The organism is Neobacillus drentensis, assembly GCF_036966985.1.
GTDB classification, from domain to species: domain Bacteria; phylum Bacillota; class Bacilli; order Bacillales; family Cytobacillaceae; genus Neobacillus; species Neobacillus drentensis_E.
In genome coordinates this window covers 9,322-51,269 of sequence record NZ_JBALSN010000060.1, presented here as the reverse complement: position 1 = coordinate 51,269, position 41,948 = coordinate 9,322, and the positions used below count along the sequence as shown (strand labels likewise).

General features: G+C 39.7%; 39 protein-coding genes, 4 tRNA genes, 1 pseudogene and 1 riboswitch. Of the genes and pseudogenes, 4 read left to right on the top strand and 40 right to left on the bottom strand.

The features are described from left to right. Together V7659_RS04330 and V7659_RS04325 are read right to left on the bottom strand one after the other, a co-directional pair. Window positions 1-430: pseudogene (locus tag V7659_RS04330) on the bottom strand (PTS sugar transporter subunit IIC); the annotation flags it as partial. 15 nt (window positions 431-445) lie between these two features. After that, on the bottom strand, window positions 446-763 hold the full coding sequence (locus V7659_RS04325; protein ID WP_335538337.1) for a PTS sugar transporter subunit IIB: 318 nt from the start codon (window positions 761-763) through the stop codon (window positions 446-448). A 191-nt stretch (window positions 764-954) separates the two neighbouring features. On the opposite strand from V7659_RS04325, the gene V7659_RS04320 reads away from it, so the two are divergent. Then, window positions 955-2,079 carry a BglG family transcription antiterminator gene (locus V7659_RS04320; protein WP_335538335.1) on the top strand — a complete coding sequence of 375 codons (1,125 nt, stop codon included), beginning with the start codon at window positions 955-957 and terminating at the stop codon, window positions 2,077-2,079. Between the two features lie 213 nt (window positions 2,080-2,292). Beyond that, the gene (locus V7659_RS04315; RefSeq protein ID WP_335538333.1) at window positions 2,293-2,880 is read left to right on the top strand and encodes a PTS sugar transporter subunit IIA; all 588 of its coding nucleotides are present in this window, start codon (window positions 2,293-2,295) and stop codon (window positions 2,878-2,880) included. Window positions 2,881-3,205: 325 nt separating this feature from the next. On the opposite strand, the gene mmuM is transcribed toward V7659_RS04315, so the two are convergent. From mmuM to V7659_RS04235, 16 genes are all read right to left on the bottom strand, one after another. After that, a complete protein-coding gene (mmuM, locus tag V7659_RS04310; RefSeq protein ID WP_335538330.1) occupies window positions 3,206-4,153 on the bottom strand; it encodes a homocysteine S-methyltransferase in 948 nt (315 codons plus the stop codon). After that, complete coding sequence (gene mmuP / locus V7659_RS04305; protein WP_335538328.1) at window positions 4,128-5,537, bottom strand: S-methylmethionine permease; 1,410 nt, start codon at window positions 5,535-5,537, stop codon at window positions 4,128-4,130. The genes mmuM and mmuP overlap by 26 nt, the downstream gene beginning before the upstream one ends. Before the next feature lie 83 nt (window positions 5,538-5,620). Then, a riboswitch (SAM riboswitch) is annotated at window positions 5,621-5,725 on the bottom strand. A gap of 135 nt (window positions 5,726-5,860) precedes the next feature. Beyond that, window positions 5,861-6,340: a 23S rRNA (pseudouridine(1915)-N(3))-methyltransferase RlmH gene (gene rlmH, locus V7659_RS04300; RefSeq protein ID WP_144552028.1), complete on the bottom strand. Its 480-nt coding sequence runs from the start codon at window positions 6,338-6,340 to the stop codon at window positions 5,861-5,863. A gap of 101 nt (window positions 6,341-6,441) precedes the next feature. After that, entirely contained in the window at window positions 6,442-6,606 is a 165-nt protein-coding gene (locus V7659_RS04295) for a CxxH/CxxC protein (RefSeq protein ID WP_395947779.1), read from the bottom strand. A 145-nt stretch (window positions 6,607-6,751) separates the two neighbouring features. Continuing rightward, window positions 6,752-8,002, bottom strand: a complete 1,251-nt coding sequence (locus tag V7659_RS04290) for a S1C family serine protease (protein WP_335538326.1) — start codon at window positions 8,000-8,002, stop codon at window positions 6,752-6,754. A gap of 349 nt (window positions 8,003-8,351) precedes the next feature. Continuing rightward, the gene (locus tag V7659_RS04285) at window positions 8,352-9,146 is read right to left on the bottom strand and encodes an MBL fold metallo-hydrolase (protein ID WP_144552034.1); all 795 of its coding nucleotides are present in this window, start codon (window positions 9,144-9,146) and stop codon (window positions 8,352-8,354) included. Between the two features lie 6 nt (window positions 9,147-9,152). Then, on the bottom strand, window positions 9,153-9,953 hold the full coding sequence (locus V7659_RS04280) for a two-component system regulatory protein YycI (RefSeq protein ID WP_335538322.1): 801 nt from the start codon (window positions 9,951-9,953) through the stop codon (window positions 9,153-9,155). Further along, window positions 9,940-11,262 carry a YycH family regulatory protein gene (locus V7659_RS04275; RefSeq protein WP_335538321.1) on the bottom strand — a complete coding sequence of 441 codons (1,323 nt, stop codon included), beginning with the start codon at window positions 11,260-11,262 and terminating at the stop codon, window positions 9,940-9,942. The genes V7659_RS04280 and V7659_RS04275 overlap by 14 nt, the downstream gene beginning before the upstream one ends. Beyond that, window positions 11,259-13,085, bottom strand: a complete 1,827-nt coding sequence (gene walK / locus V7659_RS04270) for a cell wall metabolism sensor histidine kinase WalK (protein WP_335538319.1) — start codon at window positions 13,083-13,085, stop codon at window positions 11,259-11,261. Before walK ends, V7659_RS04275 begins: the two co-directional genes overlap by 4 nt. A gap of 5 nt (window positions 13,086-13,090) precedes the next feature. Further along, window positions 13,091-13,801 carry a response regulator YycF gene (yycF, locus tag V7659_RS04265; RefSeq protein ID WP_335538318.1) on the bottom strand — a complete coding sequence of 237 codons (711 nt, stop codon included), beginning with the start codon at window positions 13,799-13,801 and terminating at the stop codon, window positions 13,091-13,093. 363 nt (window positions 13,802-14,164) lie between these two features. Continuing rightward, window positions 14,165-15,583: a M23 family metallopeptidase gene (locus tag V7659_RS04260; RefSeq protein ID WP_335538317.1), complete on the bottom strand. Its 1,419-nt coding sequence runs from the start codon at window positions 15,581-15,583 to the stop codon at window positions 14,165-14,167. A 241-nt stretch (window positions 15,584-15,824) separates the two neighbouring features. Then, a tRNA-Phe gene (locus V7659_RS04255) sits at window positions 15,825-15,897 on the bottom strand. A 7-nt stretch (window positions 15,898-15,904) separates the two neighbouring features. Further along, a tRNA-Asp gene (locus V7659_RS04250) sits at window positions 15,905-15,981 on the bottom strand. A gap of 65 nt (window positions 15,982-16,046) precedes the next feature. Further along, window positions 16,047-16,118 (bottom strand) — tRNA-Glu (locus V7659_RS04245). Window positions 16,119-16,130: 12 nt separating this feature from the next. Continuing rightward, window positions 16,131-16,206, bottom strand: a tRNA-Lys gene (locus V7659_RS04240). 143 nt (window positions 16,207-16,349) lie between these two features. Then, entirely contained in the window at window positions 16,350-17,642 is a 1,293-nt protein-coding gene (locus V7659_RS04235) for an adenylosuccinate synthase (protein WP_144552052.1), read from the bottom strand. A gap of 212 nt (window positions 17,643-17,854) precedes the next feature. Here V7659_RS04235 and V7659_RS04230 point away from each other — a divergent pair, with 212 nt between their 5' ends. After that, entirely contained in the window at window positions 17,855-18,772 is a 918-nt protein-coding gene (locus V7659_RS04230) for a nuclease-related domain-containing protein (protein WP_335538316.1), read from the top strand. Between the two features lie 329 nt (window positions 18,773-19,101). Here the strand turns inward: V7659_RS04230 and dnaB are convergent, their stop codons facing one another. The 11 genes from dnaB to V7659_RS04175 form a co-directional block, all read right to left on the bottom strand. Beyond that, window positions 19,102-20,457, bottom strand: a complete 1,356-nt coding sequence (gene dnaB / locus V7659_RS04225) for a replicative DNA helicase (protein WP_144552059.1) — start codon at window positions 20,455-20,457, stop codon at window positions 19,102-19,104. 159 nt (window positions 20,458-20,616) lie between these two features. Beyond that, complete coding sequence (rplI, locus tag V7659_RS04220) at window positions 20,617-21,066, bottom strand: 50S ribosomal protein L9 (RefSeq protein ID WP_144552062.1); 450 nt, start codon at window positions 21,064-21,066, stop codon at window positions 20,617-20,619. Next, window positions 21,063-23,036, bottom strand: coding sequence for a DHH family phosphoesterase (locus V7659_RS04215; protein ID WP_335538315.1), 1,974 nt, complete (start codon window positions 23,034-23,036; stop codon window positions 21,063-21,065). The genes rplI and V7659_RS04215 overlap by 4 nt, the downstream gene beginning before the upstream one ends. 25 nt (window positions 23,037-23,061) lie before the next feature. Beyond that, window positions 23,062-24,006 (bottom strand): YybS family protein, encoded by a 945-nt coding sequence (locus tag V7659_RS04210; RefSeq protein WP_335538314.1) that lies wholly within the window; start codon window positions 24,004-24,006, stop codon window positions 23,062-23,064. A 125-nt stretch (window positions 24,007-24,131) separates the two neighbouring features. Continuing rightward, window positions 24,132-24,371, bottom strand: coding sequence for a 30S ribosomal protein S18 (rpsR, locus tag V7659_RS04205; RefSeq protein ID WP_098577061.1), 240 nt, complete (start codon window positions 24,369-24,371; stop codon window positions 24,132-24,134). A 50-nt stretch (window positions 24,372-24,421) separates the two neighbouring features. After that, a complete protein-coding gene (gene ssb / locus V7659_RS04200; RefSeq protein WP_335538313.1) occupies window positions 24,422-24,943 on the bottom strand; it encodes a single-stranded DNA-binding protein in 522 nt (173 codons plus the stop codon). A gap of 63 nt (window positions 24,944-25,006) precedes the next feature. Then, entirely contained in the window at window positions 25,007-25,294 is a 288-nt protein-coding gene (gene rpsF / locus V7659_RS04195) for a 30S ribosomal protein S6 (RefSeq protein WP_026568065.1), read from the bottom strand. A 251-nt stretch (window positions 25,295-25,545) separates the two neighbouring features. Then, window positions 25,546-26,646 (bottom strand): redox-regulated ATPase YchF, encoded by a 1,101-nt coding sequence (gene ychF / locus V7659_RS04190; RefSeq protein WP_098577055.1) that lies wholly within the window; start codon window positions 26,644-26,646, stop codon window positions 25,546-25,548. 204 nt (window positions 26,647-26,850) lie between these two features. Next, window positions 26,851-28,848 (bottom strand): molybdopterin-dependent oxidoreductase, encoded by a 1,998-nt coding sequence (locus V7659_RS04185; protein WP_335538310.1) that lies wholly within the window; start codon window positions 28,846-28,848, stop codon window positions 26,851-26,853. A gap of 174 nt (window positions 28,849-29,022) precedes the next feature. Further along, window positions 29,023-29,220, bottom strand: coding sequence for a DUF951 domain-containing protein (locus tag V7659_RS04180; RefSeq protein ID WP_026568062.1), 198 nt, complete (start codon window positions 29,218-29,220; stop codon window positions 29,023-29,025). Window positions 29,221-29,234: 14 nt separating this feature from the next. Beyond that, on the bottom strand, window positions 29,235-30,101 hold the full coding sequence (locus V7659_RS04175) for a mechanosensitive ion channel family protein (protein ID WP_335538309.1): 867 nt from the start codon (window positions 30,099-30,101) through the stop codon (window positions 29,235-29,237). Window positions 30,102-30,385: 284 nt separating this feature from the next. On the opposite strand from V7659_RS04175, the gene yyaC reads away from it, so the two are divergent. Then, a complete protein-coding gene (gene yyaC / locus V7659_RS04170) occupies window positions 30,386-31,006 on the top strand; it encodes a spore protease YyaC (RefSeq protein ID WP_335538308.1) in 621 nt (206 codons plus the stop codon). Window positions 31,007-31,047: 41 nt separating this feature from the next. Here yyaC and V7659_RS04165 read toward each other — a convergent pair whose 3' ends face one another. From V7659_RS04165 to rpmH, 11 genes are all read right to left on the bottom strand, one after another. Then, window positions 31,048-31,755 carry a DUF554 domain-containing protein gene (locus V7659_RS04165; RefSeq protein ID WP_335538307.1) on the bottom strand — a complete coding sequence of 236 codons (708 nt, stop codon included), beginning with the start codon at window positions 31,753-31,755 and terminating at the stop codon, window positions 31,048-31,050. A gap of 87 nt (window positions 31,756-31,842) precedes the next feature. After that, window positions 31,843-32,694 (bottom strand): ParB/RepB/Spo0J family partition protein, encoded by an 852-nt coding sequence (locus V7659_RS04160; RefSeq protein WP_335538306.1) that lies wholly within the window; start codon window positions 32,692-32,694, stop codon window positions 31,843-31,845. Then, the gene (locus V7659_RS04155) at window positions 32,687-33,448 is read right to left on the bottom strand and encodes a ParA family protein (RefSeq protein ID WP_335538305.1); all 762 of its coding nucleotides are present in this window, start codon (window positions 33,446-33,448) and stop codon (window positions 32,687-32,689) included. Before V7659_RS04155 ends, V7659_RS04160 begins: the two co-directional genes overlap by 8 nt. A gap of 314 nt (window positions 33,449-33,762) precedes the next feature. Continuing rightward, on the bottom strand, window positions 33,763-34,626 hold the full coding sequence (noc, locus tag V7659_RS04150; protein WP_144552089.1) for a nucleoid occlusion protein: 864 nt from the start codon (window positions 34,624-34,626) through the stop codon (window positions 33,763-33,765). 205 nt (window positions 34,627-34,831) lie between these two features. Further along, entirely contained in the window at window positions 34,832-35,548 is a 717-nt protein-coding gene (rsmG, locus tag V7659_RS04145) for a 16S rRNA (guanine(527)-N(7))-methyltransferase RsmG (RefSeq protein WP_335538301.1), read from the bottom strand. Window positions 35,549-35,569: 21 nt separating this feature from the next. Continuing rightward, a complete protein-coding gene (gene mnmG, locus V7659_RS04140; protein ID WP_335538299.1) occupies window positions 35,570-37,459 on the bottom strand; it encodes a tRNA uridine-5-carboxymethylaminomethyl(34) synthesis enzyme MnmG in 1,890 nt (629 codons plus the stop codon). Between the two features lie 16 nt (window positions 37,460-37,475). Beyond that, the gene (gene mnmE, locus V7659_RS04135) at window positions 37,476-38,861 is read right to left on the bottom strand and encodes a tRNA uridine-5-carboxymethylaminomethyl(34) synthesis GTPase MnmE (protein WP_335538297.1); all 1,386 of its coding nucleotides are present in this window, start codon (window positions 38,859-38,861) and stop codon (window positions 37,476-37,478) included. Between the two features lie 287 nt (window positions 38,862-39,148). Further along, window positions 39,149-39,772, bottom strand: a complete 624-nt coding sequence (gene jag / locus V7659_RS04130) for an RNA-binding cell elongation regulator Jag/EloR (protein ID WP_335538295.1) — start codon at window positions 39,770-39,772, stop codon at window positions 39,149-39,151. Beyond that, entirely contained in the window at window positions 39,769-40,545 is a 777-nt protein-coding gene (gene spoIIIJ / locus V7659_RS04125; RefSeq protein ID WP_335538294.1) for a YidC family membrane integrase SpoIIIJ, read from the bottom strand. The genes jag and spoIIIJ overlap by 4 nt, the downstream gene beginning before the upstream one ends. A gap of 152 nt (window positions 40,546-40,697) precedes the next feature. Beyond that, window positions 40,698-41,039: a ribonuclease P protein component gene (gene rnpA, locus V7659_RS04120; protein ID WP_335538293.1), complete on the bottom strand. Its 342-nt coding sequence runs from the start codon at window positions 41,037-41,039 to the stop codon at window positions 40,698-40,700. A gap of 50 nt (window positions 41,040-41,089) precedes the next feature. Beyond that, the gene (rpmH, locus tag V7659_RS04115; RefSeq protein ID WP_035446353.1) at window positions 41,090-41,224 is read right to left on the bottom strand and encodes a 50S ribosomal protein L34; all 135 of its coding nucleotides are present in this window, start codon (window positions 41,222-41,224) and stop codon (window positions 41,090-41,092) included. Window positions 41,225-41,948 lie beyond the last annotated feature (724 nt).

Genomic DNA, 41,948 nt, shown 5'->3' with positions numbered 1-41,948 from the left:
ATGCTCCAACCAAAAGGCCAACAATTAAAGCAACAAACATGCCGTTGCCGCCGAAACGTTCTAACGTGAAGGTGATGCCGCCGTCGTCTGTGAGCTTTGGGACAAGTAGCATTAGAAATAAGGAAACACCTGTTAATCCTGAGATTATTTTTCTATCATTCTTTTTCTTTTTTTCCATTATGAAATAAGGAACTAATAGTGCAATATATATACTAATAAGGCCAAATGAAAAGGTAGTAATGGGTGAAAAATTAGGCATATTTGAAAAATAATTATTCAAAATTGAAATCAATGTAATCAGCGATCCTACAAGAATTAGCGGCAAAGTTGCCATAATGGCTTCCTGAATCGATGAAACCCATACATTTCTCGTTATTTTATTCATTTTTGGCGTAAAGTTTTGGTTCATCCAATTAATAAACGTGTTCATTTAATAACCTCCGTTCTATTTTTCGCCAAGAAGTTCCAAAATAAGGTCCAGGCCTTTGTTTCCATCCAGAAGACCATAAATTGTTTGCGGGATCACCGCACCCGGAATGTTATAAGGTTTAATCTTCGCTTGTAAATCCTCTTCCATATATTTTAAGTGCGGACCAATGAGCAAAACATGCATTTCATTCAGAAAATCTTCTACCTCGGACTCACTTCTGGCGATTACATTTAGTTCGATATTTCTTTTTTTAGCGGCCTTACGAATGTTTTGGGCCATGAATCCGCTGGAAGCACCGCCGCCGCAAACTAAAAGAATAGTCTTTTCTGTCATAATAATTTCCTCCCATTAAGTAAATTTGAATAATACTTTCTGAGCCTATTGTCTATTTTTTATTGATCCCGCTCAAGTTGAAAAAGTTCCGGGGGGTAGGAACTTTTTTAACCTTTCACTTTATTATGTGTTTTTTTACAATATATAAGTGGAAAACTAATGATAAATAGACCTTTGGGTGTTTTTATAGTATGAAAAAGGAGCGAGAGAGAGAGATTATACAATTCTTATTAAATAAAAATGATTGGGTAAAAGCTGATATTTTTGCTAAACAATTCTCTGTATCCACCAGGAGCATCCGAAAATATGTTAATGAAATAAATGAAACCACCTCTCCAGCCGTATTGATTATGTCCTCTAACCATGGTTATAAAATAAATGAAAACGTTTACCGGGGGATTCTGCGTAAAGAACCTAAAGAAACACCAGTAGGACTGACGCCACTTGAGCGGCTCTATTATCTATTAAAGCAATCAATTGTCCATTCTGAAGGTATGGATATATTTGACCTAAGTGAGGAAATTTATGTAAGCACATCGACGATCGAAGGCGATTTAAAAAAAGCCAAAAGCCTATTGGAAAAATTTAATTTATCATTCAGACGAGATGGCGACTTATTTATTTTAAATGGACTGGAACGAGATAAAAGAAAGTTGATGAGCCATATTTTTTACGAAGAAACGAAGGATCAATTTTTGCATTTAGAAAGTATCCAATCCGCTTTTGGTTATGATTTAAAAGATTTCAAGGAAGAGCTGATAAAAGTGTTGGCATCCTATAATCTTTATGTAAATGAGTACACAATCGGGAACATCCTGCTCCATATCGTGATCGCAACAGAACGGGTTAGCCGGCATCGAACCATTTCGGAAGAAAACATAGGGGCATTGTCCAAAACAAAAGAGTATAGGGCGGCTTTGGATATCGCCCAGTTAATAAAATCTGAATTTGGGACAACGTTTGAAGGAGCAGAGCTTTATTACTTAACGATTCTTTTAATTAGTAAGGCAACGATATTGAGTTATGACAACCTAAACAATGAAAATCTTGGGGAATATATTGAGCAGCATTATATTAATTTAGTAAATGAAATTATTCAAAAAGTGAAAGATTATTACCTAGTGGATATTTACGGTGATGAATTTCTAATAAAATTTACCCTGCATATACGTAATTTAATTAACCGAGCAAAGCATAATTATTTGTCAAAAAACCCATTAACCAAGCAGATTAAATCATCTTACCCACTAATTTATGACCTGGCCGCCTTTATTTCAAATGAGATACAAAAAAAGGGAAAATATTCAAATCAATGAAGACGAAATCGCCTATATTGCCTTCCATATTGGGGCCTTTCTGGAACGACAAAAAGCGCTTGAATATAAAATAACTTGCACCGTTATCTGTCCAGAGTATTACAATATGCACATCCCAATGTTAAAAAGACTTGAGCAGTCTTTCGGAGAACAAATGAGATAAATAGAGTTATTACCAAACTTGATAGTGGTTTCGGACAAATTGACTCAGACTTGATCATTACAACAATTCAGATTCCCAAAATAACGGAACAGGAAATTGTCCATTTAAATCCATTTTTCTTAGAAGAGGACATCCAGAAAATTCAGCAAAGTATAACAAAAATTAATAAAAAGCGTAGTCGTACGAAGCTGAAAAAACATTTAATCAGCCTATTCGATCCCCATTTGTTTCAACATAACATTTACTTAAAAAATGAATTTGAAATAATCAATTTTCTTGGCGAAAAATTGGTTCAGTTAGGATTTATCGAAAAAGGTGGCATTGACGACATCATTGAAAGGGAGAAGATGTCCTCAACATCATTTAATAACAATGTAGCAGTACCACACTCGATGCAAATGAACGCATTAAAGTCGGCTATTTCGATTGTATTAAATGACAACCCTGTGAATTGGGGAAACAATTCTGTTCAAATTATCGCGCTAATTGCTCTGAATAAAGACGAAAGAAACATTTTTCGAGATATCTATGATAGCTTTATCAAAATATTATCAGAACCAGAAAATGTTTATCTGCTTTTAAAATCCAAAAATTATGATGTGTTTATAAATAGCCTTTTATCATTAATGGAAGAGTGAACATTATACTCATTTCCTCATTGATGACGCCCTTTATGGAATACCGATTTTGCATTCACCTAGACTTGTGTAAGGAAGAATAGGAAAGATAATGACAACATTGGAAAGAAGAAATTCAAATGGAAAAGGAGCCTTTTATAATATTCGGCTCCCTTTTTGCACTGCATTCAAAAATAACCATTTATCAATAGACTACTTGGGCAAAATAAACCTAGTCGTAGCCACCGTTTATCCTTTGTCCATGGTCTTTTGGACATTATGAACCCAAATTATTCAATAAAACTGCCTCTATTTATGATACGGTTCTCCTTAACGATCTAAATAATTAAGAAGTTCGCCACTTTTTTGAAATCTCTTCAATATGATGAGGTGCTGTTCTGCAGCATCCTCCTATTAGTCGTGCCCCTGCAAGGTACCATTCTTCAGATTTAAAGTCGAGCCCATTACATAATTCTTGACCATGCCATGTTTTTGTTTCTGCATTATAGGTTTCACCAGAGTTCGGATAAACAATAATCGGTTTTTTGGTGTTTGTTCGCAACTCGTTGATAGCTTCCGTCACGATTGTCACTGGTGCACAATTTAGACCAATGGCAACAATTTGTTCGTTGTCACCAAACACTCTCGCACACTCTGCCAGCGGCGTACTGTCACTTATCTCTTTCTCATTTTTCAAAGAAAAGGATAGCCAGGCATATGTGTCTGGAAATTCCTTCAACAATGAAGCTAATACCTTTGCTTCCTGCAGGGAAGGAATCGTTTCAAATGCTAATAGATCAGCACCTGCTTCAATCAACGCTGACATTCTTGTGCGATGAAAGTCTATTAATGTTTCATCTGTAACACCGTAGTTTCCCACATACTCTGAACCATCAGCTAGGTAAGCCCCATAAGGGCCAACGGATGCGGCAACCAATGGCTTAGGTCTATTGGTTTGTGAACTTTCCTGCCAAAAATCATCTCTTGCTTTTCTCGCAAGTAACACCGTTTTCTTAATTAGTTCTAAAGCTTCTTTCTCTTGGATACCACGCTTGGAAAAACCGTCAATGGTTGCTTGATAGCTTGACGTTATGGCACAGTCCGCTCCAGCACGAAAATAGTCTGTATGAACCTGATAAATCAATTCTGGATTTTCTAGTAATACACGTGCAGACCAGAGGGGATCGTCCAAATTACACCCATGCGACTCAAGCTCTGTGGCTAACGCTCCGTCCAGTAGCATAATGGGATGTTCGGATAAAATAGCATTAATAGGGTTGATTTTGTTGGACATAGTCTGCTCCTCTTTTCTTTAAACTCTGGGTTACATAATAACTTGCATAGCAAAACAAGATAAATGGAATGCCACAATATAAGGCAATTCGTTGGGTAGGGTCAAATGCGATTCCAATACAAGAAGCAAGACAAAGGATAAAGGAAGCGATTGGTACCAAAGGATAGAATGGTGTACGATAAACCAAGTCCTTTACGGAATTTCCTTCTTTAATATATTGTCTGCGAAAGAAAAACTGTGAAGCACTAATACTCATCCAAACTACCACCACAGCTAGGCCCGAAATGGATACAAGTACGATATACACTGTATCTGGTGCAATAATACTTGAGAACAAAGCTAAACCACCGCCAAACATGCTAAAAATGACTGCATTTATTGGAACACCTTGTTTTGTTAATTTTGCAAACATGGGTGATATCGTATTCTTATCTGCTAGTGACCAAAGCATTCTTGAAGAGGCATAAAGACCTGAGTTTGCAGCAGATAGAATGGCTGTTAATATGACAAAGTTCATAATATCCGCTGCATATGGTACGCCAATTTGTTCAAGAACGGCAACAAAGGGGCTCTCTAATACTCCTGCATCTGAAGTAGGCAATAATGCAGATAATACAACAATTGTTCCTACAAAAAAGATAATCAGTCTCCACAATGTAGTACGAATGGCCTTTGGTATCGTTTTTTCCGGATTTGCTGTTTCCCCCGCTGCAATTCCTATTAATTCCGTTCCTGAAAATGCAAAGTTAACCGCAAGCATTGTCATGACAATCGCAAAAGCACCATTAGGAAATAAACCTGCACTTGTAAAATTAGAGAAGAACGGTGCCGATTGGGAATGAGTCATCGGAAGAAAACCTACCATTGCCGCTGCTCCTACAACAATAAACAGAACAATTGCTATTACCTTTATAGACGCAAACCAGAATTCAGATTCAGCGAAAAACTTAACCGTCAGTATATTTAAGACAAAAACCAAAATAGCAAACAGCAAACTCCATATCCAGACATTAATGGATGGAAACCATCGCTGCATTAATAATCCTGCAGCCGTAAATTCAGAACCTAAAGCAACAGTCCAAGTTAGCCAATACAACCAAGCAACTGTATACCCAGTCCCTGGTCCAATATATTTAGTCGCATAACTATGAAAGGCACCAGTTTCAGGCATATGTACGGAAAGCTCTCCTAAACATAGCATGACGAGATAAACCACTAGTGCACCAATCAGATAGGACAGAATGGTCCCAAATGGGCCAGCTTGTTGAATCGTGTAACCCGAACTTAAGAATAATCCTGTTCCAATCACTCCGCCGAGCGATAGCATAACTAGATGCCGTGTTTGCATTTTTCTTTGAAATTTTTGCTTGTTTTTCTTTTCCATCATAGTCTCCTTTTTCCTACATCCAGAAAAAACAAAAAACGCACTCAGATAAATGAGTGCGTTACTGACAAATAATAACGTAGCTCTTATCTATCAAGGCTTCACGCCCGATGGAATTAGCACAGTGTCTTATTAGACCTGCTGCTGAGGTTTCATAGGGCCAGTCCCTCCACCTCTCTGGATAAGAAATATTTTTTTAAACTTTATCAATCTAATAAATAATTGTCAATATATTTCTGAGTTTTTATAAAATTTAAAACCTTATAAGCAAAAAATATTATAACTATGCTTATCTAATATAAATTCAAGTAAAAATTTCGCCGTTACTTATGGTACGGTTCACCCCGATTAATCCTAAAAGCGCGATAAATCTGCTCAACCAGAATGAGCCTCATCAACTGGTGGGGGAAGGTCATCCGTGAAAAGGAAAGCTGCTCGTTCGATCGTTTGATAACTTCCTCACTCAACCCCAGCGATCCGCCAATTACGAAGGCGATTTTACTTTTTCCATAGGTTGCAAGTTTATCTAGTGAATCCGCTAGTTCTTCGGATGATCCTAATTTTCCTTGAATCGCTAGTGCAATGACATATGTATCTTGGCTAATCTTTGCTAAAATTCGTTCTCCTTCTTTTTGCTTTACTTGCACCATTTCCAACTCACTTAATACTTCTGGTGCTTTTTCATCAGGAACCTCAATCACGTCAACCTTTGCATAAGCTGTCAGCCTTTTTAAATATTCCTCAATACCCTGCTTTAAATATTTCTCTTTTAATTTGCCAACCGTAATAATAGAGATATTCACAATCCACAGCCCTTTTCAACTTGATTACAAACAGTTTACAAACAAGATATCCACAGAAGTTATCCACATATTCACAATTTTTATCCACATCTTGTATGGAATCACTTGTTCGCCACAACATATGTAGCTTGATTTTGACAATATTCACAGTGTGTTGATAAGTTATCCCCATCTATTTTCGATAAAACGGGAAATGTCTCAAATTGATCCACAATATCATCTAAGGCAATATCCACATGTTCCTCACAGCTATAAATCATTTTCATTCGTCAACCTTTCTTACACGTATTATTTAATATTATTGTTTGCACGATAATCAACTGTCATACAAGATCCCTCAATAACTTATACATAATACCACAAATAAAAACAGGAAGGTGACTTGATCACCTTCCTGCTTTTTATCGAACATTATTGCGTTGTATCTCCTGATAAGGTTAAAGTCGTTTGCTTCAACTTTCCATCGCGGTAAAATTTAATCTTCAACTGCTCACCAATTTTCTTTTTCTGGTACAAATGCTTCCGAAGATCAATGACATCATTAATCTTTTCGCCATCCATCTCGACAATAACATCTAATTCTTGTAAACCGGCTTGCGCCGCTGGCGAATTCGGTACAACTTGTCTTAAGGCAACCCCATAATTAATCTCTCTAGGTAATTTCAACGCTTCTTCTTGGTAGTAGGCAGGGATTTCCGAGACTGATTTTAAATCGACGCCCATGTAAGGACGCTTAACAGATCCAAACTTTTCAAGGTCATCAATGATGGGCCGTGCTGAGTTAATAGGAATCGATAAACCAATTCCTTCTACAGCATTTTGGGCAATCTTCATGGAGTTAATTCCAACAAGCTGACCTGCAATATTTATCAATGCCCCGCCGCTGTTACCAGGATTGATTGCGGCATCTGTTTGCAGTACTTCTGCATTCCAGTCAATGATCCCATCTTGATTAATATCAACAGGAATCGTCCGCTTCAGCCCAGAAATGATTCCTTGCGTGACGGACCCTGAGAAGGTCGCACCAAGCGGATTTCCGATCGCGATGACCGGTTCGCCCATTTTTAAACTATCCGAATCACCAAACTCAGCCACCTTTTTAATCTTGGATGCATCAACCTCAAGCACCGCTAAATCCGTCCAAACATCACTGCCGAGCAGTTTAGCTGGAATCTTTGTCCCATCGCTAAAGCTTACCTCTAGCTTAGTTGCTCCTTCAACCACATGGTGATTCGTGACAACGTAAGCCTTTCCTCCTGCTTTCTTATAGACCACACCTGAGCCCGTTCCGGCTGCTTCTTCCTCTGAAGCCGCTTCATCATCTGACCAAAAGTTTGATGACTGGATGTTATTAATTCCGACAACGGCATCGGCAGCCTTATCAACTGCTTTCGTTGTGTTTGTGTTCACATCATAGGAAATCTGTTTTTGAGTGAAATTTTGATTCGGATTATTATTATTATTGGTAGTTGATTCTACAGCATTGTTTTGATTTGTTTCAATTTGATAGGGAAGAATCCCGCGATTTGATAGGGCAGGAATAGAAATAATAACAAGAATGGCTCCAAGGATCGCCCCAACAATACTTGCAAGGAAGACTCCGCCTCTATTTCCTTTCTGTTCCCTGAAGCGGTTTTGTGATTGATCATCATAATAACCCACTTTACACCATTCCTCACTTTCCGAAAGATTGCTACCGTTTATTTTGGCTTATAATTACAATTATACTCGCTCTTCTTTAAATTACTAATTAATTACTATGTATTAATAAAAACTTACCACTTTGTTCATAGTTTTTTAACAAGTCGTTCTGTTAATATTGCATGTTGATTTCCTCTCCAGGATGCTCGCTTTCCGCGGGGCGGGAGTTAAGCCTCCTCGGCGCTACGCGCCTGTGGGGTCTCAACTTTCCCGCTGCTCCCACAGGAGTCTCGCACCTTCCGCTCCAATCAACATGGCGCCATAAAAAAACGAGGTACCTGTAATAAGGCACCTCGTTCTTTTAAATAGATTACACAGCTGTTAATGCTGTTGGTATTTTCGGATCTGTATCGTAGAGTCCGAATTGTTCGCCGACAATTAGACCTCGCTCTTGAAGGGTTTGAGAAACTGCCATTTTGGCTAAGTCCTTCATGTTATTATCCGCGCTTAAATGGGCAAGATAAATTCGCTTAGTTTGATCGCCAATGACATCACTCATTGCTAAAGCTGCATCCTCATTGGAAACATGGCCGACATCACTTAAAATCCTACGTTTAATATTCCAAGGGTATCTGCCCATCCGCAGCATCTGCACATCATGATTGGATTCAAAAATATACACATCGGCATTCGAAATGGTTCCTTTCATTCGGTCACTAACATAGCCCGTGTCCGTGATAAGGACGAGTTTTTTCCCAGAATGGTGGAATACGTAAAACATGGGTTCCGCCGCATCATGTGATACCCCGAATGACTCAATATCAACAGATCCAAAACTTTTCACTGTTTCCATATTAAAAACAAATTTTTGTTCCGTTGGAATGGCACCGACTGAACTTTCCATTGCCCGCCATGTTTTTTCGTTCGCATACACAGGCAAATGATATTTACGAGCAAGAATACCAATCCCTTTAATATGGTCACTGTGTTCATGCGTCACAAATATGCCGGAAAGCTTGCTAATATCACGATCAATTTGTCCAAAAAGTGCCTCCATTTGCTTGCCGCTAAACCCTGCATCCACAAGAAACGAATGCTCATCAGACTCTACATATAGAGCGTTTCCTGTACTCCCGCTTGCAAGAATGCTATAACTTAAAGACATATGATTTCACTCCACTTTACTTTTTTCATCGCTGTTAAATTGAATAATCTGCCCTTCAAATGCGTTCACAAATAGGCTCTCCTTGCCATCAACCTCAAAGCGCCATGTCGGCGCTAAAACTTGGGAAGCTGCCAACTGAATGAGTGTGGAATAACCAAGCTCAATCGTGGTGATATTGCTCTTCGATTTCAACATTCCCTTCTGATGCAAGGTTTCAATCGCCTTTAACGGCGCCAAAATTTCTTCCTTGGCCGTTAACTTTTCCATTTCCACCAGGTAGGTCTGATCATAGGAGACAATCTGGTTCTTATCACCGATTTTAAATGTAATCATCCCATTTATATTTTTAAATAACGGGACGTTCTCTGTGGTCTGAAAGTAAGTGATGGATTGATCCTTGTCACTTTTCTCCCCATATTGATAATCCTCACCAAAAAGGACATTGTCATTAATAAAAGTGGACAACTCGGCTGGTTCAAACTTTGCCGTGATCTTAATCGGCTTTTCTAGTGTGACATGGAGCGTTGACGTTCCCGTACCCCTTATGTCCTCAGATTTTCCTTTCAGCTTATCAGTATCAACCTGAGTAAACACCTTAGGCTTGGCACTAAGATACTGGGCTTTAATCGGATCCTTAGGAAAGTCTTTATACGTGATCTCATCTGCTTTTAGCTTTTCTTCAAACGAGGCCTCAGAAATGACCTCATACTTATTAGCATCACGGATTTTCATGAATTGATATAAGAGATACACATCTAAGATTAAGAAGGTGATAATAAAAATAGTTTTTATCTTACTCCAATCCATGCTGTGATCCTCCTAGGTCTTCCATCGTAATCTGTCCCCATGATTTATCATAGCGATAGAACCAGGCAGGTTCTAAGACGATTAGTTTATTCTCCTTTGAATCCCGTTCCATCCGATAGCCCAAGATCATATCCTCAAGAAGGCCCGGCTTAAAATTCTTTTTGTTTTGTAAAAATTTCAAAGCATCGTGTCCTGAAGGACGGGTCACCTTTACCATCTCTGTGGTTAATGGGAGTTCTAAGGCTATATTTGGACGAATATACTTATTGATCTCATCGCGGCCCCAAACCTCACTAATTTCAGTCATGCCATTTCCATTAAAGACAGGGTAGCCGTCCATACTATATAAACGGAAAGTGACGGTATGGGTATACTCATTTTTTTCAACATAGCGATACGGGTCTGTCCAACCGCCATGTTGATTGACAAAATCAATGCTTCGTTTCACTAAATCATATGAAGTATTGATAAAATTCTCTTCTACCGTCGGATTGACATATCGAAGGAGATTACTTTCAAAATTCACCGTCATTTTACTAGAATCGTTTGTGTACTCCTCGCCTGATGGGACAAAGCTCTTTTGAACAAAACTAGGGTCGCTAAAAAGGGCTTCTTTGAATTCTTCAGAATCAAGGGTAACAGGCAAATATTTATAGGTCGTCATCTCTGTGGCCGCATCAGGCAGGAAAATGGTCCGTTTTTCAGATGCTTGATAAGCAAAATAACGCGGGTATTTCGTTGCCTTCAAATAAAAATTGCGGTTAAACTCATTTAAATTTGCAGAAGAGATGTGACTAATATAAACCTGTTGATTCTCGGTGGAAACAAAATAAACAATTCCATTTTCCTTTGCGGAATTCTCTGTATTAATAATGATTCGATTGAAGTTGAAGGCAGGTATTTTTTTTCCTTCAATATTTAATACACTGCGATATAATTCTATTGGAACCTCTCCCGGAAATATAATTTCCGTATTGCCGCTGTCATGGATTAATTTCTTGATGTCTTTAACCTCGTTCGTATATTTTTTCACATCAAAGAAAGCCCAACGGCTGAGTTCCTTAATCACCTTTTCCATATCATCTGTATTATTCGTTCCGTAATGCTGACCTTTCACATGGTAAAGCAGTTGATCTGGTCTAACAATTTTTTGAACCTCTTGTTTTTCACTTAACGAGACCTCTTTTACATAATCACTGCTTTTCATTGTTTCATAGTTCGGTTGGTACGTCCAAAGGTTCCAAGTTAACAATATGCTGACCAGGACTAGTACGATTAGAATACCTGATTTAATATTTTCGTATCTCATGACCATTCATCCTCTTCAGAACGTTCATATGGGAGTGAAAAGGAGATTTTTGTTCCTTTCCCTTCCTCACTTGTTGCCCAGATTGCCCCGCCATGAGCATTAACCATTTCCTTTGCAATCGCCAAACCTAGGCCTGTACCGCCTAATTTCCGCGTTCTCGCTTTATCAACACGATAAAAACGGTCAAAAATATTTTTAATATTCTCTTTTGGAATTCCAACCCCTTGGTCTGAAATGCTCACAATAATTTTATCGTCCATTTCTTTAATCGAAAACGTGACTTGACCGCCTTCTGGTGAGTACTTTAAAGCATTGGAAATAATATTGTATAAAACCTGTGTCATTTTATCTTCATCAATTTCAACAAAGATGGCTTGCTTAGGCAGCTTTCGCTTGAAGGAAACGTTTTGTTCCTTTGACATTTCGAACCTGTCGATAATACGGTCAAAGAAATCGACAAAGTTAACCCACTCAATCGTCAATCGATAATCCGTACTATCCATTTTTGAAAGCTGGAGCAGATCATTCACCAGACGAATCATTCGTTCTGTTTCAGTCCGCGTCACTTCTAAAAAGTTCGGAGCAATCTCCTCATCCCGCCAGGCTCCATCTGCGAGGGCCTCTAAGTAACTCCTCATCGTTGTCAGCGGTGTCCGTAATTCATGGGATACATTGGCGACAAACTCTCTCCGTTCCGCATCAATTTTTTCTTGATCGGTAATATCATGCAGAACGGCAATTAAGCCATTGACAAAGCCCGTCTCTTTTTGAATCACGGAGAAATTTGCACGCAGAAAATAGCGTTCTTTTTTAGTACTATAATCTAAAATAATTGAATCCTTTTCTTCCAATAAGTCCTCAAAGGAATTGGTATCGTCTAAATCTAGTAACTCTACAATGGGCTGTGTCAGCACTGTTTCACGTGAAACATTCAGCATTTCGGCCGCCGGTTCATTAATTAAAATCACACGGCCTTTCCGGTCGGTGGCGATTACACCATCAGTCATATAAGACAAAACAGTGGAAAGTTTTCTCCGTTCCCCTTCGGTCATAGCCTGTGCTTCCTGCAGTTTTTTCGTTAAATTGTTAAAGGTAATCGCCAGTGTCCCAATTTCATCATTTCCATATACTTTAACTTTTCTTGAAAAATTACCCTTAGTCATCGCTATCGCCTGCTTCTTCATATCAGCAATTGGCCTAGTAATGGTTTGGGCTAACAAAATGCCCAACAGAGCAGTAATGGATAAAGCAATTGCTGTACCAGTGGCAAAAATCTTATTAATGGTTTTCATTTGTTCAAAAACATTTTCAATTTTAGCTACCAAATAAATGGAACCAATAACCTTTTTCCCCGACTTAATTGGTGTAGAGAGGACCCAAATCCGATGTCCTGTCTGTTCATCGATATTAATGGAACTTTGGTCCTCTTCTAATACCATCGATTGCTTCACTTGAAGTTTGGTGGTTCGTTGGCCAACCACTCCTTGGTTACTAGGATGGGAGGTACCAAGAATTTTTAGGGAGTTGTTTTCAATTACCTGAACCTCTGAAATATCACCTGCATCAAAGTCCCTAAGGATTTTTTTGACATCTTCTTCTAGTGTTGGATCTTCAGGCGTTCTCTCCTTCTCCATTTCCTCGACAATATTATAGGCAAGCAAATCAACCCGCTGTTTTAACGATGTTTGGAAGTTGGTCCGTAATGTTTCCTCCAACTGTTTAACAAAATAAACACCGATAATTTGCATGGCCACTAATATAAGGAGGACATAGATGATAACGAACTTTACGTGTATAGAGCGAAAGAAACCAACCTTCCTCATTCCTTTTACTCCTGTTCAGGATTGCGCAAATAGTATCCTACCCCGCGCCGTGTCACAATCCAAGTTGGATGGCTAGGGCTGTCCTCAATTTTTTCCCGCAATCTTCTCACTGTTACATCGACTGTTCTTACATCACCATAGTAATCGTAACCCCAAACAGTTTGTAATAGGTGTTCCCTTGTCATCACTTGGCCGATATGTTTTGCTAAATAGAATAGCAATTCAAATTCACGGTGGGTCAACTCAATCGTTTCACCGCGTTTTGAAACGATATAGGCATCTGGATGAATGGTCAGTGATCCTATCTCAATTTCATTCGTTTCAGATTCAGCTTCTGCCGGTGTCAGAATTTGTTGATGACGACGTAAATTAGCTTTGACGCGAGCAATTAGTTCTCTTGTGCTAAACGGTTTCGTCACATAATCATCTGCACCCAACTCAAGTCCTAAGACCTTATCAATTTCGGAGTCCTTTGCGGTAAGCATAATAATCGGCATTTCAAATTTCTTACGGACCTCACGGCATACTTCCATCCCATCACGTAAGGGAAGCATAATATCTAAAAGGATTAAGTCCGGCTGTATTTCTTCAACCAATTCAAGTGCTTCGTTTCCATCATAAGCACAATAGACCACGTATCCTTCTTTTTTTAAGTTAAATTGGAGAATATCAGCAATTGGTTTTTCATCATCAACAACAAGAATTTTCTTTTCCATTCCATTGCTCCTTTTCAATTTTTCATTTTCATCTATTTAATAAAATAGGACTAGGAGTCATAACTATACTATTTTACTGTATCATGTTATTGGCATAAATTCACCTATTACCATTTGGTAAGACTGGAAGAATAAAAAGCGCAAGCACCCGTATAGCGGCGTATGGACTGGAGCACTCCAACCGAGATAAAGGAAACACGAAGAGCGGAGCGCATTCGTGCTTGACTTATCGTAGGGCGGAGAGCGAAGTACACTAGCCGCTGGGTGCTGGAGCTGGGTTCAGAGAACTATTTCAAATTTTCCACAAATAATTTTTTTATATCCACAATAAAAGCCTCTGGCATTAAGCCAGAGACTCTCCTTTTATCTTAAATAAGAAAGTGGGTTTACCAAGCCGCCGTTTTTATAAACTTCAAAATGCAAGTGAACACCAGTAGCATCTCCGGTAGCCCCCATTATTCCAATGGCGGAACCCTTGGAAACCTTCTGACCTACGTGAACCTTAAGCGATGACATATGCCCATAAAGGGTACGGTAACCATTTTGATGGTCAATTACAATTTTATTACCATAACCGCCTCCCCAGCCTGCAGAAACAACCACGCCATTATCAGCTGCCTTGATCGTTCTGTTGCTTGGTCTAGCAATATCAATCCCTTTGTGCATTCTGCCCCATCTAGGACCTTGCTTACTTGAAATATACCCACCCACTGTTGGCCAGGCAAAGGTACCGTCGCCGCGTGATGGAATTACCTTTGTTCCCTTGATGACAATCTCATTAATAGGCTGTTCAAGGATTGTTTCATTTACCTCGTCCTTGTTTACGGTTACACCATTTTGTTCGGAAATTTTATAGGTAACGGAACGAGTACCTTTTTTACCTTCTTGTTTTACTTTCATTTTCCCTTTTAACAGAGTTTTATCCTCAATCACATTCTTTTTATAAGGGATTTCTTCCTTTTTGTTTACTTCTTTTTCCACAATCACTTCAATAAACGGTTTTGGAACAGTCATATTAATTTTTTGGCCAATCTTTAGGAGTGTATCTTTAGTTAGTCCGGGATTCACCGCTAAGATGTCCGCCATCTTCATATGGTGGCCATTGGCAATGATTTCAAGTACATCGCCTTTTTGGATCACATATTTCTTTTCTTCTAAAGTCCCTTTTTGTAAAAAAGTAACTGCTTCCTCGGCAGACATAATTTTTCTAGGAGCAGTATTTTCATTTGAAAAAGAGACATTTTTAGATAGTCGTACATCTAATAACCGGGACTCATTTTCTTTTAATGCCGGTACATTCGTATTGTCAGAAGCTTTTCGAGCCTTAAGTTCGGCTAATTGATCCTCAGGAACATATTGTTGGATCAATTTCTTCATAACTTCTTCCGCTGTTGTTTGATTTTCTACATAAGCAACTGGTTTCCCGTCAATCATAATGGCAGACGCTTCTGTTTGAAGCTGGAAGATATTTCGGATGGTCTGAACAGTTTCTGTCTCAGTTTCAGCCGTTGGAAATACTTGATATGGAACATCTTGAATTTGCTCCATAAAATCGGTATCAGCGGCTTTATCAGCAATGATCTTATTTACTACGCTCTTATCCGCAACATTACCTATATATGTACCTTCAAGATAGACATGATAATCCTTTGATGATTCGGATGAATCAGCAAATGCAACCGGACCGTTACTAAAGGCAATCAGTGTTGATGCCATGGTAGTCACAAGTGTTGTTTTGAGTAATAACTTTTTTGTTTGCGATATTTTATCTAAAAATAACATTTTTCCTCCCTAAACCACGGTAAAACCCTTTTAATCTATTGTTTTTACTATTAAAGAAGTTCCCAGAATTTTAGACCTTCTCCACTTTACCATAACTTTCTGTAAATAGATTAATAGTCTTAATACTGTAACAAAACTGTATAATTACTGACATTTTTAGTAGGGGGGAACTGTTTTTTTGTTAAAAAGAGGATATAGCCATAAAAAAAAGAAGCATGCATTTGCAAGCTTCCTTCTTTTATGGCTCAGGACGGAATCGAACCGCCGACACAAGGATTTTCAGTCCTTTGCTCTACCGACTGAGCTACTGAGCCACTTATATGGCGGTCTGGACGGGACTCGAACCCGCGACCTCCTGCGTGACAGGCAGGCATTCTAACCAACTGAACTACCAGACCAATATTAAATTGATTGTCAGCAAGGAGACCGTCCTTGCCAGCCATTTGCTGACAATCAAAAGCCATGACCCCTACGGGATTCGAACCCGTGTTACCTCCGTGAAAGGGAGGTGTCTTAACCACTTGACCAAGGGGCCATAAAATATAAATGGTGAGCCATGAAGGACTCGAACCTTCGACCCTCTGATTAAAAGTCAGATGCTCTACCAACTGAGCTAATGGCTCGTACTTGTTTTTAACTTGTCGTATCGTGACGACGCTTTTTATAATAGCACGGACTATATACTAAAGGCAATACTTTTTTAAAAAACTTTTTTAAAAAGATTGAAGCCCTCAAAAATGAGGGCTTCATTTGGCAAGTTGCAAATTTATATTTGTCTCCACGGGCTGCGAACGACATTTGTTTGATTACGATCTGGTCCAACTGAAAAAGTCGTTAATGGAATTCCAGTTAACTGGGTCACGCGTTCTACATAATGGCGGGCATTTACAGGCAACTCGTCTAAAGTTTTAACGCCTGTAATATCTTCTGTCCAGCCTGGAAGCTCTTCATAAACAGGTTCACACTGTGCTAATACCTTCAAGCTTGCTGGATATTCCGTAATAAGCTCACCTTTGTAGCTATACGCAGTACAGATTTTTAATGTTTCAATCCCTGTTAAAACATCAATAGAATTAAGCGACAAGTCAGTTAATCCGCTCACACGGCGGGCATGGCGTACAACGACACTGTCAAACCAGCCAACACGGCGAGGACGGCCCGTTGTAGTGCCATATTCACGTCCAACTTCACGGATCTGATGGCCGATTTCATCATTTAATTCTGTCGGGAATGGCCCGTCACCCACACGTGAAGTGTAAGCTTTGCAAACTCCAACGACATGGGTAATCTTCGATGGTCCAACCCCGGAACCAATTGTAACACCGCCAGCTACAGGGTTAGAAGAAGTAACAAATGGGTAAGTACCCTGGTCAATATCAAGCATAACCCCTTGAGCGCCTTCAAAAAGAACCCGTTTGCCTTCATCCAAAGCATCATTCAAGACCACGGATGTATCACATACATATTGTTTTACTTGTTGACCATATTCATAATACTCATCAAGGATTTCTTCTTTCGTAAATCCTGTTGTTTCATAAATACGTTCAAACAAACGGTTTTTCTCTTCCAAATTACGTTCAAGCTTTTCTTCAAACACATCGCGTTCAAGCAGGTCAGCAATTCGAATACCTACGCGCGCTGCTTTATCCATGTAAGCTGGTCCAATTCCTTTTTTGGTGGTACCGATTTTATTCGCACCCTTGCTTTCTTCCTCAACTGCATCAAGTTTTAAGTGATATGGAAGAATGACATGTGCACGATTACTAATGCGAAGATTATCGGTTGTAATACCTTTTTCATGTAAATAAGCAAGTTCTGCTACAAGTGCCTTTGGATCAACAACCATTCCATTTCCGATAACACAGATTTTTTCTTTATAAAAAATTCCAGATGGAATTAGGTGCAATTTGTACGTTTCTCCGTTGAACTTTATGGTGTGGCCTGCATTATTTCCTCCCTGATAACGGGCGATTGCTTCGGCATTTTCAGAAAGGAAATCTGTGATTTTCCCTTTACCTTCATCTCCCCATTGAGTTCCAACAACTACTACTGATGACATATAAGGCACCTCCAAATTAAATACGCTTTACTATTTTCCATACACCATTTTACCAATTTTTATAACTAAAAGCAAACTAAACACGAACATTTATATGAAACTATTATATTACGTTCGTAAAATATTAATTTAGGAATCTACCTTGTAGGTTTGTATGTTTTTCCATAAAATAGAATTATAGTTTTATTAAAATAACGAATGGGATGTGGAATATGCTACTTAAATCTCGCGTGGAACTATTGGAAATTACTCTGTTGCGTTCATTAAATGCTCGAATGAGTTTATCCGATAAGGATGTTAGGAACTATACAAGGCTAAAAAAGGGATTTGAAGATGAGCAAAAGAGTGATCTATGGTTAGAAGGGCTCTCAGAGGAGTGGCTGGTCATCCATGATTTATTACTTGAACATAATAATTCTAAATTCCAAATTGATACGTTACTTATATCCCACGATAAAATTTACCCATTGGATATAAAAAATTTCGAAGGCGACTACTTTGTTGAAGGTGAAAAATGGTGTACGAGTACTAAAAAAGAAATGAAGAATCCTGTACACCAACAAAATCATTGTGTCATCTTACTTCGTTCATTACTCCAGGACCTTGGCTATCATAATCCGCTTGAACCCTATCTCATCTTCATTAACCCCGAATTTCATTTATATATAACCACTATTAATCCATCTCTTGTTTTCCACTCACAAATAAACCGCTTTTTGAAAAAGTTGAATACAAGGCCCGTAAAATTGAATAAAAGACACTACAAGATAGCTGAACAATTAGTTGCTCTTCATATAGTAGAGTCACCTTATCCACACTTACCAGCTTACCATTATGAGCAGCTGGAAAAAGGAATCCTTTGCCCGAAGTGTTTCTCCCTTTTTTCTGAAATACATGGATTGATATTAACATGTGGACATTGCGGCTGCACAGAGGGAGTGGAATCAGCAGTGTTAAGGAGTGTCACTGAATTATCGCTTCTATTTCCTGATCAAAAAATTACCACAAAGATAGTTCGTGATTGGTGTAAGATTGTTAAATCGGAGAAGACTATTAGGAGGATATTGGGGAAGCACTATAAACAAATCGGTCATGGAAAGTCTGCAAATTATGTTTTACCAAATGATTAAGTTTTTTTAATTACCCTTTAATAAAATGTATGGTTACTGATAGACTCTTTTTTTACTGTAAACGGGTATCATACGACCTCTATGGTTACCGTCAGGCTCTTTTTTTACTGCAAACAGGCATCATACGACCCCTATGGTTACCGTCAGGCTCTTTTTTTACTGCAAACAGGCATCATACGACCCCTATGGTTACCGTTAGGCTGTCTTATTACTGCAAACGGGCATCATACGACCTCTATGGCTACCGTTGGACCCTTTTTTCTAAATCTACGACACGGGCACCTAACCTAGTCGCAAAAAAAGGCTAGCCAAATAAGTTTGGCTAGCCACTACGCACCAGGAGCATCTTCATACCGTGTCTCGAGGTTGACGAACTTATTGTATTCTTTTACAAAGGCCAACGATACTGTTCCCGTTGGACCATTACGCTGCTTAGCAATAATGATTTCAATGATGTTCTTATTCTCTGATTCCTTATCATAGTAGTCATCACGATACAAGAAAGCCACGATATCGGCATCCTGCTCGATACTCCCTGATTCACGAATATCGGACATCATCGGACGCTTATCTTGACGCTGTTCCACACCACGGGATAGCTGAGAAAGAGCAATAACAGGAACTTTCAGCTCACGGGCTAACTGCTTTAAAGAACGAGAGATCTCAGAAACTTCCTGCTGACGGTTCTCGCCTGAACGGCCGCTTCCTAAAATCAACTGCAAGTAATCGATTAGGATCATCCCTAAACCATGTTCTTGCTGCAAGCGACGGCATTTCGAACGGATATCACTGATACGAACCCCTGGAGTATCATCAATAAATATCCCTGAATTCGAAAGACTTCCCATTGCCATCGTTAGTTTCCCCCAGTCTTCATCGGTTAGGGAACCGGTACGAAGCCGCTGAGCATCGATGTTTCCTTCCGAACAAAGCATACGCATTACTAGCTGTTCAGCACCCATCTCAAGACTGAATATCGCGACATTTTCACCTGTTTTTGTCGCTACGTTAGCGGCGATGTTTAAGGCGAAAGCCGTTTTACCCACGGAAGGACGGGCTCCAACAATAATTAAATCATTTCGCTGGAATCCTGCTGTCATTCGGTCTAGTTCAGCAAATCCGGTGGAAATCCCCGTAATGTCGCCGACACGGTTGTGCATTTCCTCAATATTGTCATACGTCCGAACAAGTACATCTTTAATATTATGGAAAGCACCAGCATTTTTCCGCTGTGCCACGGCCATAATATTTTTTTCAGCCTCACTTAAAAGTGCCTCAACCTCATCCTCACGAGAATATCCATCGGATGCAATGTTCGTTGCGGTGCGAATTAATCTTCTAAGTAAGGATTTTTCTTCTACTATTCTCGCATAATATTCAATATTAGCTGCCGTAGGAACCGAGGCGGCCAATTCTCCTAAATAACTAACCCCGCCTGTATCTTCAATCAGTTTGGCAGCCGCAAGTTCCTCTGTTACCGTTACAAGGTCAACTGCTTTCCCTTGATCATTGAGAGTAAGCATCACGTTAAATATTTTTTGGTGGGCAGCACGATAAAAATCCTCAGGGATTAAAATTTCAGAAGCTAGTACGAGAGAGGAAGGCTCTAAGAAAATAGCCCCTAAAACAGCCTGCTCGGCCTCAATATTTTGCGGTGGCATACGATCTGCATATAAGTCATTCATATATCAAAAAACCTCCTATCATGAAGAGGATCATTTATTATCAAAAACTATCATTTCCTTAAAAACAAAAGAAAAAGTGACCAGCTAAGACCGATCACATCGCGTTGATTACTTTTCTATTCTATCATGTTCCAGAACCATTTCGCACTGGGAAAATTTTTATTTTACTTCTGTCACAGAAACGGTTAAAGTCGCAACCACCTCGTGATGAAGTTTCACTGGAACCTTTGTGTGGCCAAGCGTGCGAATGGCATCTGCTAATTCCATCTTACGTTTATCGATTTTGATCCCATGTTTCTTTTGTAATTCTTCTGCAATTTGCTTTGTTGTAATGGAGCCAAATAAACGGCCGCCTTCACCCGCTTTAGCAGTTAATTGAACCGTGATTTGATCCAATACTTCTTTTAATTTTTGGGCTTCCGCTAATTCTTCCTCTGCTTGCTTTGCTTCCTTCTTTTTTTGAGCATCAAGCGTACTGATATTGGCATTATTGGCTTCCTTTGCTAAACCTTGTTTAAGAAGAAAATTATGAGCATATCCGTCTGCTACATTCTTCACTTCACCTTTTTTCCCTTTACCTTTTACGTCTTTTAAAAAAATTACTTTCATTCCTTTTTCACTCCTTCAAAATAATCATCTATTGCTAGCTTTAATTGATTTTCTGTTTCAGCAATCGATAAACCAGTCAGTTGTGTGGCTGCGTTCGTCAGATGTCCGCCGCCTTTTAGACTTTCCATGATGACTTGGACATTAATGTTTCCAAGCGACCTTGCACTAATGCCTATCACGCCTTCACTGCGTTCTGAAATAACAAAGGAGGCAATCACCCCATCCATTGTTAATAAGGTGTCTGCTGCTTGGGCAATAATCACTTGATCGTTAAACTCATTTTCAGTGCCTTTCGCAATGGCAACCCCTTCGCGGTAAAAAGTAACAGACTCAATTAACTTGGACCTCTTAATATATGTATCCACATCTTCCTTCAAAAACTTTTGAACGAGGATGGTATCTGCTCCATGTGCTCGTAGATAGGAGGCTGCATCAAACGTCCTTGAGCCTGTTCTGAGGGTAAAGCTTTTGGTATCCACGATGATTCCTGCTAAGAGGGCCGTCGCTTCAATCATTTCAATTTTACCTCGTTTTGGCTGATATTCAAGGAACTCTGTTACAAGTTCTGATGTCGATGAGGCATAAGGCTCCATATAAACTAGGAGAGGATTGGCAATAAAATCTTCACCGCGGCGATGATGATCAATGACAACCTTATTGTCAATCTTATTGAGAAGCCGTTCTTCAATGACCATGGACGGTTTATGCGTATCAACGACAACGAGTAAAGTCTTATCCATAGCAATTTCGAGCGCCTCTTCTGGTCCAATAAAGTGGGCAAACAACTGCTCTTGCTGTCGTATTTCTGCCATTAACCGTTTAACTCCATTTTCCATGTCCTGTGTGTTAACAACGATATAGGCATCCTTCTGATTCATTTGCGCGACTTTATAAATGCCAATGCTGGCACCAATCGAATCCATGTCCGGATTTTTATGACCCATGATAATTACTTTATCACTAGCGATAATTAAATCCCTTAATGCATGTGAAATCACTCGTGCCCTGACCCTCGTGCGCTTTTCGATTGGGTTGGTTTTGCCGCCATAAAACTTCACCTTGCCACTTGGCAATTTAATCGCTACTTGGTCGCCGCCTCTTCCTAAGGCCAAGTCCAAGCTCGATTGGGCTAGCCCGCCTAATTCCGGCAGAGAAGTTACTCCCGTTCCGACGCCAATACTTAAGGTAAAGGATACATTTTGCTTGGAAGTCATTTCTCTGACTTCATCAAGAATGGTAAATTTCCCTTTTTCCAGCTTTTGAAGAATTCCTTCACTGAACACCGCAATAAACCGTTCGGAGGAAATTCTTTTTAAAAATATCCCATTATCTTGGGCCCATTTATTTAAGATAGACGTGACCAGATTATTGATGCTGCCACGCATTTGGTCATCCATTCCCTGGGTCAGGTCATCATAATTATCTAAAAAGATAATTGAAATAACAGTCCTGTCATTATGATACATTTTCTCGATTTCTTTTTGTTCGGTCACATCGAAAAAGTATAAAAGCCGTTCCTCACGTCTATGGATGACGCGAAATTTCCGTTCATGAAGAGTAATGATCTCTGTTTCAACTTCCTGTTTAATTAGCGGTATCAGGGTATCGGCAACATCGTACAGTGATCTTCCCACCAAGGTATCCTGATCAAAACAAGAGGCCAGGAATGGATTGGTCCACTCAATATAATACTCATCATTAATGAGCATAATCCCGATTGGCATTTCCATCAGAGCTTCTTCACCAACTCGTTTTACGCGGTAGGAAAGGGTGGAGATATACTCTTCCATTTCTTTTCGTTGGCGCCGATCGACCACAAACATATAGTAAATGGGGAAAAACATTAATAACAGCCCTGCTACACTTAATATCCTGTTATATAAATACAGAATAATGAGCAGTACCACTGTGACAGCAATTAACCCATAAAAAGGGTAACGAATGGACCGCTTTTCTAAAAATGCAGGCAAAATTTTCAGCTCCTAGTCGTGAATCTTACTCTTTCTTTTCAAATTGCTTTCGAAAGTTAAAGCCTAAATCAGTAATGCCTAATAACATTATTATATAACGGACCAACGGAATCATGAAAGTAAGAATTACTACAAACACGCCAAGCCCCTTCGCAACGGACTTTTGGTGGAAAAGAAAAAATAAAAGCGCAACCCCCTGCAGGAGGATAAACGTCTCTAGTACGGACCTTGCATTGATTAAAACAGAATATATGTAGGTTCCTTCCTGTGGATGAAATAAGAGCATTGCTCCCAAGGCAATTAAATAATACCACAACAGACTTTTAGGAAGGGCTAGATTACGAAAATGACCCCATGGCTGAACATTGACACCAAATCGTTTAGCAATTGGAAAACAAATCCACTGGGTAATAAAAGTAAGGACAATGGCAGCAAAAATGAGCGCACTTGGTGCCAGCGTTACGATTTGCTTAAGCATAAGGGAATTTTGCTCTTTTATCTTTGCAATTTGATCTTCTCTACCCATCGCTTTCAGCATTTCCTCAGAGTTTTTAACTGATTCATTTAAGGCCACTGTTAGTTCATGAATAATATCTACTTTCATAAAAGCAACCGTGACGGCATACATGATAACTAGTCCAGCCATCATCGTGAGGGAACCGGCAATCAAAATGAATGCTCGACTCTTACCTTTTTGGAGCAAATAACCAATAACCACACCAAGGGTACCGTATATAAGCATGATCCCTAGTCCCATTAAAGAGCCGGCGATAAACGAAATAAATATCGCTGCTAAAACAAAAGCGGCAATAAGGTTCAATTTATTTTTATAAGCAAAGATCATAAACGGAGCAGGCAATACTAGGTTTACGATTGCCCCTACGATAGGAACATACATGGTTACTAATAATAACGCAGCAAAAGCTGCCAAGAGGATTGCACCCTCCGTTAGCTTGCGTACATCTTTCACACTTTCACCCCTAAACATATAAAACACTAATCTTTATTTTACCCGAGATAATCCGCTCTACACAAGTTTACGAGTATAAGAAAAAGGCAGCAGGGAGAACCCTTACTGCCTTTTCCATCTATTTATTATTCACCTGCAACAAATGGAAGTAATGCCATTTGACGTGAACGTTTGATTGCAACTGTTAATTTACGTTGGTATTTAGCGCTAGTACCAGTTACACGACGTGGTAAAATTTTTCCACGCTCAGAGATAAATTTCTTAAGAAGATCTACATCTTTATAGTCGATTTTAGTGATACCATTTGATGTGAAATAGCACACCTTACGACGTTTTGCGCGACCGCCTTTACGTCCTCCTGCCATGAAAATTCCCTCCTTATTCATTATTGATGTTATCGTTCAATTAAGGTTAGTTAGAATGGAAGGTCGTCATCGGAAATATCAATTTGACCATTACCAGCAAACGGATCCTCGTCCATTCTTGTGTAACCTTTATTTGTATTTTGATTTTGACGTTGATTCTGATTGCCGCCGCCATAAGGATTACCTTGTGGTTCCCTCGGAGGAGCACCGAATTGGTCGTAATCGCTTCTTCCGCTACCGCCGCCAGATGCGTTTCTAGGTTCTAAGAACTGAACACTTTCAGCTTGTACCTCTGTAACATAGACACGTTTACCATCTTGTCCTTCATAGTTGCGGGTTTGAATTCGGCCATCAACACCTGCGAGGCTTCCTTTTTTCAAGAAGTTTGCTACATTTTCAGCAGGTTTACGCCAAACAACACAGTTAATAAAGTCTGCTTCACGTTCACCTGATTGACTAGAAAATGGTCGATTAACAGCTAGAGTAAAGGTAGCAACAGGAACCCCATTTGGTGTATAACGCAAATCAGGATCTTTTGTTAAACGGCCAACAAGTACGACACGATTCATCATCAGAATCAACTCCTTTTTATTTGGAAAAATGTTCCACATGAAACATTTCTACCAAGATCTATATTAAGCGTCTTCTCTAATTACTAAGTGGCGAATGATATCTTCGCTGATTTTTGCAAGACGAGAAAATTCTTGTACTGCAGCAGCTGAAGATGTTGTTTTAGTGATTTCGTAGTATCCGTCGCGGAAATCGTTGATTTCATATGCTAAACGACGCTTACCCCAATCCTTTGTTTCAGCAGTTTCCGCTCCGTTTTCAAGAAGAATTGTATTAAAACGCTCTACAAGAGCCTTTTTAGCTTCATCTTCAATATTTGGGCGGATGATGTACATGATTTCGTACTTATTCATCACAGTCACCTCCTTTTGGTCTAAACGGCCCATTTGGGCAAGGAGCAATTATTAATTACTCACAAGTTGAAATTATAGCATACAAATAAAATAATTGCAATGTCATTCACAGAAATGAGTTATTTCCAGTTTTGCTTTGTTAAAATTGCATCTTGATTTCCACTCCAATCAACATGGTGCCAAACCACCCTGTCTTCTTTACTTACAATTGCAATAATAAAAGCTCTGCAAAGTGTGCAGAGCTTGAACATTTATACGTTAAAACGGAAGTGGATGACGTCGCCGTCTTTTACTTCGTATTCTTTCCCTTCTAACCGAACCTTGCCCGCTTCCTTTGCAGCAGTATGACTGCCAGCAGCTAATAGATCATCAAATGAAACTGTCTCGGCTCGAATAAAGCCTCGTTCAAAGTCAGAGTGAATGACTCCTGCACATTGTGGAGCTTTCATACCTTTTCTAAATGTCCAGGCGCGTACTTCTTGAACACCTGCAGTAAAATAAGTTGCTAAGCCTAGCAAATGATAGGCAGCACGAATTAATTGATCAAGGCCAGATTCTTCAATTCCTAGCTCTGAAAGGAACATTTGCTTTTCTTCACCTTCAAGTTCAGCAATTTCCTCTTCAATCTTCGCACACACCACGATAACTTCGGCGTTATCGGCAGCCGCAAATTCGCGAACCCTTTGAACATATTCATTGTCAGATGGATCAGCAATATCATCTTCACTTACATTGGCTACATAAAGGACAGGCTTAATTGTTAAGAGGTGAAGTCCTTTGACAAGTTTCATTTGCTCATCGGTAAAATCAACGGTTCGTGCAGGCTTTTCTGCTTCAAAAGCATCACGCAGCATTGCAAGTACTTCAAATTCAGCCGCTGCTTCCTTATCCTTTTGCTTAGCTAATTTTTCGACACGGCTAATCCGCTTTTCTACTGATTCCATGTCGGCAAGAATCAACTCTAGGTTGATAACCTCAATATCATCGATTGGATCCACTTTACCTGATACATGGGTAATGTTTTCATCAGCAAAGCAGCGAACGACTTGGCAAATCGCGTCAACTTGGCGGATGTGTGAGAGGAATTTATTTCCTAAACCTTCTCCTTTGCTTGCCCCTTTAACAATTCCAGCAATATCGGTAAATTCAAAAGCGGTTGGAACTGTCTTTTTTGGTTGGACCAGTTCCGTCAATTTTTGGAGACGGTGGTCAGGTACTTCAACGATTCCGACGTTTGGGTCAATCGTACAGAAAGGGTAATTGGCTGATTCTGCCCCAGCTTGGGTAATTGCGTTAAATAAAGTTGACTTACCAACGTTCGGCAAACCAACGATACCAGCTGTTAATGCCATTTATTTCACTCCTCAAAAAATAAGATCTATTTTAAATATTGGCTCTGTTAAACTTGCCTGTTTATTTCCACTCCAATAAACAGGGTGCCAAAATAAACAATAAGCTTTAACATAGCCTAAATTAGTTCCGGTAATAAAAAGACAAGTCTTTCACAATTATAGAGATTTATATAAAAAAAGACAACTGCCGCATAATGGCGGCAGTTAGTTTATTTTTTCAATATTAACAAGACAATCATATAATGTACTGCCCAAACCATTATCCGATTCACGGCTGGATGTCAGGTTATTTACTGACCCACCAAACTGCTTCCATATTCCCTCATCGATATTAATCGTGTTTGGATGGGCTGTTGGCAGGATGGAAAGATAGCCTTTAACTTCGCCGCGGTCATTCCATACTCTAACAAGATCATCTTTTTGCAAACTGAGATCATCCGCAATATTTTGGGCCACTTCGACTTTCAATCTCAGATTTCCACCTAACAGATGATAGTTCTGTGAGTGATTGGAACGCATCGGATGAATTGTCAGCATATTATATGGATACTTTTCAGCCAACTGTGGATTACTCCACTTAGACTCCTCCGGTACAGCTAAGGTTAACCGTTCATGACCGTTCCGTGCTGTAAATTCATACTTGCCGCTTGGGGTAGCAAACTTTCGGTCATGCCATGGATTCGCTTTGACTGGCAACTCTATTGTATGCTTTTCCATTAAAGTTTCTAGGGTCACACCCTTTTTTTCCAATGCTTGAAAGCCCATCTTAAGGAATTGCTTTCTAGTAAAATCAAAATCTGCACCAAAACCGAGCCGCTTCGCTAATTCCGTCCAAATCCATAAGTCAGGTTTGGCTTCACCTGGTGCGGAGACTAGCTTCGGTCCATAATTTACATAATGATGATACATCGAAGAATAATAAATGTCCTCTTCTTCAAAAGCAGTGGTTGTTGGAAGCACATAATCAGCAAGTTGCGCGGTATCGGTCAGGAATTGATCAATTACCACCAACGTTGCTACAGATGAGAAGGCTTTTTCAACCACTTTGGTGTCAGGCACCTGTGTGATTGGATTCCCGCAGGTGACAACTATCATTTGTATTTCTGGATTTATTGCTTCCAGTAGTTCTTCGGCCTGTTTCATAATGGAAAACTGGCGCTGATTTTGCCTGCGATGAGGAAGGGTTAACTCTTCAAATACAAAACTCTGGCCCACTTGAAGGTTCGCATAATTGGCGCCTCCGCCCGCAATACCAATATTTCCACTGCATGCGACAAGGGCATCTATCAGACGAATCGTATTGCCGCCATTTTGATAACGTTGCAGGCCAAGCCCCATAAAGGTTGCAGTCGGTTTGTCCGCATAGACATGCGCTAAATGGGTCATTACTTCACAAGGCACTTCAGTCATTTCACTTATTTTCCCTAAAGTAACACTGCCCAGGAGTTGATGCACATCCTCAAAGCCAACGGTCGATTCCTCAATAAATTTTCGATCCTCTAACCTTAAGCGAAGCAACTCTTTGATAATTCCTGCTGCCAATAACCCATCCATTCCAGGTTTAATCGAGATATATTCATCAGCAATTTTTGCCGTGGCGTTAAAGAGTGGATCAATAACAAACAGTTTTGCACCGCGTTTTTTTGCCTCTAACAGCTTTTCATAAAAGTGCATGTTCGTCCGGGCAACATTGCGTCCCCAGACGATAATATTTTTACTATTATAAACATCATCAGGTCCATGGCTATATGCATTCCCGAAATCCCACATTTGCGCTTCAATGCCTGCCCCCCAGCAAAGTGAACCGTAAAGCTCAGTAACACCGCCGTAGCAATTGAAGAAACGCTGATCGAGGTTTTTTAATAAGCCATTATTTGCATAATCATGGCTGTGTAAAACGGCCGTTGGTCCGTATGTTTCTTTTATATCCCTGAGCTTATCAGCTATCTCATTCAGTGCCTGTTCCCAAGAAATTTGCTCGAATTGGCCGTTGATTTTTTTTAATGGATACAGCAATCGCTGCGTGGAATTTGTTCTTGTTCCAAGCATCCGTCCCCGCCCACAAATTTTTCCTTGGGTGATTGGATGGGAGGGATCTCCATCCACTTTTGTGACTCGATCATTTTCGACTGTTACATGAAATCCGCAGCTATCCCAGCAATTTAATGGACATGCAGCTTGACGTATTTGTGTCTGTGCCAATATTCCCACCCTCTATGTGCAAAACTCTATTTCTACTTTTCTTATAAGAATAATAACATAATAAAGACGGTGTGAGCAGAGCTAGGCTTCACCTAATTAAAGTAAGAATTTATATTTTCAAACAGATTCATTTTTGCGTCGCTCCGCCCCTTTTCCATAGAAAAAAGCATAAGGTTATTCCTCATGCTTCACCAAAATTTTCTTCATTTTCCTTGAAAATTCCCGCCTCGGAATGAGGACACTATGACCGCATCCTTCACATTTAATGCGAACATCCATCCCCATGCGGATGACTTTCCAGCGGTTTGTTCCACAAGGATGCTGTTTCTTCATCTCTACTACATCATTTAGGGCAAATTCCTTTTCTTCCATTCAAAATCATCCCCTTATTTAGGTTGTCCAGAGCCATACATGACCAGTTTTGGATCTGGAGCCTTAATGCCATTTTCGTCTAATTGAAGCTTTATATCCCTGCGAATCATGCGAGAAACGCCGGCTTGGTTCATTGGCTGCGTTTCTGCGACAACGCGTAAGACAATCTCTGTTGCGCCCATTGTTTGAATTCCTAATAACTCAGGGGGCTTCACTAACTCCTCATATTGAGCTGGCATATACTGAATCGCTTCCTCAATCACCTTTTCCGCCCTAGCGATGTCTTCCCCATAGGCGATTGCAATATCTACAACAGCGATACTGTTATTAATGGAAAAGTTGGTTACTTCAATAATACTGCCATTTGGTAAAATATGCAGTTCCCCGGTCCAACTTTTAATTTTTGTCGTTCTTAACCCGATTGCTTCCACATTTCCTTCAAATTGACCGATGCGAACATGGTCACCAACGGAAAATTGATCTTCAAAAATAATAAAAAAGCCGCTGATCACATCTTTGACTAAACTTTGCGCTCCAAAACCTACGGCTAAACCAACCACCCCAGCACCCGCAATTAGTGCTTTTACATCAATTCCTAACACAGAAAGAATCATCATAAAGGCAATAAAATAAACAACATAAGAAAGGACATTATCGAGCAGCCGCGAGAGTGTTTCTTCTCTCCGTTCTGACGTACTAAGCGGTGAGAGGTTTCTAATTTTAAAAATGTTATGGATCATTAATTTTCCAATTCGAATTAAGATATTGGTAATAATTAAAATCGCAATAATTTTTAACAGCCCTTCGCCTAGAGCCAGCCACGTATCTTCATTTTGAAATTTATCGAGTAATTTTTGCATTCCCTTTTGTGTAAGAGTCATTTAGACACCATCCTCTAAAACCTTTTTGCCAATTCTATTTTAGCAATTATTTTATGCAGTTAATAGCATTATGAATTTTCCTTTTTTACCCGCTTCATGTATAGATTTACTGAATTTTCCGTATACTAATAAAAAAGCGGAAGCGCCTTGGTCAGGGACGATAAGCATAAGACGAGCTGGTGAGAAGGTTGCTCTTTAATCTTCTTGCCAGATTGGCTTATGACTCGAGTCCCTAGGCGCTGGAGCTAGACTAGTAAGACTTATTAGTGTTAGGGAGTGACTTAATGAATCTGAAGACCAGTTTTTTTGACAAGAGGGCTAAGGCACGTATAAGTCACGATGATTTACATGCTGCTGAAAGTCTCGCTGAAGAGCTGATAACGAATATTCCTACTGTAACAAGCCGCCCGATTGTCTTTGTTTGTATTGGTACGGACCGTTCCACGGGAGATTCATTAGGGCCGCTTGTTGGGACACTACTTGAAGAAAAGGACCTGAAGGCATTCTATGTGTACGGGACATTAGATGAGCCGATTCATGCAGTTAATTTGGCTGATAAATTAAAGGATATCCAGGAAAAACATGTGGATCCTTATATCATTGGCATCGATGCTTGTCTGGGAAGAGTCAAAAATGTCGGGGTCATCCAAGTGGGAAATGGTCCTGTCAAACCAGGAGCAGGAGTAAACAAAGAGCTGCCAGCAGTCGGTGATATACATATCACAGGCATCGTCAATGTCAGCGGGTTTATGGAGTTTTTTGTCTTACAAAATACTCGCTTAAACCTTGTGATGAGAATGGCCAAAACGATTGCCAATGGCATTTATCAAGCAAGTCTGATCTACCCTAAGCAAAATTGGACTGAATTAAACTTAAATTGGCTCGAAGAAGAGAAGACAAATTAAAAGAGCAAACGGGTGTAACCGAATGCTCTTTTTTGCTAAATTTATTGAACAATATAAAGAACTGATACAATCAGCCCTGTGACGACGATACCAGGCAGGAGATTGGCTACCTTAATTTTCACCATTCCCGTTAAATTTAAGCCAATCGCAAAAATCATAATTCCGCCTGTTGCTGTCATCTCGACAATAAACTGATCCATTAATGCCTGCGGGACAAATCGGTCAATCTGAGTCGCAAAAAGGGCAATGCCCCCTTCATAGAGGACAACCGGAATCGCTGAAAAAATAACCCCAATTCCCAATGTTGTCGTTAGAATTAATGCCGTAAATCCATCGATTAACGATTTAGTGTACAACACATCATGATCACCGCGAATGCCGCTATCAAGCGCGCCAATAATCGCCATCGCCCCAATCACAAAGATTAATGTTGCCGTAACAAATCCTTCTGAGATACTGCCTTTTCCATTAGAAGGGCCGACTTTCTTCTCCAGCCATAATCCTAAATCATTTAATTTATCCTCCAGTTTTAACGCCTCACCAGCTACCGCTCCAACAACAAGGCTGATAATAACAATGAGGAAATTTTCACTCTTTAAACCCATTTGTAAGCCTAGCACCATGACAGATAAGCCGATGGCATACATGACAGTGACCTTCATTCCTTCTGGAATCCGATTTAACAACTTTCCAAGAAGTGTGCCGACAACTATTAAAAGCCCATTGACCAGTGTTCCTAATAAAAACATCCAACATCCACCTTTTTTTCGACCATCGAAATATATTTCTTTAAAACTATCATATAAGTAAAAAAAAATAAACCACCGTTTGATGGTCTATAAGGATGAATCTTCTTGATGGAGCATCTCTAAAATTCGTTCTAAATCCTCTTTAGAGAAGAACTCTATTTCAATTTTCCCTTTATTCTTGTTCTGTTTAATATTAACCGTCGTCCCAAACCGTTCCCGCAGGACATGTTCCCGTTCCTTGATAAACACATCTTTCTTCGGTTCTGGCTTTTTCGTTTCACGTGGAACATTTTCATTTAATTGTTGAATCAGTTTTTCTAACTGACGGACATTCAATGCTTCTTTGGTTATTTTTTCGACAAGGCTTGGCAGTTTTTCTTTTTGGCGAAGACCTAATAAGGCACGTCCATGACCCATCGATATTTTCCCGCTTGAGATTAATTCTTGAATCTTTTGAGGAAGGGAAAGGAGACGGATATGGTTGGCAATATGCGGCCGGCTTTTCCCTAGACGCTTCGCTACCTCTTCTTGTGTCAACTTTAATTTTTCCATTAACATTTGATAGGCTAGTCCTTCTTCGATTGGATTTAAATCTTCCCTTTGCAGGTTTTCGAGGACTGCTAATTCCATCATTTGCTGTTCCGAAAGTGTCCGGACTACAGCTGGAATAGTTTCAAGTTTTGCCTCTTTCGCTGCACGAAAACGCCGCTCACCAACAACTATTTCGTAGCCGCGAATACTTTTTCTAACCACGAGCGGCTGCAGGATTCCATGCTCGATGATTGACTCTTTTAATTCATCGATTGTCTCTTGTTGGAAGGTTTTACGAGGCTGATATGGATTGGGACGCAATTCGTTCAGTTTAATTTCTAGAACGACTTCCTCTTTACTAGCATCCGCAAAAAATGCATTAAGGCCTTTTCCTAACCCTTTAGCCATTTGAGACCACTTCCTTTGCTAAATCTAAATACACCTCAGCACCACGGGATTTGGCATCATAGGTAATAATCGGTTCACCATGACTTGGCGCTTCACTTAGACGTACGTTCCTTGGAATAATAGTTTTATACACTTTATCTTGAAAATATTTTTTCACTTCTTCAATGACTTGAATGCCTAGATTGGTCCGTGCATCAAGCATGGTTAATAAAACACCTTCAATTTTCAAATCCTGATTCAAATGCTTTTGAACAAGTCTTACCGTACTTAATAATTGACTTAAGCCTTCCAACGCATAATACTCACATTGAACAGGGATTAAGACGGAATCAGAAGCTGTTAAGGCATTAAGGGTTAATAATCCTAACGATGGCGGACAGTCAATAATAATATAATCAAATTGGTCTCTCACTTCTTCTAGTGCACGCTTCAAACGAACTTCTCTTGAAATGGTCGGTACCAATTCAATTTCTGCTCCTGCCAGTTGAATGGTGGCTGGGATTGCATACAAGTTTTCGACCGATGTAGATTTAATGACATCCTTAGCTTCTACATCATCTACTAAAACATCATAGATGCATTGGTCAACTTCTGCCTTTTCAATACCAATCCCGCTTGTTGCGTTTCCCTGCGGGTCCGTGTCGACAAGCAGGACACGTTTTCCAATATATGCTAAGCAGGCACCTAGGTTGACAGAGGTAGTCGTTTTTCCGACTCCGCCTTTTTGATTCGCGATTGCAAGAATTTTGCCCACGATGTCACCTACCCTTTTATTCTCTCAAAGTTTTATTCTGCTATTCTCTTAAATTTTATAAAAATATTGTTCATTTGGCTAATTTAACCTTGTTGGTTAAAAGAAAAATTCCATTCCTTTATTTTAGCATGAAACAGATAGGTTGTTGGATTTTTTCTTAAAATATTCAAATGCCAGCTGGTATATAAAAAGCTAGATTGGCGGGTAGAAGATATCTCATATCCAAACATTACCACTTATCATGATACTTCCCAAATAAAAAGAACCAAACATTTGAAATGTCTGGTTCTGAGATCTATTTATCTAGTTATCTGTTACTTTTTCTTTGGTATACGGATTGTAAATTGGTAGAATTCGTCAAATTCCTCTTCCTCAGCATCAAGGTTAATTCCGCTGTCTGTTACCATTGTTAGGGATTGACGAATTGTATTGACGGCAATTCTCATATCTTTACTGAAAGCCTTCCGTTTTGGTTTCGGCTTTTCATTTTTTTGTTCAAGTAGTTTAACAACCCGCTCTTCGGTTTGCTTAACATTAAAGTTCTTTTCAATAATTTCCGCCAAGAGTGCCACTTGTTTTTCAGGATCCTTGAGAGGGATCAACGCACGCGCATGTCGCTCTGTAATTACTTTCGATAATAATGCCTCTTGAATCGGCTGTGGTAATTTAAGAAGACGGAGTTTGTTGGCTACCGTTGACTGCCCTTTCCCGAGGCGTTGTGCTAAGGCCTCCTGGGTCAAGTTGTGCAATTCCAGCAATTTTCCATAGGCCATCGCTTCTTCAATCGGGGACAGCTCTTCTCGTTGCAGGTTCTCGATTAATGCAACAGACGCCGTTTCTGTGTCCGATAAATTTTTGACAATCGCAGGAGCCTCGGTCCAACCGAGCTTCTTCATCGCACGAAAACGACGTTCTCCAGCAATAATTTCATATTGTCCAATGGCAAATTCTCTCACGACAATCGGTTGAATAATACCATGAATGTGAATGGTTCGCGCCAATTCTTCAATTTTCTCTTCATCAAAAACCGTCCGAGGCTGAAAGCGGTTTGGAACTATATGGTCAATTGGTATTTTATTGATTTCCTCGTTTTTTTCCGTAATCAGCTCTTTTTCAAGTTCAACCTCTGGTTGTCCCTTATCGCCGAGGCCAAAAAAGCGTGTAAATGATTGTTTCATCCCCAACACCACCTTTACGAAACTCCCTATTACTTATTCTCTGCCTAGTTCTATTCTTCCTGCCTAGAATAACATGTTTGCTGTAAAAATTGTTAGTTTCCCCATGTTTCACTTATGGGTATAATTTTCTGAACTTAGATAACTGTCCAGCTCCAGCACCCAGCGGCTAATATACTTCGCCGCTAAACAGGCGCTTCCGCTTTTCTTATTCAATCGGTGTCTTTCCTGGTGTCCCAGGCTTACGTGGATATTTTTTTGGTGTTTGTTTCTCCTTTTTTATGATGAGAATATTCCGTTCACTTTCTTCCATTGGCAACGTAAAAGTAAACATTTCCTCTAATCTTCCGCCAAGCGTGGTGATTGCCTTTTGGCCCATTCCTAATTCATCCTTGGCATGGGCAGCTTTCATAGCAATAAAATGACCGCCTACTTTGACGAGGGGTAAACAAAACTCACTCAACACAGACATTCTCGCTACCGCTCTTGCCGTTACCACATCAAAATTTTCACGGAACTCCGGATTAACCCCGAAAGTTTCCGCGCGATCATGAATAAAATGGACCTTCTCCAATTTTAATTCCTGGGAAAGATGATTTAAAAATGAGATTCGCTTGTTCAATGAATCTACAATCGTCACCTCAATATGAGGGTAAACAATTTTTAATGGAATACTTGGAAATCCTGCCCCCGCCCCGACATCACAAAGATGAAAGGGCTTTGTGAAATCAAAATAGAACGAAGCTGTAATGGAATCATAAAAGTGCTTTAAATACACTTCCGCTTTATCAGTAATCGCGGTGAGATTCATTTTTTCATTCCATTCAACCAATGTTTCAAAATACCTCTCAAATTGGTCGAGCTGAACACTTGTAAGGGTAATCCCTTTTTCCTGTAAATTTGCTGCAAATTGTTCGATGATCATTCAGTAATCTTCCTCACATAATTATTCATTCGAAACCCTTGCGATCTTGCCTTGTTCTAGGTAGACAAGCAAGATGGAAATATCAGCTGGATTAACTCCGGCTATCCGGGATGCTTGGGCAATGGACAGCGGTTTGACTAACTTTAGTTTCTGCCTAGCTTCTGTCGCGAGTCCGGAGACGGCGTCATAATCGATATTCTCAGGGATTTTCTTATCTTCCATTTTCTTTAATCGTTCAACCTGCTGCAGAGACTTTGTAATATACCCATCATATTTTAGTTGAATTTCCACCTGTTCCTTTACCTCTTCATCTAAAGCAACTTCACTAGGGAAAATGGTTTCAAGTTGATGATAGGACATCTCTGGTCTTTTTAATAAATCAGAGGCCCGGATTCCATCCTTTAATTCACTGCCGCCAATGCTGCGTATCATTTCTTGAACCTCAGCGGTCGGTTTCAAGAACGTTGATTCTAAGCGCTGCTTTTCGGTTTCAATTGCGTCTTTTTTTGTTAAGAACTTTTCATAACGGTCGTCACGAATTAAGCCAATTTTGTGGCCTATTTCCGTAAGTCGTAAATCAGCATTATCATGGCGTAAAAGAAGGCGGTATTCTGCCCTTGATGTTAACAAGCGATAGGGTTCATTCGTCCCTTTTGTAATCAAATCATCAATTAATACCCCAATGTACGCATCGGAACGACTTAATATTAACTGATCACGGCCCAGTGCATTTAAACCAGCATTAATCCCGGCCATTAAACCTTGTCCTGCTGCTTCTTCATAGCCAGATGTCCCATTAATTTGACCGGCAGTATAGAGATTTTTAACGACCTTTGTTTCAAGCGTTGGCCACAACTGTGTAGGAACAATCGCATCATATTCAATCGCATAACCAGAGCGCATCATTTGCACATTCTCAAGTCCAGAAATCGATTTTAGAATTTGTTGCTGAACATCCTCTGGTAAACTTGTTGATAATCCCTGCACATATACTTCCTGCGTATTCCTGCCTTCAGGCTCAAGGAAAATTTGGTGACGCGGCTTATCATTAAAGCGGACCACTTTATCCTCAATTGACGGACAGTAACGCGGACCTGTTCCCTTAATCATTCCAGAAAACATTGGTGAGCGATGGAGATTCTGATCAATAATTTGATGCGTTTCTTCGTTTGTATAGGTTAACCAGCATGGCAGTTGGTCCGTAATATATTTCGTTGTTTCATAAGAAAACGCTCGCGGCGTATCATCACCCGGTTGGATTTCTGTTTTACTGTAATCAATGGTATTACTATTGACGCGCGGCGGCGTTCCCGTTTTGAAGCGAACCAAGTCAAAACCTAGTGCTTCAAGATGTTCAGATAATTTAATCGATGGCTGCTGATTATTCGGTCCACTCGAATACTTCAAGTCACCAATAATAATTTCACCGCGTAAGAAAGTGCCAGTTGTTATAACGACTGTTTTAGCTCGATAAACGGCACCGGTCTTTGTAATGACACCAGTACATACGCCATCCTCGACGATTAATTCTTCGACCATCCCTTGGATTAAGGTCATATTTTCTTCTTCTTCAATCGTTTTCTTCATTTCATGCTGATAGGCAAACTTATCTGCCTGGGCCCGTAACGCCCGTACGGCTGGACCTTTACCGGTGTTCAGCATTCTCATCTGGATATAGGTTTTATCGATATTTCTGCCCATTTCTCCACCGAGTGCATCAATTTCACGAACGACGATTCCCTTCGCTGGTCCACCCACCGATGGGTTACATGGCATAAAGGCAACCATATCGAGATTAATGGTGATCATTAATGTTTTTGCGCCAATTCTTGCGGCAGCAAGGCCTGCTTCACAGCCAGCATGTCCTGCCCCGATGACAATGACGTCATAATTTCCTGCTTCGTATTGCATGTTGTCACTCCTCTTTCTATTTACCTAGACAGAACTGCGAGAATAATTGGTCAATCAAGCTCTCATGAACGCTTTCACCAATGATTTCGCCAAGTAATTCCCATGTTCTTGTTAAATCAATTTGAACAATATCTATCGGTGTCCCCATTTCTACCCCTTCAATCGCCTCTTCGATTGACTGTAAACTTTGGCTTAATAAGCCGATATGGCGGCTATTAGAAACATAGGTCATATCCCCAGCTTCAATCGATCCTGCGAAAAATAATGAAGCAATGGCTTCCTCTAACTCATCGACACCACGATCTTCAAGTAAGGAAGTGGTAACAACCTTGTGATCTTTTGCTAAAGCATATACCCTCTCAAACTCGATTTTTTGCTCCAAGTCTGTTTTATTAACGATAACGATGACATCCATTCCTTTGACTACTTCAAAAAGCTTTTCATCTTCCGCACTCAGCTGCTCCGCATAATTTAACACTAGCAAAATCAAATCTGCCTCTTGTAAAACCTGACGGGAGCGCTCAACTCCAATTCGTTCGACAATATCCTCTGTTTCTCTGATCCCTGCAGTGTCCAAAAGCCGAAGTGGGACGCCGCGAACATTCACGTATTCTTCAATGACATCCCTTGTTGTCCCAGGAATATCCGTTACAATCGCTTTATTTTCATGAACAAGGCTGTTTAAGAGCGAAGATTTTCCTACATTTGGGCGGCCAACAATCGCCGTTGACAATCCTTCTCGTAAAATTTTCCCTTGTTCTGATGTTTGTAACAGTTTTTTGATTTCCTCCCTGACAAAATGGGCTTTTTCTGACAGCATTTTATGGGTCATTTCTTCCACATCGTCATATTCCGGATAATCAATATTAACCTCAACATGAGCCAGGATTTCTAAAATCTCCTGTCTGAGTCTCTGAATCAACTTCGATAAGCGCCCTTCCATTTGGCCCAGCGCTACATTCATCGCCCGATCCGTTTTTGCTCTGATTAAATCCATTACTGCTTCCGCTTGCGATAAATCAATCCGTCCATTTAAGAAAGCCCTCTTTGTAAATTCACCTGGTTCAGCAAGTCTAGCTCCATTCGTCAGAACTAACTGAAGGACTCTATTCACAGAAACAATTCCGCCATGGCAGTTTATTTCCACTACATCTTCTTTTGTAAAAGTTTTTGGACCCTTCATCACAGAAACCATAACCTCTTCGACCACTTGTTTCGATTTTGGTTCGATCAGATGTCCATAATGAATCGTATGGGTGGCTGCTTCAGTCAGCTTTTTCCCGCCGATACTTCTAAATAGCTTGTCTGCAATTTTAAACGCATCATCACCGCTCAAGCGGACAATAGCAATCGCTCCTTCTCCCATTGGAGTGGAGATGGCCGCAATCGTATCATATTCCATTTCCTTCACCTCGCACTAAAAATTGATTATCTATATAAAAAATGATTTTTTTCTCCAAAACACTAGAATACCACATCATTTTCTGTTGAAAAAGTAAACCTTCTCGACCTTTAACTATCCACAATTCACTTTTATCCCATTATTATTTTAACTTATCCACATGTGAATAACAATAAAACGAAAAATGAGAAAAGAATTAGGTTATCAACAACTTCTTTTTTTGACATTTTTTTCAGAAGCCAAAAAAACACCCTATCATTCGATAGGATGTTTAATGATTTATCATATTATCTTTTCGCTGGAGAAATCACGATAAAGCGATGTGGTTCCGATCCATCAGAAAATGTCTTCACACGTTTGTTATCAGATAATGCAGCATGAATAACTTTACGCTCATAGGAAGGCATTGGTTCTAAGGTTACATCTTTTCCTGACTTAAGGGCTTTTCCGGCGAGTCGATGAGCTAATTGAATAAGAGTCTCATTTCTTCTTTTCCGGTAATCTTCCGCATCCAGAATCACAGTTAAATACTGATTCGAGAAACGATTGAGGACTAATTGTGTTAAATATTGAAGTGAATTTAACGTTTGCCCTCTTTTTCCAATTAATAGAGCAATCTTTTCTCCGGTCATGATAAAATGAACATTTTTTCCCTCACGCTTAATTTCTATTTCAGCAGGGGCCCCCATTTGTTCACTTACCTGCGTTAAAAACTTTTTTGCTTCCTCAATGGGATCAATGATAACTGTTACTTTTACCACTGCCGGACGTGATCCGAATATCCCGAAGATTCCCTTTTTACCTTCATCAATAATATCAATATCTGTGCGGTCTTTGCTGATTTGTAATTGAGCTAAAGCTGATTTTACTGCTTCTTCGACAGTTTGTCCTGTAGCAGTTACCTGTTTCACTTTTTTGCTCCTCCCGCATTACCGGATGCCTTTGCCGTTTTCAGATCCGGTCCTTTAATAAAGTACGTTTGCACAATCATAAAAATATTTCCGACTACCCAGTATAAGGAAAGTGCAGCAGGAAAATTAAAGGCAAAAACAACAATCATAATCGGCATCATCCAAAGCATCATCGCCATTTGTGGGTTATGCTCTTGGCCAGCCATCATCAATTTTTGCTGAATAAAGGTAGTAATACCTGCAATAATTGGCAAAATATAGTACGGATCTTTATCTCCTAGGTCAAACCAGAGGAAATTATCTGAAGCAATTTCTCTCGTTCGTGAGATCGCATGGTAAAAACCAATTAAAATTGGCATTTGTACGATTAATGGGAAACAGCCGGCCATTGGATTGACACCATGCTTCGAAAAAAGCGCCATCGTTTCCTGTTGCAATTTTTGCTGCGTTTTTTGATCTTTAGAGCTATATTTTTCACGAAGTGCTTTCATTTCTGGCTGCAAGGCTTGCATCGCTTTCGAACTTCTTGTCTGCTTAATCATAAGCGGCAAGATGGCAAGTCGGATGACGATCGTTACAACAATAATCGATAACCCAAAACTTCCCCCAAGAATAAGTGCCCCTTCTTTAATCAACCAGGATAATGGATAAACAATGTATTCATTCCAAAAACCTGTACTCTCCGAAGTAATCGGCTGTTTTATTTCACTACATCCTGTCAGCAGGATAAAGACAGAAAGTAAGCCGACTACTAGTAATATTCTTCTTTTCAACCAAGGTTTCCTCCTTACAATAAAGATAGTAAAACCACTCTATGTATTATTTTTTTACGTTTTTCAAAGGTATTTTATCATTTACGCAAAGGAATTGTCTTCAATATGATGCAAATTTTCAGGCAAATCCCTTCGCATTTATGTCTTTACTATCACTTTTTTAAAACCTTTCCGACTTTTAGAACATGGGTCAAACTTTTTTTCACTTCAAAAAAGTCCATGTCTGCTGCTGGTTTCCTAGCAATAATGACATAATCATTTCCTATTGCTAGCTGCTCATTTAGCTCCAAGATTGATTGCCTTACATAACGTTTGATTCGATTCCTTGTTACTGCATTTCCAATCTTCTTACTCACAGACAAGCCGATCCGAAAATGATCTTGTCCCTCTTTTGGTAAGGAATAAACAACAAACTGCCGATTGGCAAAAGACTGCCCCTTTTGGAATGCTGTTTGAAATTCTTTATTCTTTTTAATACGTAGCTCTTTTTTCATAAAAACACCCTCAGTCGGATTAGAAAAAAGACCACTGACTTTTCAGTGGTCTATGCTGATAATACTTTTCTTCCCTTTAGACGACGACGAGCTAGAACCTTACGGCCATTAGCTGAGCTCATACGACTACGGAAACCGTGAACTTTACTATGTTTACGACTATTTGGTTGATATGTTCTTTTCATTATATGACACCTCCCTAAAGGATGCTATCAAGTTAAGTGACAGTCTTACTCATTATAATAACCTCACCATTAAATTGTCAACCATTCTCTGATATTGTTCCCATTTCCAAATTTTATTGAACATGAATTGGCTAATTTCTAGAAATTCTATTCTTATATGAAAATGTCCGATCAATTAAAAGAGAATGATTAATTTTTCTCACTGAAAAGATATCCAACTTCTTGATCCAATAGCCCTTAGTACCTTGTGGATATATTTTCGACAATTTTTTAGCTATCCACACAAGATATTGACAGGTTTTGCACAAAACATCTACTTGTGGACAAATACTGTACACATATTGTTATAGTTGTGGATAAACTACGAAAAGGCATTGCGCCTTAAGCAATTATTTGATATTATATTTGTGTTTTCACTCTGAATAACTTTATCCACACTTAAACGTTATCCACAAATTGTGGATATCATGTGGATAGCTTATCCTAGGGTACTGTAGAAAGTTGTCCACAAGGGGTGGATATTGTCGAAACTCCACTTTACTTCCTTATTATTTATTATCCACATTCACTGATTCGTATATTTATAAATTAATAGGTTGTACTGACGGTATAAGAAAAGCGCAAGTGCCCTGGTCAGCGGCGTATGGCCTGGAGTGCTCCAACCGAGATAAAGGAAACACGAAGAGGGTTAGCGCATTCGTGCTTGACTTATCGTAGGGCGGAG

Excerpts from the sequence above, each read along its gene's own strand:
- V7659_RS04325 (WP_335538337.1), bottom strand. The coding sequence starts at position 763 with ATGACAGAAAAGACTATTCTTTTAGTTTGCGGCGGCGGTGCTTCCAGC.
- V7659_RS04320 (WP_335538335.1), top strand. The coding sequence starts at position 955 with ATGAAAAAGGAGCGAGAGAGAGAGATTATACAATTCTTATTAAATAAA.
- mmuM (WP_335538330.1), bottom strand. The coding sequence starts at position 4,153 with ATGTCCAACAAAATCAACCCTATTAATGCTATTTTATCCGAACATCCC.
- mmuP (WP_335538328.1), bottom strand. The coding sequence starts at position 5,537 with ATGGAAAAGAAAAACAAGCAAAAATTTCAAAGAAAAATGCAAACACGG.
- V7659_RS04295 (WP_395947779.1), bottom strand. The coding sequence starts at position 6,606 with ATGAAAATGATTTATAGCTGTGAGGAACATGTGGATATTGCCTTAGAT.
- V7659_RS04285 (WP_144552034.1), bottom strand. The coding sequence starts at position 9,146 with ATGTCTTTAAGTTATAGCATTCTTGCAAGCGGGAGTACAGGAAACGCT.
- V7659_RS04280 (WP_335538322.1), bottom strand. The coding sequence starts at position 9,953 with ATGGATTGGAGTAAGATAAAAACTATTTTTATTATCACCTTCTTAATC.
- V7659_RS04275 (WP_335538321.1), bottom strand. The coding sequence starts at position 11,262 with ATGAGATACGAAAATATTAAATCAGGTATTCTAATCGTACTAGTCCTG.
- walK (WP_335538319.1), bottom strand. The coding sequence starts at position 13,085 with ATGAGGAAGGTTGGTTTCTTTCGCTCTATACACGTAAAGTTCGTTATC.
- yycF (WP_335538318.1), bottom strand. The coding sequence starts at position 13,801 with ATGGAAAAGAAAATTCTTGTTGTTGATGATGAAAAACCAATTGCTGAT.
- V7659_RS04260 (WP_335538317.1), bottom strand. The coding sequence starts at position 15,583 with ATGTTATTTTTAGATAAAATATCGCAAACAAAAAAGTTATTACTCAAA.
- V7659_RS04235 (WP_144552052.1), bottom strand. The coding sequence starts at position 17,642 with ATGTCATCAGTAGTAGTTGTTGGAACTCAATGGGGAGATGAAGGTAAA.
- V7659_RS04230 (WP_335538316.1), top strand. The coding sequence starts at position 17,855 with ATGCTACTTAAATCTCGCGTGGAACTATTGGAAATTACTCTGTTGCGT.
- dnaB (WP_144552059.1), bottom strand. The coding sequence starts at position 20,457 with ATGAATGACTTATATGCAGATCGTATGCCACCGCAAAATATTGAGGCC.
- rplI (WP_144552062.1), bottom strand. The coding sequence starts at position 21,066 with ATGAAAGTAATTTTTTTAAAAGACGTAAAAGGTAAAGGGAAAAAAGGT.
- rpsR (WP_098577061.1), bottom strand. The coding sequence starts at position 24,371 with ATGGCAGGAGGACGTAAAGGCGGTCGCGCAAAACGTCGTAAGGTGTGC.
- ssb (WP_335538313.1), bottom strand. The coding sequence starts at position 24,943 with ATGATGAATCGTGTCGTACTTGTTGGCCGTTTAACAAAAGATCCTGAT.
- rpsF (WP_026568065.1), bottom strand. The coding sequence starts at position 25,294 with ATGAATAAGTACGAAATCATGTACATCATCCGCCCAAATATTGAAGAT.
- ychF (WP_098577055.1), bottom strand. The coding sequence starts at position 26,646 with ATGGCATTAACAGCTGGTATCGTTGGTTTGCCGAACGTTGGTAAGTCA.
- V7659_RS04180 (WP_026568062.1), bottom strand. The coding sequence starts at position 29,220 with ATGGAAGAAAAGGAATTTGCCCTAAATGATGTAGTAGAGATGAAGAAA.
- V7659_RS04175 (WP_335538309.1), bottom strand. The coding sequence starts at position 30,101 with ATGACTCTTACACAAAAGGGAATGCAAAAATTACTCGATAAATTTCAA.
- yyaC (WP_335538308.1), top strand. The coding sequence starts at position 30,386 with ATGAATCTGAAGACCAGTTTTTTTGACAAGAGGGCTAAGGCACGTATA.
- V7659_RS04165 (WP_335538307.1), bottom strand. The coding sequence starts at position 31,755 with ATGTTTTTATTAGGAACACTGGTCAATGGGCTTTTAATAGTTGTCGGC.
- V7659_RS04160 (WP_335538306.1), bottom strand. The coding sequence starts at position 32,694 with ATGGCTAAAGGGTTAGGAAAAGGCCTTAATGCATTTTTTGCGGATGCT.
- noc (WP_144552089.1), bottom strand. The coding sequence starts at position 34,626 with ATGAAACAATCATTTACACGCTTTTTTGGCCTCGGCGATAAGGGACAA.
- rsmG (WP_335538301.1), bottom strand. The coding sequence starts at position 35,548 with ATGATCATCGAACAATTTGCAGCAAATTTACAGGAAAAAGGGATTACC.
- mnmG (WP_335538299.1), bottom strand. The coding sequence starts at position 37,459 with ATGCAATACGAAGCAGGAAATTATGACGTCATTGTCATCGGGGCAGGA.
- mnmE (WP_335538297.1), bottom strand. The coding sequence starts at position 38,861 with ATGGAATATGATACGATTGCGGCCATCTCCACTCCAATGGGAGAAGGA.
- rnpA (WP_335538293.1), bottom strand. The coding sequence starts at position 41,039 with ATGAAAAAAGAGCTACGTATTAAAAAGAATAAAGAATTTCAAACAGCA.
- rpmH (WP_035446353.1), bottom strand. The coding sequence starts at position 41,224 with ATGAAAAGAACATATCAACCAAATAGTCGTAAACATAGTAAAGTTCAC.